The organism is Plesiomonas sp. (assembly GCF_051652165.1).
GTDB lineage: Bacteria > Pseudomonadota > Gammaproteobacteria > Enterobacterales > CAMTGL01 > Plesiomonas.
Genome location: NZ_JBOFTR010000004.1, coordinates 230,686 through 288,356, shown reverse-complemented (window position 1 = coordinate 288,356; position 57,671 = coordinate 230,686). Strand labels below are relative to the sequence as shown.

Annotated in this window: 48 protein-coding genes, 4 tRNA genes and 1 CRISPR repeat array (2 of these 53 only partly in view); of the genes, 12 read left to right on the top strand and 40 right to left on the bottom strand. The window is 43.9% G+C overall.

What is annotated here, in order from left to right; all coding sequences use genetic code 11:
- Nucleotides 1-2,686: a CRISPR direct-repeat array (repeat unit 28 nt; unit sequence TTTCTAAGCTGCCTATGCGGCAGTGAAC) (it extends 2,262 nt beyond the left edge of the window).
- 195 nt (nucleotides 2,687-2,881) lie between these two features.
- The 12 genes from cas6f to uvrY form a co-directional block, all read right to left on the bottom strand.
- Nucleotides 2,882-3,433 carry a type I-F CRISPR-associated endoribonuclease Cas6/Csy4 gene (gene cas6f, locus ACRC53_RS03765; protein ID WP_438642223.1) on the bottom strand — a complete coding sequence of 184 codons (552 nt, stop codon included), beginning with the start codon at nucleotides 3,431-3,433 and terminating at the stop codon, nucleotides 2,882-2,884.
- 8 nt (nucleotides 3,434-3,441) lie between these two features.
- Nucleotides 3,442-4,461 (bottom strand): type I-Fv CRISPR-associated protein Cas5fv, encoded by a 1,020-nt coding sequence (gene cas5fv / locus ACRC53_RS03760; RefSeq protein WP_438642222.1) that lies wholly within the window; start codon nucleotides 4,459-4,461, stop codon nucleotides 3,442-3,444.
- Between the two features lie 8 nt (nucleotides 4,462-4,469).
- A complete protein-coding gene (gene cas7fv / locus ACRC53_RS03755; protein WP_438642221.1) occupies nucleotides 4,470-5,426 on the bottom strand; it encodes a type I-Fv CRISPR-associated protein Cas7fv in 957 nt (318 codons plus the stop codon).
- Between the two features lie 19 nt (nucleotides 5,427-5,445).
- The gene (gene cas3, locus ACRC53_RS03750) at nucleotides 5,446-7,533 is read right to left on the bottom strand and encodes a CRISPR-associated helicase Cas3' (RefSeq protein ID WP_438642220.1); all 2,088 of its coding nucleotides are present in this window, start codon (nucleotides 7,531-7,533) and stop codon (nucleotides 5,446-5,448) included.
- A complete protein-coding gene (locus ACRC53_RS03745; RefSeq protein WP_438642219.1) occupies nucleotides 7,499-8,401 on the bottom strand; it encodes a CRISPR-associated endonuclease Cas3'' in 903 nt (300 codons plus the stop codon). The genes cas3 and ACRC53_RS03745 overlap by 35 nt, the downstream gene beginning before the upstream one ends.
- The gene (gene cas1f, locus ACRC53_RS03740; protein WP_438642218.1) at nucleotides 8,398-9,387 is read right to left on the bottom strand and encodes a type I-F CRISPR-associated endonuclease Cas1f; all 990 of its coding nucleotides are present in this window, start codon (nucleotides 9,385-9,387) and stop codon (nucleotides 8,398-8,400) included. Before cas1f ends, ACRC53_RS03745 begins: the two co-directional genes overlap by 4 nt.
- Nucleotides 9,388-9,975: 588 nt before the next feature.
- A tRNA-Leu gene (locus ACRC53_RS03735) sits at nucleotides 9,976-10,061 on the bottom strand.
- A 26-nt stretch (nucleotides 10,062-10,087) separates the two neighbouring features.
- A tRNA-Cys gene (locus ACRC53_RS03730) sits at nucleotides 10,088-10,161 on the bottom strand.
- Between the two features lie 58 nt (nucleotides 10,162-10,219).
- Nucleotides 10,220-10,295: transfer RNA gene (locus tag ACRC53_RS03725), tRNA-Gly, on the bottom strand.
- A gap of 169 nt (nucleotides 10,296-10,464) precedes the next feature.
- Nucleotides 10,465-11,010, bottom strand: coding sequence for a CDP-diacylglycerol--glycerol-3-phosphate 3-phosphatidyltransferase (pgsA, locus tag ACRC53_RS03720; RefSeq protein ID WP_438642217.1), 546 nt, complete (start codon nucleotides 11,008-11,010; stop codon nucleotides 10,465-10,467).
- A gap of 57 nt (nucleotides 11,011-11,067) precedes the next feature.
- A complete protein-coding gene (uvrC, locus tag ACRC53_RS03715; protein WP_438642216.1) occupies nucleotides 11,068-12,891 on the bottom strand; it encodes an excinuclease ABC subunit UvrC in 1,824 nt (607 codons plus the stop codon).
- A gap of 3 nt (nucleotides 12,892-12,894) precedes the next feature.
- Nucleotides 12,895-13,539, bottom strand: a complete 645-nt coding sequence (uvrY, locus tag ACRC53_RS03710; protein ID WP_438621765.1) for a UvrY/SirA/GacA family response regulator transcription factor — start codon at nucleotides 13,537-13,539, stop codon at nucleotides 12,895-12,897.
- Nucleotides 13,540-13,886: 347 nt separating this feature from the next.
- Between uvrY and ACRC53_RS03705 the strand changes: the two genes are divergently transcribed.
- Nucleotides 13,887-14,918 (top strand): LacI family DNA-binding transcriptional regulator, encoded by a 1,032-nt coding sequence (locus ACRC53_RS03705; protein WP_438642215.1) that lies wholly within the window; start codon nucleotides 13,887-13,889, stop codon nucleotides 14,916-14,918.
- A 126-nt stretch (nucleotides 14,919-15,044) separates the two neighbouring features.
- Here the strand turns inward: ACRC53_RS03705 and ACRC53_RS03700 are convergent, their stop codons facing one another.
- Together ACRC53_RS03700 and ACRC53_RS03695 are read right to left on the bottom strand one after the other, a co-directional pair.
- Nucleotides 15,045-15,476: a GNAT family N-acetyltransferase gene (locus ACRC53_RS03700; protein WP_438642214.1), complete on the bottom strand. Its 432-nt coding sequence runs from the start codon at nucleotides 15,474-15,476 to the stop codon at nucleotides 15,045-15,047.
- 130 nt (nucleotides 15,477-15,606) lie between these two features.
- On the bottom strand, nucleotides 15,607-17,634 hold the full coding sequence (locus ACRC53_RS03695) for an alpha-glucosidase (RefSeq protein WP_438642213.1): 2,028 nt from the start codon (nucleotides 17,632-17,634) through the stop codon (nucleotides 15,607-15,609).
- A 325-nt stretch (nucleotides 17,635-17,959) separates the two neighbouring features.
- Here ACRC53_RS03695 and ACRC53_RS03690 point away from each other — a divergent pair, with 325 nt between their 5' ends.
- The 8 genes from ACRC53_RS03690 (at nucleotide 17,960) to ACRC53_RS03655 (ending at nucleotide 26,984) form a co-directional block, all read left to right on the top strand.
- Complete coding sequence (locus ACRC53_RS03690; protein ID WP_438642212.1) at nucleotides 17,960-19,345, top strand: glycoside-pentoside-hexuronide (GPH):cation symporter; 1,386 nt, start codon at nucleotides 17,960-17,962, stop codon at nucleotides 19,343-19,345.
- A gap of 60 nt (nucleotides 19,346-19,405) precedes the next feature.
- Nucleotides 19,406-20,806 (top strand): glycoside-pentoside-hexuronide (GPH):cation symporter, encoded by a 1,401-nt coding sequence (locus tag ACRC53_RS03685; RefSeq protein ID WP_438642211.1) that lies wholly within the window; start codon nucleotides 19,406-19,408, stop codon nucleotides 20,804-20,806.
- A gap of 135 nt (nucleotides 20,807-20,941) precedes the next feature.
- Nucleotides 20,942-22,696 (top strand): L-arabinonate dehydratase, encoded by a 1,755-nt coding sequence (araD, locus tag ACRC53_RS03680; RefSeq protein WP_438642210.1) that lies wholly within the window; start codon nucleotides 20,942-20,944, stop codon nucleotides 22,694-22,696.
- Nucleotides 22,697-22,706: 10 nt separating this feature from the next.
- Nucleotides 22,707-23,495, top strand: a complete 789-nt coding sequence (locus ACRC53_RS03675; protein WP_438642209.1) for an HpcH/HpaI aldolase family protein — start codon at nucleotides 22,707-22,709, stop codon at nucleotides 23,493-23,495.
- A complete protein-coding gene (locus ACRC53_RS03670; protein WP_438642208.1) occupies nucleotides 23,495-24,412 on the top strand; it encodes an aldose 1-epimerase in 918 nt (305 codons plus the stop codon). The genes ACRC53_RS03675 and ACRC53_RS03670 overlap by 1 nt, the downstream gene beginning before the upstream one ends.
- Entirely contained in the window at nucleotides 24,405-25,292 is an 888-nt protein-coding gene (locus tag ACRC53_RS03665) for an SMP-30/gluconolactonase/LRE family protein (protein WP_438642207.1), read from the top strand. The genes ACRC53_RS03670 and ACRC53_RS03665 overlap by 8 nt, the downstream gene beginning before the upstream one ends.
- Nucleotides 25,289-26,155, top strand: a complete 867-nt coding sequence (locus ACRC53_RS03660; RefSeq protein WP_438642206.1) for an NAD(P)-dependent oxidoreductase — start codon at nucleotides 25,289-25,291, stop codon at nucleotides 26,153-26,155. Before ACRC53_RS03665 ends, ACRC53_RS03660 begins: the two co-directional genes overlap by 4 nt.
- Before the next feature lie 61 nt (nucleotides 26,156-26,216).
- On the top strand, nucleotides 26,217-26,984 hold the full coding sequence (locus ACRC53_RS03655; RefSeq protein ID WP_438642205.1) for an SDR family NAD(P)-dependent oxidoreductase: 768 nt from the start codon (nucleotides 26,217-26,219) through the stop codon (nucleotides 26,982-26,984).
- A gap of 215 nt (nucleotides 26,985-27,199) precedes the next feature.
- On the opposite strand, the gene ACRC53_RS03650 is transcribed toward ACRC53_RS03655, so the two are convergent.
- The 5 genes from ACRC53_RS03650 to ACRC53_RS03630 form a co-directional block, all read right to left on the bottom strand.
- Nucleotides 27,200-27,287: transfer RNA gene (locus tag ACRC53_RS03650), tRNA-Ser, on the bottom strand.
- Between the two features lie 251 nt (nucleotides 27,288-27,538).
- Nucleotides 27,539-28,600, bottom strand: coding sequence for a porin (locus ACRC53_RS03645; protein WP_438642204.1), 1,062 nt, complete (start codon nucleotides 28,598-28,600; stop codon nucleotides 27,539-27,541).
- Nucleotides 28,601-28,765: 165 nt separating this feature from the next.
- Nucleotides 28,766-29,719 (bottom strand): LysR family transcriptional regulator, encoded by a 954-nt coding sequence (locus ACRC53_RS03640; protein WP_438642203.1) that lies wholly within the window; start codon nucleotides 29,717-29,719, stop codon nucleotides 28,766-28,768.
- 222 nt (nucleotides 29,720-29,941) lie between these two features.
- Nucleotides 29,942-31,936, bottom strand: a complete 1,995-nt coding sequence (locus ACRC53_RS03635) for an FUSC family protein (RefSeq protein WP_438642202.1) — start codon at nucleotides 31,934-31,936, stop codon at nucleotides 29,942-29,944.
- 84 nt (nucleotides 31,937-32,020) lie between these two features.
- Nucleotides 32,021-32,431 carry a hypothetical protein gene (locus ACRC53_RS03630; protein WP_438642201.1) on the bottom strand — a complete coding sequence of 137 codons (411 nt, stop codon included), beginning with the start codon at nucleotides 32,429-32,431 and terminating at the stop codon, nucleotides 32,021-32,023.
- A gap of 307 nt (nucleotides 32,432-32,738) precedes the next feature.
- Between ACRC53_RS03630 and ACRC53_RS03625 the strand changes: the two genes are divergently transcribed.
- Nucleotides 32,739-33,059, top strand: a complete 321-nt coding sequence (locus ACRC53_RS03625) for an HI1450 family dsDNA-mimic protein (protein ID WP_438642200.1) — start codon at nucleotides 32,739-32,741, stop codon at nucleotides 33,057-33,059.
- A gap of 77 nt (nucleotides 33,060-33,136) precedes the next feature.
- On the opposite strand, the gene ACRC53_RS03620 is transcribed toward ACRC53_RS03625, so the two are convergent.
- The 14 genes from ACRC53_RS03620 to yceD all read right to left on the bottom strand — a co-directional run bounded on the left by ACRC53_RS03620 (nucleotide 33,137) and on the right by yceD (nucleotide 45,363).
- The gene (locus ACRC53_RS03620; protein ID WP_438642199.1) at nucleotides 33,137-34,312 is read right to left on the bottom strand and encodes an MFS transporter; all 1,176 of its coding nucleotides are present in this window, start codon (nucleotides 34,310-34,312) and stop codon (nucleotides 33,137-33,139) included.
- Nucleotides 34,313-34,647: 335 nt separating this feature from the next.
- Nucleotides 34,648-35,433: a YchF/TatD family DNA exonuclease gene (locus tag ACRC53_RS03615; protein WP_438642198.1), complete on the bottom strand. Its 786-nt coding sequence runs from the start codon at nucleotides 35,431-35,433 to the stop codon at nucleotides 34,648-34,650.
- Nucleotides 35,434-35,460: 27 nt separating this feature from the next.
- A complete protein-coding gene (gene holB / locus ACRC53_RS03610) occupies nucleotides 35,461-36,471 on the bottom strand; it encodes a DNA polymerase III subunit delta' (RefSeq protein ID WP_438642197.1) in 1,011 nt (336 codons plus the stop codon).
- A gap of 1 nt (nucleotide 36,472) precedes the next feature.
- Nucleotides 36,473-37,108 carry a dTMP kinase gene (gene tmk, locus ACRC53_RS03605; RefSeq protein WP_438642196.1) on the bottom strand — a complete coding sequence of 212 codons (636 nt, stop codon included), beginning with the start codon at nucleotides 37,106-37,108 and terminating at the stop codon, nucleotides 36,473-36,475.
- Between the two features lie 5 nt (nucleotides 37,109-37,113).
- Nucleotides 37,114-38,124, bottom strand: a complete 1,011-nt coding sequence (gene mltG / locus ACRC53_RS03600; protein ID WP_438642195.1) for an endolytic transglycosylase MltG — start codon at nucleotides 38,122-38,124, stop codon at nucleotides 37,114-37,116.
- On the bottom strand, nucleotides 38,124-38,954 hold the full coding sequence (pabC, locus tag ACRC53_RS03595; RefSeq protein ID WP_438642194.1) for an aminodeoxychorismate lyase: 831 nt from the start codon (nucleotides 38,952-38,954) through the stop codon (nucleotides 38,124-38,126). Before pabC ends, mltG begins: the two co-directional genes overlap by 1 nt.
- 218 nt (nucleotides 38,955-39,172) lie before the next feature.
- Entirely contained in the window at nucleotides 39,173-40,411 is a 1,239-nt protein-coding gene (gene fabF / locus ACRC53_RS03590) for a beta-ketoacyl-ACP synthase II (protein ID WP_438642193.1), read from the bottom strand.
- 81 nt (nucleotides 40,412-40,492) lie between these two features.
- Nucleotides 40,493-40,726 (bottom strand): acyl carrier protein, encoded by a 234-nt coding sequence (gene acpP / locus ACRC53_RS03585; protein ID WP_438621752.1) that lies wholly within the window; start codon nucleotides 40,724-40,726, stop codon nucleotides 40,493-40,495.
- Nucleotides 40,727-40,884: 158 nt separating this feature from the next.
- The gene (gene fabG, locus ACRC53_RS03580; protein WP_438642192.1) at nucleotides 40,885-41,619 is read right to left on the bottom strand and encodes a 3-oxoacyl-ACP reductase FabG; all 735 of its coding nucleotides are present in this window, start codon (nucleotides 41,617-41,619) and stop codon (nucleotides 40,885-40,887) included.
- Nucleotides 41,620-41,629: 10 nt separating this feature from the next.
- Nucleotides 41,630-42,571 carry an ACP S-malonyltransferase gene (gene fabD, locus ACRC53_RS03575; RefSeq protein WP_438631108.1) on the bottom strand — a complete coding sequence of 314 codons (942 nt, stop codon included), beginning with the start codon at nucleotides 42,569-42,571 and terminating at the stop codon, nucleotides 41,630-41,632.
- A gap of 76 nt (nucleotides 42,572-42,647) precedes the next feature.
- Nucleotides 42,648-43,607, bottom strand: coding sequence for a beta-ketoacyl-ACP synthase III (locus ACRC53_RS03570; RefSeq protein WP_438642191.1), 960 nt, complete (start codon nucleotides 43,605-43,607; stop codon nucleotides 42,648-42,650).
- Nucleotides 43,608-43,613: 6 nt separating this feature from the next.
- Entirely contained in the window at nucleotides 43,614-44,639 is a 1,026-nt protein-coding gene (gene plsX, locus ACRC53_RS03565) for a phosphate acyltransferase PlsX (RefSeq protein ID WP_438642190.1), read from the bottom strand.
- 12 nt (nucleotides 44,640-44,651) lie between these two features.
- Nucleotides 44,652-44,822 (bottom strand): 50S ribosomal protein L32, encoded by a 171-nt coding sequence (gene rpmF / locus ACRC53_RS03560; RefSeq protein WP_438621747.1) that lies wholly within the window; start codon nucleotides 44,820-44,822, stop codon nucleotides 44,652-44,654.
- Nucleotides 44,823-44,841: 19 nt separating this feature from the next.
- A complete protein-coding gene (gene yceD, locus ACRC53_RS03555) occupies nucleotides 44,842-45,363 on the bottom strand; it encodes a 23S rRNA accumulation protein YceD (RefSeq protein WP_438642189.1) in 522 nt (173 codons plus the stop codon).
- Between the two features lie 144 nt (nucleotides 45,364-45,507).
- Between yceD and ACRC53_RS03550 the strand changes: the two genes are divergently transcribed.
- Nucleotides 45,508-46,101, top strand: a complete 594-nt coding sequence (locus tag ACRC53_RS03550) for a Maf family protein (protein ID WP_438642188.1) — start codon at nucleotides 45,508-45,510, stop codon at nucleotides 46,099-46,101.
- A gap of 149 nt (nucleotides 46,102-46,250) precedes the next feature.
- Here ACRC53_RS03550 and rluC read toward each other — a convergent pair whose 3' ends face one another.
- Nucleotides 46,251-47,213 carry a 23S rRNA pseudouridine(955/2504/2580) synthase RluC gene (gene rluC / locus ACRC53_RS03545; RefSeq protein ID WP_438642187.1) on the bottom strand — a complete coding sequence of 321 codons (963 nt, stop codon included), beginning with the start codon at nucleotides 47,211-47,213 and terminating at the stop codon, nucleotides 46,251-46,253.
- Nucleotides 47,214-47,703: 490 nt separating this feature from the next.
- On the opposite strand from rluC, the gene rne reads away from it, so the two are divergent.
- Nucleotides 47,704-51,537: a ribonuclease E gene (gene rne / locus ACRC53_RS03540; protein WP_438642186.1), complete on the top strand. Its 3,834-nt coding sequence runs from the start codon at nucleotides 47,704-47,706 to the stop codon at nucleotides 51,535-51,537.
- 249 nt (nucleotides 51,538-51,786) lie between these two features.
- Here rne and ACRC53_RS03535 read toward each other — a convergent pair whose 3' ends face one another.
- The 6 genes from ACRC53_RS03535 to apbC all read right to left on the bottom strand — a co-directional run.
- The gene (locus tag ACRC53_RS03535; protein WP_438642185.1) at nucleotides 51,787-52,590 is read right to left on the bottom strand and encodes a hypothetical protein; all 804 of its coding nucleotides are present in this window, start codon (nucleotides 52,588-52,590) and stop codon (nucleotides 51,787-51,789) included.
- Between the two features lie 220 nt (nucleotides 52,591-52,810).
- Complete coding sequence (locus ACRC53_RS03530; protein WP_438642184.1) at nucleotides 52,811-53,914, bottom strand: anhydro-N-acetylmuramic acid kinase; 1,104 nt, start codon at nucleotides 53,912-53,914, stop codon at nucleotides 52,811-52,813.
- Between the two features lie 111 nt (nucleotides 53,915-54,025).
- On the bottom strand, nucleotides 54,026-55,921 hold the full coding sequence (locus ACRC53_RS03525; protein ID WP_438642183.1) for an AsmA family protein: 1,896 nt from the start codon (nucleotides 55,919-55,921) through the stop codon (nucleotides 54,026-54,028).
- Between the two features lie 34 nt (nucleotides 55,922-55,955).
- Complete coding sequence (gene dcd / locus ACRC53_RS03520; protein WP_438642182.1) at nucleotides 55,956-56,537, bottom strand: dCTP deaminase; 582 nt, start codon at nucleotides 56,535-56,537, stop codon at nucleotides 55,956-55,958.
- A 185-nt stretch (nucleotides 56,538-56,722) separates the two neighbouring features.
- Nucleotides 56,723-57,367: a uridine kinase gene (gene udk, locus ACRC53_RS03515; RefSeq protein WP_438642181.1), complete on the bottom strand. Its 645-nt coding sequence runs from the start codon at nucleotides 57,365-57,367 to the stop codon at nucleotides 56,723-56,725.
- A 101-nt stretch (nucleotides 57,368-57,468) separates the two neighbouring features.
- On the bottom strand, nucleotides 57,469-57,671 hold the end of the coding sequence (gene apbC / locus ACRC53_RS03510; RefSeq protein ID WP_438642180.1) for an iron-sulfur cluster carrier protein ApbC. 910 nt of this gene lie beyond the right edge of the window; 203 of the gene's 1,113 nt are visible here — the last part of the coding sequence; its start codon lies beyond the right edge, outside the window — the gene reads right to left on this strand; it ends in the stop codon at nucleotides 57,469-57,471.

Sequence of the window (57,671 nt, the reverse complement as noted above, 5' to 3'; positions counted from 1 at the left end):
ATTTAGCCTTTTTTGATATTTCTAAGCTGCCTATGCGGCAGTGAACTTCTTGGTGAGCTACCTTATGCACAGTCTCGCTTTCTAAGCTGCCTATGCGGCAGTGAACTGAGCGTGCAAATCCACGGCGAGTTAATTTGATTTCTAAGCTGCCTATGCGGCAGTGAACAACAACTGTAACGTAGTGCTCGACCGTGTTTCTTTCTAAGCTGCCTATGCGGCAGTGAACATCCGAAAATGGTGTCCGGCTACGTCACGAATTTTCTAAGCTGCCTATGCGGCAGTGAACCTTGACCCGGCGGGGTTTGACGTAGTTTGGTTTTTCTAAGCTGCCTATGCGGCAGTGAACGTAATGCACGGCTGAATGCGTTTAACGCGATTTTTCTAAGCTGCCTATGCGGCAGTGAACATCACGGAAGCTTGAGCCTGTTGCTGCATTGATTTCTAAGCTGCCTATGCGGCAGTGAACGAGTGCACTTACACTCAGGGCGGGCTGCAACATTTCTAAGCTGCCTATGCGGCAGTGAACAAAAATACCTATTGACCATATCGTCATTGATGTTTCTAAGCTGCCTATGCGGCAGTGAACTAATTACGTTAGCGCAACTGGTAGATCAAAATTTTCTAAGCTGCCTATGCGGCAGTGAACAAGTACTCTTGGAGAGAAAAGAATAATCAGAATTTCTAAGCTGCCTATGCGGCAGTGAACAGCCGAGTTAATCGCCACATCAAACGCAGCGTTTTCTAAGCTGCCTATGCGGCAGTGAACTAACCCTTCCGTGTAAAACGCTTGCTGCCTATTTTCTAAGCTGCCTATGCGGCAGTGAACTGCATGACATCCGGTCAAACCAGTCAACCCACTTTCTAAGCTGCCTATGCGGCAGTGAACATTACCGCAAAGAATTTCCGCCGCGCTGGTGTTTTCTAAGCTGCCTATGCGGCAGTGAACTGCAAGCGTTCCCGTTGTTCGACTGGGATATTTTTCTAAGCTGCCTATGCGGCAGTGAACTAGCGTTAAACCGTGAATTAGATCGGATTGGTTTTCTAAGCTGCCTATGCGGCAGTGAACAAGAGGCCGTTAAAATTTCGCTTAGAATGATGTTTCTAAGCTGCCTATGCGGCAGTGAACCGATCAATGATGTCAGTTACGCCAGCGAAAGATTTCTAAGCTGCCTATGCGGCAGTGAACGGGTGATGATGTCTAATGAAGTGAAAAAATTATTTCTAAGCTGCCTATGCGGCAGTGAACCTTAATGTGGAGTAATATTACCATTACCGCTTTTTCTAAGCTGCCTATGCGGCAGTGAACGCTAAGTATGTGAAAAAACCAGTTGTTATTGATTTCTAAGCTGCCTATGCGGCAGTGAACTACTTAACGCCACGGGAGGGTTCTTAATGTACTTTCTAAGCTGCCTATGCGGCAGTGAACAACCGCGTAAAGCACAAATTGTTGGCCGCTATTTTCTAAGCTGCCTATGCGGCAGTGAACGGATATTTTCGCGGCTGAAATGTGGGCGGAGTTTTCTAAGCTGCCTATGCGGCAGTGAACTATCATATCCGTGGATGACTAAAGATCTTGGTTTTCTAAGCTGCCTATGCGGCAGTGAACTCAATGCAGCGGTACGACTCGAACAGATTTAATTTCTAAGCTGCCTATGCGGCAGTGAACTACGCGACAATACGACCGCGCCAAAGTGTTACTTTCTAAGCTGCCTATGCGGCAGTGAACTGGAAACGTACTTTGATATCCAACTTATTACCTTTCTAAGCTGCCTATGCGGCAGTGAACCGAAATGATTTTACTGCACAAGTCACTCAAATTTTCTAAGCTGCCTATGCGGCAGTGAACTGTCACCGTCCACAATTTTCCAACTGAACGTTTTTCTAAGCTGCCTATGCGGCAGTGAACAGTTCCTGAATATTTTGCGCTAACTAACCGATTTTCTAAGCTGCCTATGCGGCAGTGAACGAATTGGCGCTGGTAGCGGCGCTTTATATAGCTTTCTAAGCTGCCTATGCGGCAGTGAACGCGCTGGAACTGATATAACTGAGCATGTTCATTTTCTAAGCTGCCTATGCGGCAGTGAACGCTCATCCCTAGCGTTCAATAAGCTTGCTGTTTTTCTAAGCTGCCTATGCGGCAGTGAACGTTTGCTGATTTTCGCGGGTGAGTTATGGCAATTTCTAAGCTGCCTATGCGGCAGTGAACAATTTGAAAGTTTACTCATGCTGTTCGCTAAATTTCTAAGCTGCCTATGCGGCAGTGAACAACATCAGCGTCAGCCCGCACTACCGTCGGTTTTTCTAAGCTGCCTATGCGGCAGTGAACCGCTTGCTGTGGGTATAAAAAAACCGCCATATTTTCTAAGCTGCCTATGCGGCAGTGAACAACCCACGACTGGCAGCGACACTGGTAAAAACTTTCTAAGCTGCCTATGCGGCAGTGAACTCATTCGTAAGCTAATTGCGACGACCGAACCATTTCTAAGCTGCCTATGCGGCAGTGAACACGAGGCCACGACTCACGTAAAGGTGCTGAAATTTCTAAGCTGCCTATGCGGCAGTGAACAACTGATGGCGCAGCTTGGTGTCACACAACTGTTTCTAAGCTGCCTATGCGGCAGTGAACCAATACCGCAGCAATCAAGGGTATAGGCAAAGTTTCTAAGCTGCCTATGCGGCAGTGAACAATAGAATAAATCAATTAAAATAAGTTACAACAGACAGTTAGGATAAAAAACGCATTTTTACCTTATTAAAAACCACTAGTTGCAACCTATTGTATTTAAATGATATTTTTAAAGATAAAAAATAAAGGGTAAAAAAATACCCTTTGTTGGCTAAAAAAGTAAATTTAACGAAGGCCACCCTTCGCTTCACTGCATTAAAACCAAGGCACCGTAGCTGTTTTGCTTAAACCAAATTGGTCAAAAGTACCGTTTACAGCCTCTTTTTTTATTTCACCAAAGCTTAGGTATCTCCGATGCTTATGTCCATTTGAGCCACTTTCTAACTCCAAATAGGGGTTGTCTAACCCCTTGGTAAACATTTTAGCTTTGTAAATTTTCACATCTGCATCGCTAATAGAACCACGCTTAATTAGACGCTTTAATTTAGATTGTGTCATAGTACTTTGAACACGTGAGATTGTTCGATATTCACATGCTACAGGAACCATATGAATCTCGCTGACTTGGCAATAACCAACTAATCCGTCCAACCAATTCAGAGCAGACAAGTTATAAAGCATTGAACTATTGCTGTGTATGCGAATAACTCGACCTAATAAAACTTGGAATTTTGGAAAGCTTATTCCGATGCTATCAGACTTAAGAGTAACTAACGCTTTATGTAACTTGGCATAAACCTTATTCAATAAAACATTTTCACGCATTTCTGCATCTGGTTTTATCATGATTTCTATATAACTATCCACGCCTCCTCCTATATCCGTATGTTATTCACGTATGCAAGCCCTTTTTTTCCTAAATAGAATGAGGAAACCCCAGCATTTTCAATTAATTGAGCCAACTCTTTTGCTTTCTCCTTGGATATATCTATTTCAATAAATAGTTGACCAGAAGCTTTAGTCATTAACTGCTTTGTTTTACCTACACCTTTAATAAATTCCTCTCTAATATATGGATTTCCCCATATTTTTTTCTTTTCACCTGTCGTATAGCGTGCCATAAAATCTTTTTTTGTGAAGCCATTATTAGAGATCCCACCTATACCACCGGCTTTCGTCCTCGCACTACTCATATCATATTTGCCACTAAGCCTTTCAAGCTGTAAATAGAGTGCTGAACAATACATACTAATTGGTAGCACTAGCCCTTTATTATTTATGCCTTTAAACTTCTCAAACTTATCCGCTAGATATTGATAGGCAACATCTAAGTCACCTTCTTTTTCAAGTGGCTTTTGTTTATTTATCTCTTCTAACCTTGCGAGCAAGGTCAACGGATCAATCGAAATTTGGTTCAAAGTAACATCTTGTTCCAAGATAAAGCTCACCAACTCTGTAATATCTAGCGACAAAACACCCCAAAAACACTGTGCGTACTCAGCGGTAAAAATAGGGGCATTTACTTTGATCATACCCGTAAAGGAGTTTTGATCTTCACTGCCTGTAATATTCCTTATGTAGGTCAACTCAGAATTAATTACCGAAGGCTTATCTATGAATTTTACCAATGGCTCAATATCTCCAAAGAAGTAGTTTTCACTACTTCTTGATTGATAAAGTTTTCGTTGATCGCCAATCAAACGATTTAGTATCCCCATCACAGTATCTAGTGTAACTTCACGTTGAATAAAGTTTTCAGGCTTTTTTAGGTTCGTCATAGAAGCAATAAACTTTCGATAATTTCCGCCATCATTTTGCTTTGGTAACGGTTCATTATTACAACCCTCAAGAAAAGAGTTCCGCCAACTAGATTCATATTCTATAGTTATTTTCATAACCACCTCTACTTGGCTTCAAAGTAAATTGCAAACTCTTTTTGCGGTTGTGAGTTAATTTCACTTTCATCACGTTTTATACGCATCATTTTATTACTTTCGTTATAGTCAACAACTAACTCATCAACATACATGTAAGATTTTGCTTGGCGAATTGATAACTCAGCAATTAAGTTTAAGGTAAATTGTATTAGTACTTTCATAGCATCTTGGTTAAGTAAAATGCCATTTTCACCTTCATCAAAAATAGTTCCTTTTCGAACATAGTTTGTGTGAAAATTAGCTTTTGGTGACAATGAGCAGTCTAATTTCTGAAGGAAATCTTCTACTGCCTTTGCAACTTCCTCACCTTGACCTTCTTTAATTTGCATTGCTTCGCGATCAAATTTCTTATCAAGCGAAATAAATTGCAATTGCTCAATACTAATTGAACCGTAAGAGATGTACTTAGTGTCACCAAATGTGGTTTTTGAGAAAAATGATGAATTATCTCGCTCACCTGCTTGACCAAACTGCTCAAAGTTACCATTACCTAATTGGTCTACAAAATCCTCTATCAACAACGGGCTTGTGCGTTTATTTTGGCTATTAGGTACAACATACCCCCGCACCAAACCAGTAACTGATGCCAATACTTTTGTTAGGTTATCTAATTTCGATTTATTCGCATAGTGAATATCGAATGCCTGCGATCTAAATAAATGATGACGGATACAATTTTGGCTTATATATAAAGGTGTTTCTTTGAAGTCAATATCTGTTGCTTGCTTTTTGTACTTATAACCTGTTTCTTCTTTCACTTTACCTATTAAGTTAGAGTAGCCACGCAATTTAGGTAACGTATGATTATTCACTTCTTTTCCGTCATCACCTGATAGAGTTGTCGGCCCATTCCAGTTCACTACACCATGACCTAAAGCGATAATTTTAAAATCGATACTTTTAATTCCTGTTACTTTTTCCATGTGTTCTTCCTTTTGAAATTTATGATTGAATAACTTTATTCAATGACATGGCACCAATCACTTGCTTAGTGCCTTTTAAATAATAAATAAATGATTCATCTCCCTCATTTTCGCCTAGCTTGTTTGATAAATCTGATGGTGTATAACTTAAATAAATAGGGTATTGTGGCTCTATAGCTGCACCTTCGAGCACTTGCTTTCGTAAAGCCATACTTTTTGCAGGTATTTTTTCAATAGGGGTTTCTTCATCAATCCTGCTATGCTTTTTAGCAACATAATCAATAATACCTGAGGCACGTAATAAATTAAGTGATTCGGTATAGCAATTTGAGAAATCGCTATCAGTTTCTTGCCAATCAATCGCGTAATCATTGGTAATAGTGTAGTTATCAAAGCTTGTGATGTTCATAACAACCATCTGGACAAAACGACTATCCCCTCGTAATGAGGATTTTTTGAGTCTTTTTTTGTCACTGGATTTTTGCTTTTTAATAAATCGGATAGGATCATGCACTTTTGCTGAGATAACTTTAACGCTTTCTTTTAATGCCGAAATTAGGTCTTGTTCAACGGCTTCTCGACCTTGGTTTGTCGCATAAAACTGTTTATAAAGCTCGTAAATAGCATTAATTGATAATGATTGGTCTGTTAAAGTACTTTGAAGAAACTCATACCATGCATAAGCACCTCGATAGCTATTGTTGCTATTTAAAAAACGCGCACAATTACATGTAACCTTACCATTCGATTTTGGAATAACACTTGGCACAGCTACCGTATATAGGTTTACTGCCTGACTTTTCCCAAATCGATCTAGCCGGCCAAGACGCTGTAAAAAATTTTCTGCCAGTGTAAATTCACTGATCATTTGTTTACATGTGATATTTAGAGCAGCTTGCACAATGGGCCCACTTCGTAACACATCAAACTCTTTCGTTCCATCTTCCTTAAAGCTTTCATATACTTTGTTAAAAATAGTTTGTTTGTCTTTTGTTTTAAATTTTCCATGAAATAAAATCGCATTTTCTTTTTCTTGATTAAGAATAAATGCTTGCTGAGAAAGCGTCGCCGTATTACTGATAACAATGGTATTTTTAGGCTGCTCCTTGAATAAGGGATTTGTTTCATTTTGTTGTGTTTCATCAAATAATTCAAAATTAATGCTATATCTACTCTGGTTAAAACTTTTTATCGATTTAATATCCTGTTTATCTACTCCTAAAATATTCTCAATAAAGCTGTAGTTAGGTGTAGCTGAAACAAGCAGAGTATTTGCATAACTACCCATTAGCTTTTTAGCTTGTACTAACTCTGCAAATAACAAATTGAAAGCAGGCATGGGTATGTATTCGTGAAATTCATCAAATACTATGTGACTATTTAAAAAATCTGTAAATGCGGTCACATTGGAATGTGTGGTAATACTATTAACCACCTGATCAATCGTTGTTAATACAATATCACCTGAAAACTCTTGCCCTTGTAGTGTCGCGACTTTTTCCCCTTGATAATTAGTGTATTTAAACTCCCCCGTGCATATTTCTATTTTTCCATCAGTAAAGTATTCATCACTGATTAAGTCTTGATAGAGCCCTTCACACACTTGTACCCTTGGGCAAATCCATATGATTTTGTTGGCTTCGCTTAATTTTGCCCACTCCAAGGCGATTTTGGTTTTACCACAACCGGCAGGGCCATTAAGTACACCCACACACTCAATATCTAACAACGATTTTGCTGTGACAGATTGAGCTTGATTGCGATCACTATTTGGGTATTTTTGCTCAAATTCTAATAAACACTCATGTATTTGTTGACTTAAGTTACTTTGCTGTTGAAGTGTTTGTTCAACAAGTAAATCCAAAGTACCTGTTTCGATGTAGTTACCCAATTCCTCAGCACTCAGCGCAGAAATTTGACGATCTGCACTGATTACACAAGCTCTAAGAATATTCGCTTTGGCATTAAAATTTATGTCACTACGATATAAATCAAACGAATCGTCTAACGCGTAATGCTTGTAGTGTGGTAAATCTGTTTTTCGAAAGTCCGAAATTAAACTCTCATCATACTTAATTGAACATTTTTTTAAAATCTGCAATGACAACTGGACTTGGATAATTATTTTGAATATCCATCACTGAATTAAGCACTCGCTGGCTATGCTCAACTATTTCTTGCATTCCATTTTCTTTGTATATCGCACTTAATTTACGATGAACATCGTAGAGCTTTATATACTCTTCTTTACGGATAGGTTTAGCATGATGCCAATACACCACATGTTCGATGTACTCAACTAGTTTTTTATTAGAAAGTATTGATTTTAAATCAATAAATTGGCATAACCATAATGAAATTTCATTGTGACGAGGATGCTTCTCAAACGAAAATTTAGCAGCATCAATATGTACCCCATCTTCTTGTTGTTCTACTACTTGCATTTTATTTTTATTAATTGCTTGTTTGAGCCAACTACGATACTCAGGGTCTAACTTTCCAATATCATGTAGACAGCCACTCACAAAGGCCGCTTGTTTTAGTGCTGGCTGCTCCCCTCTAAACAACTGCTCAACTAACAGTGCTGCGACAGTTCCAACACCAAAAAGATGTTCCGAAAGTAACTGTTTTTGTGTATTTGCATAAACGACTTCTAACATTATTTTTGTTTCATCCATTTTGATATCATTAATTGTGCTGTAGTTCACCGGCACTACACCCTCTGCATTAAATTTCTTTTTATTCCCCACTACCCATAAAAACTGGCTGCGCGAACGAGAGCGGATCCAGTGGCAACTGACGGCAGTGCTGCGGCTTGCAGTTTGGCGCAGCATTTTTTTCACCGTTAACAACCCTTCTTCTGTGATAAGCGTTTGCCATGTGTTATCACCAATACGGTTAGCAAAAGCATCGAGCACCCGTCGGGTTTTCTTGAGTGCATTTTTTTCACACTGAGAAACAAAAGTGACCATCATAATGGGCTCTCCTCGCACTCTTCCAAAGGTTCGTTTTGTAATGCGATACGTTTCACGGTATCAAACATAAAATCGAGCGCCTTATGTTCGATAAAAGCGTGTAGAATTTGTTGGCGAAACTCTTGCTCAGTCGCGTTTTCTTTTGCACAAACAAATGCCCACGGCAACACAATGGCATCTTTAATGAGATCAGCAACATCAAACACCAACGCACCACGACGAGTTTTCCCATGCATCACTGCAAAACCGTGTGGAATGCCAAGTACCCATAAACAACTCGCGGCAAGTCCATAAGCTAAGTAGTTACCATGATTGAGAAAATCGTTCGCTTTATCTGTATTTTTTTTATCGGGCTGATGCTGGCGAGAAAAGTTATCTTTCGCTGTATTGTTGGCTGCGTATTTATATAACGCTTTTGTGAGCTGTGCTTCGGTCAGCAAAAGATCCGACTGTTTACGGGCCGCGTCAGTGCGCTGGTGAAAGGTATCAAGAGATTGCTGAATTACCGTGTCTTGAACATTAAACTTCTCTAGGGCTAACTCTTTGTCTACACGCCAAACCCGTTGTAAATACTCAATTCGGGCATTTTGAAACATTTTAGCCGCAGCCAAACGTTTTTCATCATCAAACCAAAAAGAGAGCCAACCTTGTAAATATTCAGTTGGGCGATACTCACTTTGTGGAGTAAACCACTCGACTTCAGTGGCCATATGTAGCGGTGTTCCCCCACCACCACAAAACCCCACCAGCACACCCGCTTGTGAAAGCATCCGCATTGCCGCTTGGGTAATCGATGTGCCATTTCCTAATAACAATACGGTGGTATTAGCAATCGGAATATTAAAATAGAGATTTTCTTTATCTGCTTCGGTTAAATACAGTACTCGTCCATCTTTTTGCATCACACGGCAATATTCAAGGTAATACATATTGGCGCGCTTAGAATGTAAGATCACTTTCAGATCTGAAGAGGATAGATCATCCATTATTTATACTCCTATTGACACCTCATTAAACCCGCTTGATAACAACTCACCTTCACGTTGCTGAATAAAGCCACAAAGCATACCGATAGCCTGTCGCATTTTAGTGATAGGTACTATTAATAATCATTACGTTGATTTGTTATCAAAAAAGGACAATATCAGTTAGACAGTTAATCATTTTCATCATGATAAAACCGTAACAGAAGCAGCAAAGTGACTAATTGCTCTCTTTTGAGGTTGAAAACAAGGCGTCTATGCCTCTTCTTTTTATCGCGGGTGATGATATAAAATTTCAAAAGTGTAATGCGTTTGAACCGCACATATCAGAGCATCTTGTGGGGAGAAATGAAAACCCCAAGAATTTATCACAGATATTCTTTTGGATTATCACTTGAGAATTGGCTTTTTAAAGGTGAGAGCACAGAAGTTGAGCAGTAAGACTGCTGTGATACATAGCAATAATCATTTACTGCTTATTTTGATAACTTATTATATATGATGATTATCACGAATTTTAGATACAAAAAAACCACCATATAGGTGGTTGATTTGTTGAGTAACTTATTGAAGTTACTCTGCTTCACAAGATGGTACCCGGAGCGGGACTTGAACCCGCACAGCCATAAGCCGAGGGATTTTAAATCCCTTGTGTCTACCGATTCCACCATCCGGGCCTTGTGATAGCTACCCTTACAGGTTCTGGAGGCGCGTTCCGGAGTCGAACCGGACTAGGCGGATTTGCAATCCGCTACATAACCGCTTTGTTAACGCGCCGAAACTTGCCTTATTATATATTAGTGTATTCACGCTAATATATAATAACTTAAATCTTTGGAGCGGGAAACGAGACTCGAACTCGCGACCCCGACCTTGGCAAGGTCGTGCTCTACCAACTGAGCTATTCCCGCCCTCTTCAGTTTACTTTACTGACATCAACTTTTTGTTGTTACTTACAACATTTCTTGTTGATGTCAGCGCCGCTACCTGATGCGATGCATTCTACTGATTCGTGCTGATGAGTCAATACTATTTTCTTAAATTTCAACTCGTTCGGTTATTTTTTGATCCAATTGATGATTAAGACATCAAATCAGACCATGCAGCTCGCAAATATTGGAACATCGACCAAAATGTCAGTACGGCTGCAATATATAATGCAATCATTCCAACAATCATCATCCACTCAGTAGGCCGCCATAATAGAGCTAATAACGCAAACATCTGTGCCATTGTTTTAAACTTACCCCACCATGACACTGCAACACTACTACGCTTGCCTAACTCAGCCATCCACTCACGCAGAGCACTGATAATAATTTCACGTGCAATCATCGTGGCCGCTGGCAGTGTGACCCAAATCGAATGGTAGTGCTGAACAACCAATGCCAATGCAACAGCAACCATCACTTTATCAGCTACAGGGTCAAGAAAAGCCCCGAAGCGTGTTGTCTGCTTTAACTGCCGAGCCAAAAAACCATCAAACCAATCTGTAATTGCTGCAATCACAAAAATCAGTGCACACACTGCAGGTGCCCAGTGAAATGGCAGATAGAAAGCAACAACAAAGAAAGGAATAAGAATGACACGGAACAGTGTTAGCCAAGTTGGTATATTAAACTGCATAATTAGTTAGCTTTTTTAGTGAGATAAGTGGCTAACGCCTATGGTGCTACAAGCTGCTCAGTGTTTCAACGCCAGAAAGATCTTTTCTGCTAAATTTGCTGAAATACCAGGAACACGAGCAATATCATCAATGCTGGCATTCTTGAGTGCCTGAAGCCCCCCCATAAATTTTAATAACTGCTGACGACGCTTCGGCCCAACGCCTTCGATCTCCTCTAGTGCGCTGCTATTTTTTACTTTAGCGCGTTTTTTCCGATGCCCAGTAATGGCGTGATTATGTGATTCATCTCGAATATGTTGGATCACATGCAATGCTGGAGAGTCTGGTGGTAACGATACACTCTGACCACTTTTAGCTAAGATCAGCGTCTCTAAACCTGCTTTACGATCAGCACCTTTAGCAACACCAATCAAGAGCGGGTGCGTTTTATCCCAATCAACGGTCAGATGTGCAAAAATCTGAATTGCTTTACCAAGCTGCCCCTTTCCCCCGTCAATAAAAATAATATCAGGTACTTTTTCGGACGGCAGCGATTTATCGTATCGGCGACGTAGCACCTGCTCCATTGCTGCATAATCATCACCCGGTGTGATGCCAGTGATGTTATAGCGCCGATAATCTGACTTTAGTGGGCCGTTATGGTCAAAAACAACACAAGAAGCCACTGTTTGCTCCCCCATCGTATGGCTGATATCAAAACACTCCATACGATAAATCGCGGGGATCTGTAAAAACGTGGCTAACGCCTTCAAGCGGTGATGTATTGTACTCTGTTGTGCCAATTTAGAGACTAAAGCTGTATGTGCATTGGTCCTTGCCAGTTTGAGGTAACGAGCACGCTCTGCACGAGGGCTATCTTGTATCGTTATTTTTCTACCGGCTTGCGCTGAAATGGAATCAGCTAATAGATCACGGGTTGTTAAGTGAAAATCGAGTAAAATTTCCGAAGGCAATGTTCGCGATTCATTGGCTTGTAAATAAAATTGGCCAATAAACGTTTCTACCACTTCATCTAACAGGGTATTTGCGGGGACTTTAGGAAAATAACTGCGGCTTCCTAGCACTTTTCCTTGCCGTAAAAAGAGTACATATACACAGGCCATGCCATTATCATAAGCGACACTGATCACATCAAGATCATTACTATCGCCCGATACAAATTGCTTTTCAGTAACTTTACGTACGGCCAGAATCTGATCACGCAATCGGGCGGCATCTTCAAAACGTAAATCATGGCTGGCTGTTTCCATACGGTCAACCAAACCGCTGATTACTTGCTGATCTTTACCCTGTAAAAATAATCGAGCATCGGCTACACAAGCTTGGTAATCCGCATCACTCACTAAGCCTTTTATACAAGGGCCAAGACAACGGCCTATTTGATACTGTAGGCAGGGGCGTGAGCGGTTACGATAAACATTATCTTCACACTGCCGCAACGGGAAAATCCGCTGCATTAAAATCAGTGTTTCACGAACAGAAGAAGAGCTGGGGAATGGGCCAAAATATTCACCTTTGGCATGCTTTGCACCACGATAAGCACTGATCCTAGGGTGTTGATGCGCACTGAGTAAAATATAAGGATAAGATTTGTCATCACGCAATAGCACGTTATAGCGCGGCTGGTAAAGCTGAATATAGTTGTGCTCAAGCAGTAACGCTTCGGTTTCTGTGTGAGTCACAGTCACATCAATACTGTGGATAACCCCCACTAGAGCTTCAGTTTTTTTATTGGGTAAATTGACACGAAAATAGCTGGAAAGGCGTTTTTTAAGATCTTTTGCCTTCCCAACATACACAACCGTACCCGCATCATCGTACATACGGTACACACCGGGTTGATTGACCACGGTTTTTAGAAACGTTTTGGCATCAAACACAAATTACAACTTTTCAGATTTTAACATGCCATGCCGAAGTGCAAGGTGAGTTAGCTCTACATCGCCGTTAATATTCAGTTTACTGAACATTCGATAGCGGTAACTGTTCACCGTTTTTGGACTTAGGTTAAGTTGCTCTGAGATTTCAGTCACTTTTTGCCCTTTGGTGATCATCATCATGATCTGTAATTCTCGTTCAGATAAGGTACTAAACGGGTTATCAGAATCTGGCATCACCTGACTTAACGCCATTTGCTGAGCAATATCAAGTGCAATATATCGTTGGCCTGAGCACACCGTACGGATGGCGTTGAGCATCTCTTGTGGTGCGGTACCTTTACTTAAGTACCCTGCAGCCCCAGCCTGCATCACTTTTGTCGGCAGTGGGTTTTCGGTATGAACTGTCAGAACAATAATTTTGACATCAGGATTGTAGCGCAGCATTTTACGAGTAGCCTCTAAGCCACCAATACCGGGCATGTTCATATCCATCAACACAACATCGGCATTATTTGTACGACACCACTTAACTGCATCTTCTCCGCAATGTGCCTCTCCGACGACTTTGATGCCTTTCACATCTTCAAGAATACGGCGGATCCCCGCGCGCACCAATTCGTGATCATCCACCAGAAAAACGCTAATCAATCGACCATCTCCAATAACGGTGAGGTGACTCTGCGATATTATGCAGAATAAACGACTATGTTACTTGGTTTGGCTACAATTGAGAACAGTTGGCAAAATAAATAGGTGATAGTTAATAGATAGCAACTATAAGTATTTCAAATTTTGTGAGAATTCATATGGTGAGCTGTGCATCTATTAACCAATACATTGTGTTTTGTTAATGGCAATTATGCCATTGAAATGCACCAAACTACCCATTAAAAATGGTTTTACGCTACACCGTTCACAGGCCGAGTTATAGACAAAATTAGTGTATAATCGCTATCAAGCAGAATTATAACTCTTTTATTAGGTAACTGAACATCGTGCATTCAAGAAGCAAGCAAGCAGTAAAACTAGATGATGTTGCCGCACTGGCAAAAGTATCGCCATCTACCGTATCGCTGTATGTACGCATTCCTGAAAAAGTGAGTGAGAAAACTGGCCGTAAAATTCAGCAGGCGATCAATGAGCTAGGTTATGTGCATAACAAAATTGCCAGCCAGTTTACCTTAGGACGCAGTTCATCTATGGCAGTGATTGTTCCTTCTATTTCTAATATCACCTTTAGTCGTTTTGTGCAGCAAATCGAGCATGTGGTCAGCGAGGCTGGCTTTCAACTGTATATTGCTTCTCATGATCATTCGATGGAAAAAGAAGAGCAACAAGTTCGCTCAATTTTACAGTGGTCACCAGCAGCAATTACATTAACGGGTGCCAAACACAGTGAGACAACAATCCGGATGCTGCAACACAGTGGTGTGCCGGTAGTTCAGGCATGGCAAGTTGGTGAACAGAGCCCTTTTCCTGCACAAGTTGGAATTGATCATGCCAAAGTCGGCTATGATGCTGTGCAATATCTGCTGCGCTCTGGCTGCCAGCGCATTGCCTACTTCACTACCCGCTTTGCCGATGATGTGCGTGCACAAAGCCGTTATGCTGGTTTTTGTCAGGCGTTGAATGAAGTGGGTACTCCTCCACTGTTAGTTGAAATTCCGCACAGTGAAAATATTTACCCGACTACCCGCGAAGCATTGATCAAGGCATTGATTAAAGAGCGCAATCTGGATGGCATTTTTGCCTCTAACGATATGATTGCAACTGCGTTACTGATGGAGACGGTGGAGCGAAATATTCGGGTGCCAGAGCAACTCTCTATTCTTGGCTTTGGTGATTTCCCAAGCAGTGGGTATTTAGCACCGGTAACACTATCAAGTATCAACATCAATACCGATAAAGTGGCTTCACGTACAGCGGAGATGATGTTGACAATGGCGCATAAAGCTGATTATGCCGGTGAGATTGTGAATGTAGGCTTTGATTTGATCCCGCGGCAAAGTACACGTTTCGTGTTCTAATCTTTTATGCTTAAATCAAGTTCTCTTATGCCAATTTTTATACCCTATTTTCAATGAATAAACGCACATCCTAGATGGGCGTTTTCGTTGTTTGTGATGGTTTCGCTCTTGGTGATTGCACATCTGTTACAACATTTTTGTCAGATAATAACGTTCGTGATGAATAGGAAAATCCATTAGTGTCATCACGCTCTGATAACCCTGTTTTTCATAAAATGGGCGAGCTTGGAAACTGAAGGTATCTAACAATGCAAAACGACAACCTCGGTCACGTGCAGCCTGCTCTATCGCCAACAGCAATTGTTTACCCATACCTTGCGAACGCACGCTGCTATCGACCCACAGGTATTCGATATATAACCAGTTGCCGTAGGTGTAGCCGCTACAACCTCCTATACGCGACTGTTGTGCATCATGGATGAACACGGCCAATGGCTGCCGGGTATGTTCACCAACAAAGGTGCGATTATTTTCAATCAGACGATCACGTAAAAAGTGAATATCATCTAGCTCAGGATTTTGCACAATCTGTACAATTTCTTCGTCGGTAGCGAACATTCCGTATTTTCCTCACACATCAGCAAAGATAGAATATGGCTCATCACTGAGCCATAAAGTCGAACCTATAATAAACATGCTGATAACGAGATATCGCGATCAACATGTTCAGAGGCTTGTAGCTTGACGATTAAACGAGGTCAGCCAATTGAGCAAACAGTGACTTCCACTGACTTTCAGCGCGGTAGAATACCGGTGGTTGACCAATTGGTGCAGGTAGGGTCACACGCTGACCGCCAGTAAAGGTCTGGCCGCTCCAGACATGGGTCCACTGCTCGCCCGCTGGCAGATAGGTGGTCCACTCGGTTACGCCGCTTTGATGTACTGGCGCGACCAGCATGTCTGGGCCATACAGGTATTGGTCTTGCATGCTGTAGGTTTCTAGGTCGTGCTCAAAATGCAGCATCAGAGCACGCTGAACCGGATAGCCTTTTTCGGCAGCTTCTGCGGACAACGTGCGCAGGTATGGTGTGAGGTGGCAATAAACACGGGTCATACGAGCAAAGTGCGCTAAAGTACCTCCATCTTGGTCGAACTGGAAGTTTTCGTCTGGCCGGTTACCTTCATGTGTACGCATTACCGGAGTAAAGGCAGCCATTTCAACCCAGCGGTCAAACAGCTCTTTAGTGCGGCGATTACCAAACAGTGAGGTATAGCCACCAATATCGGAGTGATGGTAAGCATTCCCTAGCATACCGGATGACAACGCACCGGAGATCACCGTGACTAACCCGTCGTGCCGGCTGAAATCAACACACTGATCCCCTGCCCACAGCAGTGGACAGTGTTTTTGCACACCGGTATAACCGGCACGCATGAAGAACAGCGCATCACCCGTCTGGCCATTGAGTGCTAAGGCTTCCGCGTTACATTGTGCCCACAAGGTTGGCCACGCATTATGCATCAATTTGGCATCAATGCCGTTATGCAGATAGATGTTATCGGTTGGCAAGTACTCACCAAAATCAGCCATCCAGCCTTTGATCCCCATGTCTAGCATGTTTTTACGTAATACGGTATCACGGAACCACGCCATCGCATCTGGGTTGGTAAAATCGATACAACCACAGTAAAACTCACCGAAATCCACCAGCGCCACATTGCCGTCTTTATCCAATGCCATGTAGCCCAGCTCTTTGGCAACAGGATAGAGTTGACCATCTTCACACAGATACGGGTTAACGTAGGCCATGAAAGCAATGCCTTTATCGCTCAATGCTTTAATGCGCTCAGGCAGATCTGGGTAGCGTTCTTGATGATGCTGCCAATCCCAATCCCAAAACAGGCGCTTACCAAATGAGGTTACACGTAATCCGCACCAATCTTCGCTCCACAAGCCAGAGACTTTAATATCATGTTTGAGTGCATTGTCTAACCGGGTAAATGTGTTCACTTCCCCCCCTTTTAGACCCAAGATAGCACCGTTATAAACCCACTCTGGTAGCGTTGGCTGACGGCCAAATTGCGCCGACAACTTTTCAATAATGCCTAAATAGCTCTCCGCAGTACGCAACTGTACTTCGGCAGGAATAGCCCACACCTGCAGTTCGTGGAAGGTTGGTTGACGGAAATCGAAATCGGCGTAGGCTGTGGTGTCAATGTGGCAGCTGTATTTGCGTGAGGAGACAAAGGTCGGCTGCGGATAGTTAGTGTGATAGTAATCACCACCAGCTTTGCCCATCACATCTGCTTTCCATTTAATTTCACTGTGTGGATGACGGCCAACCCCAGGCTCTGAAGTCCACAGAGGGAAATGGCGTCCACGCAGATCAAAGTAGGACATCTGCTCACCACAGCCCCAGATGTGCTCTTGCTTTTCAGCAGGCAGACGCATCCAGAAGCGGTTGTAGCCCTTTTCCAACAGACTAAACTGCAGCGAAACATCCTCTTCATTGGCATTAATGACTACGGTCATCTGCAACAACGCCGCGGTATTGGCGCATGGAGCGAACGTGAATACATGATCGCCAGCAGAACGGACATGCGTTAAGGCTACGCGGGATTCGACATAATCTTCGATATCAAAGTTGCCGCGGTAAATTTCCATTTTCTCCATCCCTTTGCCTAGAAAAAACGCAGGCAAATCAGGCTGATGCGAAAACAGGATATCGCCGTTATGACTGATGTTCAGTATATGCGACGAGAAATCAATTTTCATCTTCAGTGCTCCAAGAAAGTCGTAATACGACCTGCGACCAGACTCGGCTTCGCGGTCAAACAACAAAAATAATAGCGATACGATTTTTCTTGTAATACCTAGAATTATAAAAAGAGAGAGCCAGATCACTACATAAATAATAAAAGACTGATCTACACCTCATAAAAGAGGTTTTATGTGTTCTCCGATATGAATCACAACCCGTTTTTTGAAATTGACTAACTTCTCATTTTCAATAGATTTTGGTTGGATAAAATCAAATGCATCGCTACGATCCATTCAAATTATTCATCCCACCGACCTTAGCTGAATAACGGAGAACACCATGGCAATGCAAGCCTCTAGCGAGCAACGACTGCCTTTCAGGGAGAAACTCGCCTATGGCGTAGGCGATTTTGGTTATAACTTCGTCCTGAATATCACTACTCTTTATCTACTGAAGTTTCTGACCGATGTGGCGGGCATTAATGCCGCATGGGCCGGTGTCATTTTCCTCGTTTCCAAAGTATTTACCGGTTTTACCGATCTCGGCACGGGGATTTTGCTCGATACCCGTAAGAAGTTTGGTCCACGTGGTAAGTTTCGTCCGTTTATGTTGTGGACGCTGGTTCCGTTATTCATCTTCAACATGCTGCTGTTTTGCAATTTCGACCTGAGCAGCAATACCAAAACTTTGTTGTTTATTCTTTGCTTCATGGGCTTTGGTCTGTTCTTCAGCTTGGGTAATGCCAGCTATGGCGCTATGGTGCCAGCGATGACAAAAAATAGCCAAGATCGTGCTGAATTGGCCGCCTGGCGTCAGGGAGGAGCCAACACAGGTTTATTACTGGCAACTGTGGGCTTTATGCCGATCGTCCTAATGTTCAGTGTGCCAGAAACTGGCTATTTGGTCGCCGCGTTTGTCTATACCGCAGTGGGTCTGATGGCGGCTTACTTTTGCTACCGTAATGTCAAAGAGCACCATACGGTCACCGATGACAGCGTAGAACAAAACCAAGCGAAACCGAGCGTCAAAGAGGGGGTCCGCGCGGTGTTGAAGAACAACCAGCTGCTAGTACTGGCGATCGCAAACCTGCTGACCCTGTCTGCCTTTAACGTGAAACTCTCGGTTCAAGTGTTCTACGCCCAATACATTTTGGATGACGTTTCCATGGTCTCTTACATGAGTTTCGTCAGCATGGGTTGTATCTATTTGGGTGTGCTCTCTGTTCCAGCAATGGTGCGTCGCTTTGGCAAAAAGCCTGTGTATATTGCCGGACTGATGCTATGGATTTGTGGTGATATCGCCAATTATCTGTTTGGTGGCTCTGTGATGAGCTATGTGATATTCACATCTTTAGCCTTCTTTGGTACCTCTTTTGTCAACAGTCTGAACTGGGCCTTTGTTTCCGATACCGTGGAATACGGTGAGTGGAAAACCGGTACCCGTACAGAAGGTCTGGTGTATTGCGGAATGACATTTTTCCGTAAATGCTCACAAGCCATTGCTGGTTTTGTACCGGGTTTTGCGCTGGCATTAGTTGGCTACATGCCAAATATAGAACAAACAGCTTCTGCTAAAGCCGGTATTACAGGCCTGATCTTCATCTATCCAGCAGTACTTGCCACTATCACAGCTGTTGTCATGGCCCTGTTCTACACCCTGAACGAGAGCCGTTATAAAGAGATTATTGCCACATTGACGGCTCGCCGTACAAACCAGTCAAGCTAACCTGAAACCCGTACGGGAGCAGTCCTGCTGCTCCCTTTACTTGTTACAAGGATTGTTTCCATGGTACAGACAAACAATAATAATGGCCATCTGCAATTACGGGAAAAAGTTTCCTATGGAATTGGCGATTTGGGGTACAATTTTCTCCTTAATTGTTCCACTCTCTATCTGCTAATATTTCTGACCGATATCGCAGGCATCCCCGCTGCATGGGCCGGCATTGTCTTTCTGGTATCCAAATTTTTCACTGCCTGTACCGATCTGGTCACCGGCACCGTTCTTGATAACCGCAGCGGGATTGGCCCGCGTGGAAAATTTCGCCCATTTCTGCTGTGGACCGCGTTGCCGCTACTGTTGCTGAACACTCTGATGTTCATCAACTTCGCGCTGCCCGTAGCCCTAAAAACTGCGCTATTTACCTGCTGTTTTATGCTATTTGGCGCATTTTACAGCTTTGGTAATGCCTCATACGGAGCGATGGTGCCTGCGCTGACCAAACAAATTCAAGACCGTGCCGAGTTAGCGGCGTGGCGTCAAGGCGGTGCTAACACTGGGCTACTGCTGTGCTCGGTCGGCTTTATGCCTTTGGTATTACTATTCGATAACCCACAAACCGGTTACGCCAGTGCAGTGCTGATCTACTCCACTATTGGCGTACTGGCAGTACTTTATTGCTACGCCCGTTTACGTGAACGACACATTATTCGCCCTGCAGAGCGTCCGGCACAACACTCTGGTTTTGCCACTTTCCGCGCTAATGCGCGCGCTATTTTCCGTAATCGCCCCCTCGGCGTTTTGGCCTTGGCTAACTTGCTGACACTGGCCGCCTTCAACACCAAGCTGATTGTGCAGGTGTTCTATGCCCAGTATGTGATTGGCGATGTATCGATGATTGCCTACATGAGTTTTATCAGCATCGGCTGTATTTATCTTGGCGTATTACTGGTACCGTCGGCCGTGCGCCGCTTTGGCAAGATCCCTGTCTATTTGGGCGGCATTGCTGTCTGGTTTTGTGGTGACCTGCTCAACTACGTGTACGGTGACAGTGCGGTGCGCTATATCCTGTTTACCTCACTCGCCTTGTGGGGTTCTGCGTTTGTAAACAGTCTAAACTGGGCATTTGTTTCCGATACTGTGGAATATGGTGAATGGAAAACCGGCGTTCGTACTGAAGGGCTGGTGTATTGCAGCCTGACATTCTGCCGTAAATGCTCTGCTGCCTTAGCGGGCCTCATCCCTGGCTTAGTTCTGGCTTGGTCTGGTTATATGCCTAATATAGAACAAACAGCTACCACCAAAGCTGGCATCGCGAATCTGATGTTTATCTATCCTGCTTCTGCGCTGTTGTGCGCAGCCCTGTTAATGCTGTGTTTCTATCCGCTGAATGAACAACGCTATCAACATATTATTGCTGAATTAGCCGATCGCAATCTAAAAAATCGTATCGCAACAACGAAATAAAATAGTTTTTAATTACAGGGATAATTTTGGTGATCCCGATCACCACCAGACTTATTTAATTTGAAAATCGTATCGCTATGATTTTTACTATAGCCAACTGAAGTTAAATCCGACTTTTCTGAGAGCAGACCTTTTATGTTATTTGATTCCAAGCAAGCCAGAAAACGTGATATTTCCGAATTGCGCAGCCAGCGCTGGTACGCGCCGGATACCATTCGAGCCTTTGCTCACCGCCAACGCAGCCAACAGACGGGCCTGAACCGTGAAGAGTTTATGGGTAAGCCGGTAATCGGCATTATCAATACGTGGAGCGAGATGAGCCCGTGCCACAGCCACTTGCGCGATCGCGCAAAAGCAGTCAAACGTGCTGTTTGGGCTGCTGGTGGCTACCCAGTTGAACTGCCGGCGTTGTCAGTGGGTGAAGTGTTGGTAAAACCCACCACCATGCTGTATCGCAACTTTTTGGCGATGGAAGCCGAAGAGTTGCTACGCCAGCACCCAATTGATGGTGCGGTACTGCTCGGAGGTTGTGATAAATCCACCCCAGCTCTCCTGATGGGAGCGATCTCGATGGATCTGCCGGTGATCTTCTGCCCGGCTGGCCCAATGTCGAGCGGTAAATGGCGTGGCCACGTCACAGGTGCCGGCACGCACACCAAAAAATTCTGGGATCAGTTGCGTTTAGGCGCTATCACCCAACACGACTGGGTTGAGTTAGAAGGCGCAATGACCCGCTCTATCGGCACTTGCAACACCATGGGCACCGCCTCCACCATGACATCGATTGCTGATGCCATCGGTTTTATGTTGCCGGGTGCCAGTTCAATTCCAGCGGCAGACTCCCGCCATGTGCAGATGGCTGCGCAATGCGGGAAGGCCATAGTGGATATGGTGTGGTACGACCATAAACCTTCTAGCTGGCTGACCAAAGCTAACTTCATGAATGGTGTGGTGGCCTATATGGCGCTCGGTGGCTCTACCAACGCCGCTATCCATCTGATCGCTATGGCGAACCGTGCCAGCATCAACTTGACACTGGAAGACATGGAGTCCATCGCCCGTAAAGTTCCAGTACTGGCAAACCTGTTCCCATCTGGTGACCAGCTGATGGAGGAGTTCTTCTTTGCTGGCGGCCTGATGGCACAGCTGAAAAAAGTCGAGCAATTCTTGGCGCTGGATGCCGTTGGCGTGACCAACCGTCCGGTCTCCGACTGGATTGCCCACGCCGAATGCTACGACGACAACGTGATCCGCTCACTGGATAACCCTGTGGTGCCATTGTCGCAAGGCTGCGCCTTGACGGTCCTGCGCGGGAACCTGTGTCCAAATGGCGCGGTGATGAAATCCTCCGCCGCGAAACCTGAGCTGCGTAAGCACTGCGGCCCAGCGATTGTCTTTGATACCCACCAAGAACTTTCCGATCGCATTGATGACCCTGCGCTGGATGTCAGCAAAGACTCGGTGATCGTCCTGCGTAACGCAGGCCCAGTCGGCGCACCAGGGATGCCAGAGTGGGGCAATCTGCCGATTCCGAAAAAACTGCTGCAACAGGGTGTGACCGACATGGTGCGCATCAGCGATGCACGGATGTCTGGCACACACTACGGCACCTGCGTTTTACACGTAGCGCCCGAATCGGCTGTTGGCGGCCCACTAGCACTGGTACAGACCGGTGACCTGATTGAGCTCGATATCGAAAACGGCAGTCTGAACATGCTGGTATCCGATGAAGAGCTGGCGGAACGGCGCCATCATCTCAAGCCACAACACAAAGTCTACGAACGCTCGTACGCCGCACTGTATCAGCAGCATGTGACCCAAGCCGATCAGGGCTGTGATTTTGATTTCCTGCAGGCTGGCAGTGACGTGCCAGAGCCACCGATTTTTTAAGGATAAAACCATGAATGCATTCAAACACGCGATTACCCACGGACCATTGCCACTTGGCACATGGATGATGACCGGTAGCGACACCGTGGCCGAAGCTATGGCAACGGTCGGTTTTGATTTTCTGGTGCTGGATCAAGAGCACGTCCCAGTCGATACCCTCGATGCGATCCGCATTGACCGTGCGATCCGCGCCGCCAGCCAAACGACTACCCCACTCTACCGTCTGGCATGGAATGACACCGTTCTGATCAAGCGCGCCCTCGATGGCGGTGCTACCTCGCTGATGGTGCCCTTTATCAACAGCGCAGAAGAAGCCCAGCGCGCAGTGGAAGCGGCCTACTATCCGCCACTCGGTCGTCGAGGTTTTGCGGCGGTACATCGCGCCTCCGCTTACGGCTCTGATGCCGAGTTTGTCCGTAAAGCCCGCGAAGAACTGTGCCTGATTTTGCAGCTGGAAACCCCAGAAGCCATTGATCGCATGGAAGAGATGGCCATTGAAGGCGTGACCGGCTTTTTCATCGGCCCAGGTGACCTGTCCGCTGCGATGGGGCACATCGGTAATCCATCGCACCCTGAGGTGCAAGCTAAAATTCAAGAAGGGTTGCACAAGTGTCAGAAACTTGGCCTACCTTGCGGTATCGTGGGCGGCAATCCTGAGCTGGTCAACAAATACAAAACGATGGGCTTTAGCTTCGTCGCGCTTGGCTCTGACATGAGCTACTTGCTGGCACGCGCACGTGAACAACTAGCCGCCATTAAAGGCGAAACCCTCACCGTATCCGGTGGCGAGGTGTACTGATGGAAACCATCAGCCGGCAAAAAGGTCCGCTGTATCTGGAGCTAGTTCCGGCGCTGGGGGGAACGGTACGCCGTTTCACTTGGCACGGCCACGATATTCTGCGCCCACTGCCAGACAGCGCCAGTGCTACGGTAAATCAGGGTGGCAGCTTTGCACTGGTGCCCTACTCTAACCGGATCGCCCACGGGCAATTTCAGTTCTCCGGCCACGCATACCAACTGGCGCGTAACTTCGGTGACCATCCCCACACCATCCACGGCAATGCTTGGCAAAATCCGTGGCAACTCAGTGGATTGGGGGAAGATTTTATCGAGCTGACAATGCAGCACAGAATGCAGCACAGCGTTGACGGCACTGATACTGCCAAGCAATGCGCCGCTTGGCCGTGGCCGTATAGCGTGGTACAGCGTTTTACGCTGCGTGACGATGAGCTGCACATCAGCTTGCACTACCACAATCTGGCAGCGGTGACGGTACCGGTCGGTCTCGGTTTCCACCCCTATTTCCCGCGCGCCAGTGAAGCGGAAATTCAGTTCACCGCCGAGCACGTGGTACTCAATGGCGAGGATGCACTGCCGCACGCTGTCAGCACTATCCCTGAGCGGTGGGATTTCCGCCACTGGCGCCGCCCACAAGCAGGCAGTGTCGATAACTGCTTTGCCCATTGGGATGGAAAAGCGGCGGTGCGCTGGCCGAACGAGCGCATCATGGCCACTATCAGCTCATCCGATGCAGCACATGCCATTTTATTTATACCACCTGCCGATCGCGATTTTGTCGCCATCGAGCCGGTATCCCATATCAACGATGCCATTAATAACCACGGCTTTGGCGATCCGTCATGTGCCATGCACAGCCTACCGGCTGGTGCGGCATTTGAGATCACCATGTCGATAAAGGTGTGTTTTTATGACTAACCCTCAGTTGCTGCTACCCGATTATCGCGGCCACTTACCCGAATGCCCAACATGGGATCGCGACAGTGCTTGCCTGTACTGGACCGATATTCTGGAAAACCAAATTCACCGCGTTGATCCGGCCAGCGGCGAGCACCAGATTATCCCATTTCCTGAGGAGGTCGGTTGCTTTGCGCTGCGCGAACAAGGTGGCTTTATTGTCGCCCTGCGTAGCGGTATCTATCTGGCAGACGCGCACGGCACGCTAGAGCGTAAAGTGGCGGATAACCCGAATAATCCGCAATTAGCTCGCTTTAATGATGGTGGCACCGATCAAGAAGGCCGCTTTTATGCTGGCACTTACTGGTCGCCACGCGACTACAACGGCGCGCTGCTGTGCCGCGTGGATGCCGGCCTCAACACTCGCGTCATCCAGTGCGACATTCTGGGTGCGAACGGTCTGGCCTTCAGCCCTGATCAGCAATGGATGTACACCACCGATACGCCAAATCGCCGCCTGTACCGCACCCCGTTATACGCAGATGGGACACTCGGCCAGCGCCAGTTGCTACGCGAATTTGTCGCCGGTGCCGGTAACGGTCGCCCAGATGGGGCTGCGGTTGACGTAGAGGGCTGCTACTGGACTGCCTTGTTCGATGGCCACCGTATCGCTCGCCTGTCGCCAACTGGTGAGACACTAGCGGAATACGCCCTACCAGTGCGCTGCCCGACTATGGTCTGCTTTGGCGGCGAAGACATGCAAACCCTGTATATCACCACCACCCGCGAAAACATGGATGCCGCCGAACTGGCGCAGTACCCACTTTCCGGCGCTATTTTCAGCCTGCGCACTGATGTCGCGGGCCTGCACAAGCCTAAATTTAAGGAAAATCAGTCATGAAAACGATCGGCTTTATTGGTCTGGGCCTGATGGGCAAAGCGATGTCCAAAAACATCGTGAAAAAATTCGATGGCACCGTATTGGTATTTGATATTAACGCCGATGCCGTGGCACGCGTGGTTGAGGCTGGCGCCGTGGCCGCCGCCTCCGTGGCCGATGTGGCGCGCGACGCCGATGTGATTATCTCTATGGTGCCACGCTCGGAGCACGTCAAAGCGGTGTACAGCGAAATGCTGCCACACCTGTGCAGCGGCAAAATCACCATCGATATGTCGACGATTGATCCGGCAGTTTCCATTGAGGTTGCTAAGCAAGTGGCTGCCACCGGCGCCATTATGCTGGATGCACCGGTGGTGAAATCTGTGCCAGCGGCCATTGCCGGTGAGCTTGGCATTTATATCGGTGGCGATAAAGCCGCTTACGAGAGCGTGAAATCGGTACTGGCCATGATGGGCGCGAACCAAATCCATCTGGGTGATAATGGCCGCGGGTTGGTGATGAAAATCCTGCACAACGTGCTGGTTGCCCAAATTCAAAACAGCGTGAACGAAATGCTCTCTACCGGCGAGTTCTTTGGCATCGACAAAGAGAGCTTCAATACCGCGGTTTCTTACGGCGGCGGTAGCAATTTCTATCTGACCAGCAAAATTGGTGCGTTGGTTGCCGAAAACTATGCGACGGCGTTTTCACTGGAAAACATGGCCAAAGATGTCAGCATCATGAAAACCCTGATGCAAGAAGATGCCCTGATATTGCCGGGCGTAGACGTAGTCAGCCAAATTTATCAGCAAGGGCTGGCCGACGGACTGGGGCGCGAAGATTTCTGCGCCACCTACAAAGTCGTCAAACACAATCTAAAGTAATGACCTCAGGGCGCTGTAAAACCCGCGCCCTGTAAGCTAACCAAATTCGGAGACATACCCCATGCAATACCAAAATCATGTTCAGTACTACTCGATTAAAGACAAAGTGACCGTGATCACCGGCGGCGCCAGCGGTATCGGTGAAGAGCTGGTACGCGCGTATGTCAGCCAAGGCGCCAAAGTAGCCTTCCTCGATTTTGACCGCGTTGCCGGCGAAAAACTGGCCAGCGAACTCGGTTGTCTGTTCTTGTTCTGCGATGTGACCGATCTGAAACTACTCAAATCCTGCTTCGAGCAAATCGAACAGAAGCTCGGCAGTGTCGATATTCTGGTCAACAATGCCGGTAGCGATGATCACCACAAAATTGAAGATCTGACCGAAGAGTATTTTGATAATCGCATTAACATAAACCTACGCCATCAACTGTTTGCCATCCAAGCGGTGATCCCAGGGATGGAAAAGAAAGGTAGCGGCAGCATCATCAACATGGGTTCAATTAACTGGATGCGCGGTCGTCCGGGTCGAGTATGCTACTCCCTGTCTAAAGCCGCCATCCACGGTTTTACTCGCACACTGGCGCAAGAGCTGGGCGCACGCGGGATCCGCGTGAACTGTTTAGTACCGGGTGCTATTCGTACGCCTAAGCAAGATGCGATGTGGGCCAAATTAGATCCGTCTGCGGTTAACCAGTTTGTCGAGCTGCAAGCACTGAAACTCCGTCTCGATGGCTCGCACTGCGCGCGTCTGGCACTGTTCTTGGGTTCTGATGAATCCTGTGGTTGCACCGGGCAAGACTTTATTGTCGATGCAGGTCTAACGCTAAACTAAGAATATGGTGTGAAATAAAGCACCACCTTTATATCCCCTATTCTGAAAATAACTCGATAAAATACGCATCGCTCCACTCGGGGCGTATGCTATATATACTGCATCACATAGACATATTCCAACCTATTGCACTGTTCCGTAAAACTACAAACTACAGCATCAGAGAATACATATAGCAAAAAACCCAACCGACAAAATCGATTGGGTTATTAATTTGGCGGAAGAGTAGAGATTCGAACTCTAGAACGCTTTCGCGTCGCCGGTTTTCAAGACCGGTGCCTTCAACCACTCGGCCACTCTTCCATTGATTGTATCACTGATTAATACTATTACTCGGTGATGTAATGAATTTAAAAGATTATATTGATTACGTCAATAATTTCTTACTACATAACACGCCAATTGCTCTACTTTTAATCACTTAAAGCCTTTTTTACGTTCACATGCCACATATTTAATTCAAATAGCATATTCTTTATATTTTATAGCACACAAAAAAACCAACCAGAAATCTGGTTGGTTTCACGCAAAGAAAAGCGTAACAGTGGATTAAATTAGAAATCGTAACGTACGCCCAATCCATACACATTACTGGTGTTTAAATTGTTTGCTTTAGTAAACTCATTTTCATTCAACAAGTTTACTTTATAATCAGTATAAATACGGAAGTTCTTGTTAAGGTGGATAGTTGCACCAATTGCAATATATTCATTATAAACATCATTAACATTCAATGCGTTATCTTTTACATCAGTACGAATATAAGCAATGGAAGGCTCAATTGGTGCTTGATACTGGATCACAGCTTCATAACCACGCATTCTTTGGAAGTAGCCTTCTTGCTCATTGAGGCTGTTACCCTTAAGACTATTGCGCCCTTCTGCGTAAGTAATCGCCGCATGAATATGCTTGTAATGGTACTTCAAGCCTGCCGCCATAATCTCTGCGTTCTCATTACCACCAAAATTGAGTGTTGTTTGTTCAGTTGTCTTTTTTGCATTGGTATAAGAGAGCATTATACCCGCATGGCCAGAACCGGTGTCTTTGGTTTCATAACCAAGAGCGAGTGCATAACCATCACCTGTTCCATTGTTGTTTCCAATGGTGCCTGTGCTGGGTGTGGTGTACTGTACCCCCCCCATAAAACCATCTCTTTTAAAGGTGTACATCAACAAACCATCAGTACGGCCAGTACCAAAGCTGTCATTTTTCTTACCTAAGCCATCGCCACCAAACTCAGGCAGAACATCGGTATAGTTATTGACATAGGTCATTAAACCATCTTGACGACCATACGCAAGACCACCATAAGTATCATGTTGTAAACCAACATAAGCATAACGAAGCTCGTTGTCAGTTTCACCGCTCGTAGGCATGTTATATTCAAATAAACCAATACCAATCAGTGAGGGGTTAATCTGAGTTTCAGCTTTTACACCAAGACGCGCATAACTTTGATCGCCACTTTGCTCTTTGTTCGGTGACATGTAGTTCAAACCGGCTGCTCGACCGTAAAAATCAACTTTACTGTTATTTTGGTCATAGATCACAGCGGCTTGCGTCGCACCTGAAACTAAGAGTGCTGGCATGACGATGGCAAGTAAATTGCGTTTCATGGTAGTTATCCTCACTGCTTTTCCATTTTTATTAGAGTAATGTTCGATGAAACTCATTATTTTGACACTCTAAAAAAACAGATTGTAATAGACTCAATTCATTACAATCTTTAATTTTTAGCGCCAAAAATGATACAGAGTGCAATAAATGTAAACTAGCTTTTGCTATTCATCTATATCACTTTGCGTATAGGGGTATGCAAATTTTGAATAACTACCCCGGTTAACCTGCTCAAATGATATTTTTAACATATCAATAAAACACCGTATTTTAGCCGGTTGATTACGACGAGATCGATAAACGGCATAAAACGGCAAATCAAGGCCAAATGCCCCGTCAAATAAGGAAATCATATTACCTTTCTCAACATCTTCACACGCTAAAATAAGGGGTGACCAGATGATTCCATGCCCTTGCAATGCCATACCATAAGCATTCTCTACGTTAGAAAATGTTAGTGAACCGCATACTTTTTGTTCACAAATTGAACCATCAGAAAGCGAGTATTTAATTGTGTCAGGCGGTAAAAAACCGTCATCAAACATCACAAATTTATGATTAATGAACTCTTTAGGGCTTTTTGGTAGACCAAATTTCTCGATATAAGCAGGAGATGCATAAAACGAACGTCGACCTGTACTCATCCGCTGTGCAATCAGATTACCGTTATTTGGCTTATGCTGACTGATCAAAATATCGCCGTCAAAATCACCATAACACTCTTGCATCTGAATATGTTTATGCACAATGCTAACTTTAGGATAAGCATTTAAAAAATCAGAGAGGAAAAACTTAGCTAAATGTGAACCAATACGTGCTGATGATGTAATCACTAGCTCACCAGAAACATCTTGGTGGCTTTCATCAATAAAATTTTCTAGCTCTTTAATCTCATCTAATACCGAATAGCAGTGCTTGAGAACTCCTTTTCCTATTTCGGTGAGCTGAATTTGCCGGGTTGTACGCTCAAATAATCGCTGACGTAATTGATCTTCAAAGTAACGAATCCTTCGGCTTACCGTTGGCTGCGGAATATCCAGATCTTCAGCAACTCGACTAAAGCTAAGTTTTTCAGCAACTCTGATAAACAACACCATGTCATCTAATTTAAAATGCATCTGAATCGTTCCTTTACTGAGACCTTCAGATCAAAAATTTGCTGCATAAAACTGGATTACCTACGTTAAATAGGTGCCTGTTTTGCTCTGTTCAAAACAACACGCTTATTTTTGATATAATCATGTATGGTAAAGATAGCTTAAGAAAATGAGTTAAACCAATAAACTCATTTATTTCATAAAGATAGTCAGTTAACTTGGTTAATTTTGTAACGAAAAATTTCAATCAAGCGTAAATGGACGTTGATGCTCTAACCAATGAGTAAGCTGCGTCAAATCACAATCGATTAATGATAATCGCCAAAATGCATATAATGGTTCTACCAACAGTTGATTTTTGGGCATTACAATAGATTGATGACGAAGTGGAAATGCAATAGCCCACTGTTCAAGATGATCAATTCGCACTTTAAGTGATTCAATATGTTCGCTATGCATTACATATTCTGTATAAACTCTCTGTGTTTGTTGCTGTTCATATAGACTTTGAATGGCATCATGCAGCCGTACAAATAACAACAAAAGAGAGCGCCAATCTTGCAGATTTCGGGGGCTCGCATTAGGTTCAAGGTGCAAAAAATTCACCTCTTCATGTAATTTTCGGTAGGCTCGATTCGCTTGCCAAAGATAAACATGTACATTATCAGCACATTGGTTAATAGCAGAGAGCAGTAAAATCTCTTGTTTGATAAAACGAATGACATGTGAGTCAATCCACAAACGGGTCCAACTTGGCATAATCAGATGAATAGAGAGAAAAGCCAATGCCGTACCTAACAATGTGTCAAATACGCGATACAGTGCAATCACAGGTTCAGTCGGGTTCATTTGCGCAATGGCAAAGACAATAAGCATGGTTAGCCAAAATACATGCACTTCATAACGTGATTTATAATAGGTGGCAAATGCCATAAAAGTGACAATGCACGTTAATAGCAAAATAATTGGGCTATCATGCACCCACTCTAATATACCTAATGCCAATACCCCCCCCATCAACGAACCGTAAAAACGGCATCGAATGCGCTTTTGTGCTGCGCCTAACGGAGCAGTAAGAAGCACAATAAATGCGGTCAGTGTAATCCAGTAGCCTTGCTGAACATGAAAATAGAGCGCCAAACTCTGCGCACAGGTCATCACAACCATCATTCTCAGGCCATGTTGTATTTCGCGTGATCCCCATTGACAGGCAGTGCTAAGATTTTCAAGAAAGCTGACTTTGTCACTTGGCCATACACGTTCAATTTCATCCTTATTCCAACAATTGTGTGTATTTTGTAGCCGCTGATTTTTTTGTTGCCATGCTTGTTGAATACACCTTACCGATAGCGCAACAGATAGAGCAGCGTCACTCCCCTGCTCTGCATGAAACTCAGGCAGTTCACTCTGCAAAGAGCGGATCGCTGTACTTACAGCCATGAGCCATTTTCGTGTATCCCACGCAAGCTTTTCGTGTTGATCAAGTTCATATAAAGTGCGTGCTAAACTATTAAGGCTACCAGAGAATGCCAGCATTGCTTTAAATTCACGGTAATAACGGCGGCTACGTAACGTTATAGGAATAGAGTGTAACCAGTTAGCCAGTACACCTAATGCACTATCAAAACGTTCACGTTGCACTAGAGTTTGGCGTGGATCAGTGAAAGCATAAGAAGCTAAACTTTGCACATATTCAGCTAAATGATCATTAACTGTCTGTAATAAGTGCTCACCTTGACGCGCTGAACCCCCACACCAACCAAGTAGTGAGAAAAAAAAAGCTAAAAATACAGCACCAGAGTTTGCTGCCAGTATAATTTTCCAGTCAACACCCTCTTGCGCAAAATGCAGCGCCATGATCAAGGTAAAACCAAAGTTATACGCAATAAGCTGAATGTGTTTGCGCTGATTCCCCATCAGCCCATAAATGATGCCGAATAAAGAGAGCAACAACATACCAAACCACGGTGAGATTTGATAAAACTGAGCCATTATTGTAGCAACAATACAGATAACACCCGAAAGTGATAATACTTGTGCACGTTTAGGGTACGATAAATCTCGCCCTAGCACACCAACAAGCCATGCGGTAATTAAACCACCCACTCCCGCAGCGGGCTGCCCAGCCCAAACACAAATAAGTAGAATCAGTATCATCGGAATCGAAATACGGACACCATCAGGTAAATCAGAACGACTCGGCAGCCATTCAAGCAGGCAGGAAAATAACTTTTTCATACAATATAATATATCATTTACTAATATGACAAATTGTCAAATAAACAACGAAAAACATTACATAACGTTCGATAAAAAATTAAATTAATTGTTATAACGTTTCATTGTCTGTTTTCCGTAGTATTTTACACCGATAATGATAAAAAATAGTGAAAATAATTGATATTCAATGATCATTGAAGGTGTGAAGTATGATGTCATTTTAGAGAAATAAAACCCACCTGAAATAAACATTAACAAAACAACCCCCACAGCCGAAATATTAATAAGAGATGTGATGAGAAATGCAGCAATAACAGAGTGTTGAAAAAACGGCTCATCTTTAGGAATACAGCGAATAGCGTATTTCATTGCAAAAAAATAGCTTGATAATCCAATACCAATTATTACTTCACTAATATCAATAAACAGTGAAAATAAACCATCAAGACCGATAAATAACAGATATGCTGCGCTGTAAGTCTGCACAAAAGGGGAAATCCATTTATTATTCATAATATATGGTAGCCACTTACTAAATCGTAGTAGAAAACGATAAAAATCAGAAGTGCAACAATGCACATAATTATTAAATCGTACGCTCAATAAGATCAGATCTAAAGTATTCACTCTCTATATTGTGTTACAAATTAAATCATGACAGTGATATATCTGGTGTTTACCTGCGATATCATCTTTTATATCCCCACTAATCTCTAGGTAGATATTGATGAAACTCTCTGTGCATAAATGTGGGATAAATATACATTTAGTGGTTTAATACTTAGATATGTTTCCTATCATTAACCATGCAGAGAAAAAAATGAGCGAACAACCGTGCTGGACTGAAGATGAGCTAATTGATAATGCGTATGATATTTTTCTAGAGCTTGCTTCAGATAACCTTGATCCTGCAGATATTATTCTCTTCAACTTGCAATTTGAAGAGCGTGGTGCTGCTGAACTTACTGATCTGAGTGAGGACTGGAGTAGTGAAATGGGTATTCCTACTGATGCGGATACTTATGCTGAAATTGTGATAGGTTTAGTCAATAAAAACGATGTTATTGATGACATTTTTGCACGAGTACTACTTAATCGCCACAAAGAGTATAAAGAGTGCCATATTCAGTGGAAACAATAAGCTTATTGGCTAAATAACCTTTTACTGATAGGGCAATTGCTGCCCTATCAGTCAGTCATATTATTTTATTAATTACTTTACTCATTTGTTACTTTACAATGGCGAGGCTGTCGTAATAATACAAATAAAAACAAAATGTTAACCAATGCTATTAATGCAAACAGGCCATTATACCCCATAGCCTCAATCATCAATGCACAGATCATTGGCCCACTTAAACTACCAAGTGTATAACTTAACAACAATGTTTGGTTCATTGCCACTAACTCATGTTTTTCAACCTGCTCACTGGCTTGCGCCATCGCAATAGGGTATAGCGTGAATGCGGCAAAACCAAGGCCCACCAATGCAATCGCCAATACCCAACGAGCATGATCAAGCATTAGCCAACAAGTACACACTAACGTAATCACTATTTGCGCCAATAATACGGTATTTCGCCCGTATTTATCCGCTAACCTTCCCATAGGAAGCTGCCCAATAATAGCGGCGGAAATTAACAAAGCCATCCAACGGCCGACTTCGGCATCCCCCATTTTAGTCTGTTCTAAAAATAGCGGTAATAAACCAAACAAACTACCCAGCACTACGCCAGATAATAAACATCCAATAATACCGATACGTGCAGACTTCAGTTTTAATATGGGTAATAATCGAACCGATTCACCCTTCGCACTCATTCGCTCATTTTTAACGGTCAGTAATGGCAACGCTGCAAGGAACATTAGCCCACAAATCCAATACATTGCGGGTAAAAAATGGGTATTCGTGGCAGTTAGCATTAATTGCCCCCCCACTGAGCCGAGATAAAAAATGACCATGTACATAGCCAAGAGTTGCCCACGCTCATTAGGCTCACCCAGCGTTAATAACCAGCTCTCTATCGAAACCCAAATTCCTGCGCAAGCAAATCCAACTAAAAAACGAACTAAAGCCCAAGTAATGGTTTGTTCAGGTAACCAGAGCCCAACACAGAAAAGTATAAATAACAAACAAAACAACTGATAGCTACGAGAATATCCAAATAAAATAACAAATCGGCCAGCAAACAAAGCACCAACCAATGTACCTACATAGTAAGCTGAGGTAACTACACCAATTTGCCATGTAGATACGTGTGCTTTACTCAACCACAAAGGGACAAGTGTATTCAACTCTGATAAAGCAACCGTATTAAGAAAAACACCGATTAATAGAGGGATCAAAATACGGGTCAAACGGCCAGATAATAATTGATGAAAAAATAGAGGCATAACAATCACTCAATAACGAAGATACACTCAATAACCGCAGAACAGGCAATATAGAAGGAAGTAAGAAGAGAAAACTAAATATAATCAGAGTATTACGCTATCAATTAATGAAATAAGCAAATAAAGGTAATCCTTATCAACAACCATATTCTATATATACGCTAAAAAATACGAGCATGCTGAAAAAGGGTGTAAACAGAGATGACAAAAATAGGTGAGATATCAGAGGATTACAAGAGAAAAAACCATATAAAACATAGGGATAAAAATTAGCAATGCTGACTAAATATGACATTAAGTCAGCATATTATCTAAAAACAGCGCATAATCTTAGATTAAGATCCTACTTTTGCCGTTGTAAATAAACGAGCAAAGTTATCCGTTGTCACTTTTGCCAACGTTTCCAGAGAAACGCCTTTCAACGTTGCGACATACTCAGCAACATCTTTAACATATGCTGGTTGATTCTCTTTGCCACGGTATGGCACAGGTGCAAGATAAGGTGAGTCAGTTTCCACCAGCAAACGCTCTAACGGTACTTCACGTACCGCTTCGCGCAGTTCATGGGCATTACGGAAAGTAATAATGCCAGAAACTGAGATGTAAAATCCGAGAGCCAAAGCCTGTTGCGCAAACTCAGCGGTTTCAGTAAAGCAGTGGATCACCCCGCCGCACTCTTGTGCGTTCTCTTCACGCAAAATACGCAAGGTATCATCACCCGCATCACGGGTATGCACAATCAATGGCTTACCCACCTCACGAGCAATTCGAATATGTTCGCGAAAAACACGCTGTTGTAGTTCAACCGTGTCTTTACTGTAGTAATAATCAAGGCCCGTTTCGCCCAGCGCCACAACCTGAGGTTCAGCCGTAATTTGACGTAACTGCTCGACATCAAAAGGAGTATCAAGATCAAGCGGGTGTACACCGCAAGAGAGAGAGACATCGTTACGGTGCGCAACCATCGCCTTTAATTGTGGGTAGCGTTCTAATGTCACGCCCACACTTAAGACATGTCCAACACCGCACGCTTTTGCGTGATCGAGTACAGCATCAACATCTTTATGCAAGGTCTCGTAGTTCAGCCCATCAAGATGACAATGGGAATCAATTAAAAACACAGTGAGCTCCTTAGAGAAATATCTGGCTCAAATATCATGATGTAGCATAAACCACAGGTCTGCTAATAGTAGAGGAGTGTTCAATGCAGGTGATGTTATCAGCTCATGGCGGACACGTATAATCTGCTGTAACCACTGCTGTAAAGTTACCACGCTGATATGCTGTAATACAGTATCTATCACTGCCAACATATCGCTGTTAACCCGCACGAGTGATGCACCTAATGCAACAGCATTGGCCTCATTCAGTAAACTAATAATCCATGCCAGATTATCGGCACAAGACTCTTTAGCAGTGCAATCAGCCAATACCATGGCGTTTTTATTCTGCATAAATTGTTGAAATGCAGTAAGTACCTGTTGTCGGCGTAATAATGTACCATTACTGAGCAGAGCTAAAGCGGCCAATGGCGCACCTTGTGATAAACGCAAAGCAACCTGTGCTTGCGAAATTTGGGCAGAGTTCGGAGATTGACACAGGTTATTGTCAGCCCCACCTAACCACTGTTTTAATACCCAATGTATCGCAGGTCGCTCACTCGGTGCAGTAAAATACCACCGCTGACAACGGCTCGTTATCGTTGGCAATAATCTGTCTGACTCACCGGCTGCCAGCAAAAAAAATGTCGCAGCCGGAGGCTCTTCCAATGTTTTTAATAACGCATTTGCTGAGGCCTCATTCAGCTTTTCAGCCTGTGAAATCCACACCACTTTCGCCCCGCCCTGTTGGGCATGTGCGTACAGCTTTTCACACACCTGCCGGATACGATCAACCCCAATTTGGGTTTTTCCCGCCTCAGACATAACTGTATAAAGATCAGGGTGCGTACCTGCTGCAATAAGCTGACAACTGTGGCACTGGCCGCAAGGCTGTTCATCTTGCGGATCGGAACAGAGCAACCGTGTTGACAATGCATTTGCCAGAGACTCAACCCCCATCCCCGGCAAGCTGCTCAATAACAGAGCATGGTGCCCCTGCCCATGCAGGTAAGGCTGCACAATCTGCTGGTAACGCGCCGTTAACCAAGGATAAAGCACTTCAACTCTCCTGTGCATCCAACCATGCATTTAGTGTATCGCGAATTGAGGCGGTAACTTGCTCTAATGTCTGGCCTGCATCAATGGTTTTGATGCGTGAATCAGCCTTCGCAAAAGATAAATAACGTTCACGGCTACGTTCAAAAAAAGCCAACGCCTGCTGTTCGATACGATCTAAAGCCCCACGAGCACGAGCCCGTTGTAACCCTAAGGCTGGGTCAATATCCAAATACAACGTTAAATCGGGGCGAAAATCACCCAGTACCGTATCACGCAGTGTGGTTAATAATACCGGATCAATACCGCGGCCACCGCCCTGATAAGCCTGTGAAGAGAGATCATGTCTATCTCCGATCACCCATGCGTCACGCTGCATTGCAGGTAAAATAACATTCTCAACTAATTGAATACGCGCAGCATATAGCATCAACACTTCTGCTTTATCCGTTAAATTCTCTTCAGGATGCCCCTCTTTAATCAAACTGCGCAAACGCTCTGCAAGCGGTGTTCCCCCCGGTTCACGGGTAAAAACCAAATCAGTAATGCCTCTGGCTTGTAATACTTGTACGACAGTCTGCTGAGCAGTGGTTTTACCTGCCCCCTCCAGCCCTTCAATCACAATAAACTTACCGGCCACGGTGATTACTCTCTCTTAAGTTGTTTAATGTAGCTGCGCACCGCTTGGTTATGCGCATTTAAATTGGTTGAAAATTGGTGTCCGCCACTGCCATCAGCCACAAAATAGAGATATTGTGTCGTATCTGGTTGTGCAGCAGCAGCTAATGAAGCAAGCCCTGGCATTGCAATCGGGGTTGGTGGTAAGCCTGAAATCGTATAGGTATTAAACGGTGTTGGGGTTTGTAAATCTTTACGGGTAATATTGCCTTTGTAGCTATCCCCCATCCCGTAAATTACTGTTGGATCAGTTTGCAAACGCATGTTTAAGCGTAAACGGTTTACAAATACTGAACTTACACGGGCTCTTTCGCTCTCAATAGCTGTCTCTTTTTCGATGATGGAAGCTAAAATCAATAACTGGTATGGTGATGTTAACGGTAAATCTGATGCCCGATTTTTCCACGTAGCGGCCAGCTCTTTTTCCATTCGCTTATGAGCACGTTGTAAAATATCCAGTGCTGATGTTCCTACCACATAGTGATAAGTATCAGGGAACAACCAACCTTCAATATTGCCATCTTTTATACCTATTTTTTCAGCAATTTGCTTCTCAGTTAGCCCTTGCAGATCATGCTCAATGTAAGGTGCATTATTTAAAATTGGCAGCCACTCACTAAAACGTGTACCTTCAATAAAACGAATACTCAGTTGCACTTCTTTTCCGCTAACCAACAACAAGAGTAAATCACGTACTGTCATATTTTTTTGTAGACGATAACTCCCTGCTTTATAACGGGCGTATTGAGGATCAATACGTAATAGCCAAGGCAATAAATCTGCACTTTTGAGCAATCCACGCTGCTCAAGCAACTCAGCTAATGCAATTTGTCCTGTACCTGGCTTGACCGTTAAGATCATATCTTGCACAGGATTAAGTTTCTGATCTGCAAACTGTTCAACTTTGTTGTAAAAAAAGAACACTAAAAGTGCGGCCATTAAACCTACAACAGATAAAATAAAAGCAACTTTTTTCATTACAAACTATCGTCCAAAAAACGTTGAATCTGCCGAGTTGCAGAAAAATCTGAAAACTGCCGATGCTGGAAATATCTTACCGGAACGACAGGTAAAAGCGCATTGCATATGAATATCTCATCGGCATCAGCCAGTGTTTTTACTGTTTCTCGTACCGCCTCACAATGCCAACCCTGTTGGTCACAATAGGCCATAATATACTTACGCATGACTCCACTAACACCTGCCCAATCTAGCTGTGGTGTAAACAAATGTTGCCCTTTACGCCAAAACACATTAGCGGCACAGCACTCCACCACATAACCAGCACTATCACAAACGATAAGATCATCAAGAGCAATCTGAAGAGGATTCACTGCATTATGTTGATCAAGCTGCTGACGAATCAATACCTGTTCAAGACGGTTTAAGTGCTTCATTCCAGCCAACAATGGGTTGATCCCCAATGAAATTTGGCTTTCACCCAGCCGAATACCCTCGTGTTGCCACTGTGTATACTGCATCGGCCATTGTGCGACACTGATAATTCGTGTCGTATTATCACAATTGATACTGCTATACCCACGCCCACCAAGCCCACGTGTAATGATCACCTTCAATATACCCTGATCAATCTCGCGTGCTACCATCTCTATTTCGCTTTGCAATATGGCTATATCAGGAAAAGTAATCGATAAACGCTGACATGCAGACCATAAACGTTCAATATGTGCTTGCTGTAATTGCACTTTCCCCCGCACAACACGCGCTGTCGTAAAGCTACCATCACCGTAAGCTAACCCCCGATCTGCTACATTTAATTGCGCATCTCGAAGACCATTAATGAGCATAGCTATACCTATTATGGGTTTTTCCGTTGAATATTGTCTTTTGCATTTATCCCTCTGCTAAACAAAGCTAAACAAATATGGATACAAACCTATCGTATTACCTATTTTATCGTATCTATACAGCCAGGTGTAACAGACAAAAAAACCCAATACTGTCGTATCGGGTCTTAAGATTATCTACCTGAATATAACAAACTCAGGGAAGAATAAATTAATTGCTACATTTTGCGAAAAAGCAACGAACCATTCGTACCGCCAAAACCAAATGAGTTACACAGTGCATATTCAATATGCGCCTGACGTGCTTCATGTGGTACATAATCCAAATCACACTCATCATCTGGATTATCTAAATTGATTGTCGGCGCAATCGCCTGATCGTTTAACGACATCACGGTAAAAATAGCTTCAACAGAACCTGCAGCCCCCAACAAGTGGCCCGTCATTGATTTTGTTGAGCTCACCATAACCTGCTTGGAGAAGTCACCAAACACGCTCTTTACCGCACGCGTTTCGGCAATATCGCCGGCCGGCGTTGATGTACCGTGCGCGTTTACATACTGAATCTGGCTAACATCAACACCAGCATCACGAATGGCATTGACCATCGCCAGTGCTGCGCCTGCGCCATCAGCCGGAGGCGATGTCATGTGATAAGCATCACCGCTCATCCCAAAACCCACTAACTCGGCATAAATTTTTGCGCCACGGGCTTTGGCGTGCTCGTACTCTTCGAGCACCATCATCCCTGCGCCATCGCCCAGCACGAAGCCGTCACGATCACGATCCCATGGGCGGCTTGCTGCTTGCGGATCATCATTGCGGGTAGACAGTGCTCGGGCAGCGGCAAACCCACCCATGCCCATTGGCGTACTCGCTTTTTCTGACCCACCAGCCAGCATAGCATCAGCATCACCGTAAGCAATCATACGCGCTGCATGGCCAATATTGTGTACGCCTGTAGAACAGGCCGTAGAAACAGCAATATTCGGGCCACGTAACCCACGTATGATAGACAAATGCCCTGCAATCATATTTACAATAGTAGAAGGCACAAAAAACGGGCTAATCTTACGCGGGCCGCCACTGAGCAGTGCATTGTGGTTCTCTTCTATCAAGCCAAGCCCGCCGATACCTGAACCTACCGCAACACCAATACGATGCGCATTTTGCTCATTGACGATTAAGCCTGAATCATCGAATGCTTGAACTCCGGCAGCAATACCGTATTGAATAAAAAGATCCATTTTTCGCGCGTCTTTACGCGACAGATACTCTTCGCAATTAAAATTTTTCACCAAGCCAGCAAAACGGGTTGCAAAAGCGGTGGTATCAAAGTGTTCGATCAGGCTAATGCCACTCTGACCGGCAAGCAGGGCTTTCCAAGAAGCCTCGACTGTATTACCGACAGGAGACAGCATGCCCATTCCAGTCACAACGACTCGACGTTTAGACACGTTTGCCACTCCAAGGGGGAAAAGCGATTACTGAGGGTATAAAAAACATAGGCGGTCGATTGACCGCCTAGGTGTGTTCAATTACTGGTTGTTCTGGATGTAGTCGATAGCAGCCTGAACAGTCGTGATCTTTTCAGCTTCTTCGTCTGGAATTTCAGTATCAAATTCTTCTTCCAGAGCCATTACCAGCTCAACAGTGTCAAGAGAATCCGCGCCCAGGTCTTCAACGAATGAAGCTTCTGACTTCACTTCGTCTTCTTTAACGCCCAGTTGCTCGATGATGATTTTCTTAACACGTTCTTCGATAGTGCTCATACTCTTTATTTTCCTATCAAACTCGCTCAATAGCGCGATGGTTTCCCTAGTGTATTCAATGGCGCAAAAGTTGCAACCGATACCACTCTGGTCAAACCACGATTTTACGGGATTTAGCCAGAATTTCACGGTATTTAGTCAAAAAACTCGCAACTATTTTACACCATATACATGCCACCGTTGACATGAATTGTTTCACCGGTGATATAAGCTGCACCTTCTGAGGCTAAAAATGCCACAATAGATGCAATTTCTTTTGCTTCACCCAAACGCCCTGCAGGCACTTGAGATAAAATACCGGCACGCTGCTCATCATTTAATGCACGTGTCATATCGGTTTCAATAAATCCAGGCGCAACTGCATTGACAGTAATACCGCGTGAGCCAACTTCGCGAGCCAATGATTTAGTAAAGCCAACCAAGCCCGCTTTTGCAGCAGCATAGTTTGTCTGCCCTGCATTGCCCATTGTGCCCACAACAGAACCAATACTGATAATACGGCCACAACGCTTTTTCATCATCGCACGCAACACAGCTTTCGACAGACGGAATACTGAGGTAAGATTCGTATCTATAATATCTTGCCACTCATCATCTTTCATCCGCATTAATAAATTATCACGGGTAATACCGGCATTATTCACTAAAATGTCGACTTCACCAAATTCTGCGCGAATAACCTCAAGAACATGCTCAATAGATGTTATGTCTGTCACATTCAGCATTACACCTTTACCGTTCACACCCAGGTATGCACTGATAGCTTCTGCACCTGACTCAGTGGTTGCAGTACCAATAACTTTTGCACCTTGTGCCACGAATGATTCTGCAATTGCACGGCCAATACCGCGGCTAGCGCCAGTCACAAGTGCAACTTTTCCATTCAAACTCATGTTATCCCTCTTATTTTGCTGCTGCCGCATCAATAGCGGAGGTCACTGATGCAGTGTCATTAATCGCAGTGGCTGTCATGCTATCGACAATACGCTTAGTTAATCCGGTTAATACTTTGCCTGGGCCAACTTCTAGCAGATGGGTAATACCCTGCTCTGCCATCGCCTCTACCGTTTCACTCCAGCGTACTGGGCTATACAACTGGCGAACCAATGCATGGCGAATAGCCTCTGCATTTTGCTCTGCTGCAACATCCACATTATTCAAAACAGGCAATGCCGGCGAGTGAAACGGAATATTTTCAAGTGCAACAGCTAATTTGTCTGCCGCAGGCTTCATCAGCGCACAGTGTGATGGCACGCTAACAGGCAGAGGCAGTGCACGTTTTGCACCTGCCGCTTTACAGGCTGCACCGGCACGCTCAACGGCCTCTTTATTACCGGCGATGACCACTTGTCCAGGTGAGTTAAAGTTCACTGGCGCAACAATTTGATCGTGAGCTGATTCAGCACAGGCTTGCGCAATCGCAGCATTATCCAACCCGATAATAGCAGCCATTGCACCGGTTCCTTCAGGAACAGCCTCTTGCATTAGCTGACCGCGCAGTTCCACTAAACGTACGGCATCTTTAAAGTCGATGACACCTGCACACACTAATGCAGAGTACTCACCCAAGCTATGGCCGGCCAGTAAACGTGGTGATGCACCTTCAAGTGCATGCCAAACACGCCAGATAGCCACTGATGCTGTCAGCAGTGCCGGCTGTGTTTTCCATGTTTTATTCAGCTCTTCAGCGGGGCCTTGCTGTACCAATGCCCACAGGTCATAACCTAAAACATCTGATGCTTCAGAAAATGTTTGTTCAACAATGGGATACTGCTGTGCTAAGTCAGCCAGCATACCAACAGATTGAGAACCCTGACCGGGAAACACCATCGCAAATGTTGTCATTTATCTTTCCTGATATAATTTGACTGTTTTTCTGCTACGTTTACTTTCTGGGTACTGTACCGCGCACATATGGCCGTTAGAAACGAACCAGTGCCGATCCCCAGGTAAAACCGCCACCAAAGGCTTCAAGCAAGATAAGTTGCCCACGCTGAATTCGACCATCACGCACCGCTTCATCAAGTGCCGTTGGTACGGAAGCTGACGAGGTATTCCCCTGACGATCAAGGGTGATCACCACTTTATCTAGCCCCATACCCAACTTGCGGGCAGTCGCGTTAATAATGCGTAGATTCGCCTGATGTGGAACAAGCCAGTCAAGTTGATCTTTACTGATATTGTTGGCAGATAGTGTCTCTTCTACCAAATTGGCCAGTTCAGTCACTGCTATTTTAAAGACCTCATTACCCTGCATCGTTAAATAGCAACTGTCACTCAATTCAGGCTGACCACGCTCACCATAAGGCAGTGCTAAAAGCTCACCATAACGGCCATCAGCATGCAGATGGGTAGATAAAATACCTGCCTCTTCCGAAGCGCCCAATACCACAGCGCCTGCTGCATCACCAAACAAAATCACTGTACCGCGATCTTGCGGATCAAGCGTACGCGAGAGCAAATCAGAGCCAATAACTAATGCGTGCTTTACTCCGCCATGACGTACATATTGGTCAGCAACACTTAATGCATAGGTAAAACCAGCACATGCCGCTGCTAAATCAAAAGCAGCAGCATCTTTAATGCCGAGTAACGCCTGAACTTGGCAAGCAGCACTTGGAAAAGCATGTGTTGCTGAGGCGGTAGCAACAATGATTAATCCAATCTCATCTTTATCAATACCCGCCATGTCGAGGGCTTTACGTGCAGCATCTACAGCCATTGTGGATACGGTTTCATCGGCCGCAGCAATACGACGCTCACGAATACCTGTACGGCTAATGATCCACTCATCGGTCGTCTCTACCATCAGCTCTAAATCAGCATTACTGCGAATCTGAGCTGGCAGATAGCTGCCCGTTCCTAAAATTCTTGTATACATGAACGATTAGTCACTCTTGAGTAATACAGCATCGAGACGCGCAGCAATACGTACCGGAACTTGCCGATGCGCTTCCTGCATCGCCTGCTCAATGGCACAAACTAGCGCCTGTTGATTAGCCCCACCGTGGCTTTTTACGACAATACCCCGCAATCCTAACAGACTTGCGCCATTATACTGGTCGGGGTTCAACTCCCCCATGCGTGAAAAAGCCTTTTTTAGTAACCAGCGCCCTAAGAATCGAAACACACTGTTAGCTTGTGTTTTACTGCGCAGTTTTGATAAAAAGAGGTGAGCTACACCTTCCATGGTTTTTAGTGTTACATTACCAACAAAACCATCGCAGACAACAACATCTGCTTTTCCGGTTAGAATATGGTTGCCTTCAATATAGCCTTGATAACAAATATCTGGGCACTGTTTTAAATACTCTGCGGCTTGTCGAATCGTATTATTTCCTTTTATATCCTCTTCGCCAATATTTAATAGTGCCACTTGCGGGGTTGTAACCTTGTATAACTCTTCGGCAAGCACAGCGCCCATGACAGCAAATTGAAACAACATGCTTGCCGAAGAGTCTACATTAGCCCCTAAATCGAGCAGTAAGGTTTTTCCCCGTAGTGTATTAGGCAATGCGGCAACGAGTGCCGGGCGCTCAATACCCGCCAAAGGTTTTAAAATCATCATCGCTAACCCCATCAGAGCACCAGTATTCCCTGCACTGACACAGGCTAAAGCCTGATTATCTCGAACTAACTCTAATACTTTGCGCATTGACGTATCACGGCTATGCCGAATTGCAACTGAAGGGCGAACTTCATTTGAAATCGTGTATTGAGTATGGATAATTTCAAGACGAGAAAGTAGATTTGCCGAGGCAAATTTTAAGTATGGGAAGATAGTTTGCTGATCGCCTACTAGCAGCAAATGCAATTGAGGATTGGATGTCAAGCTCTGCAAGGCGGCAGGAATGGTGACACGGGGACCGAAGTCCCCGCCCATGACATCTAACGCAATGGTTAGACGAGTCAAAGTAACGCCTAATTACTTAGCAATTACCTTGCGGCCACGGTAAAAACCGTCAGCTGTAACATGGTGACGCAGGTGGGTTTCACCAGAAACCTTGTCTACGGACACAGCTGCAGTAGTCAGTGCATCATGAGCACGACGAGTACCACGCTTTGCACGAGATTTTTTGTTCTGTTGTACGGCCATTGACCTTACTCCTCGAGGATTACTTTTGCTTTAAACTAGCTAGTACGGCGAATGGATTTGGTTTATCAGCCTCAGGAGGCAATTCACCAAAAACCATGTCCGCTGTGGACACTTCACAGTGTTCGGGTTCATGCACCGGAACTTGTGGCAAGGCAAGAATGATCTCGTCTTCGATAATCCCTAATAGGTCTATCTCACCGAACTCATTAAACTCAACTGGCTCATAGGTTTCCGGCAATGCTTCAGCCTGTTCGTCATTGGCGATAGGGCTGTAGCAAAACGTTACGTGAACAGTTTTGTCATACGTTTTATTGCAGCGTTGGCATGTTAAGCAGACAGCCACTTCAGCCTGCCCTTTTACCACGGTCAACTTTTGCTCATCTATCCCGAAAGATAGCGTAACGCTGGCATCACTGAGCACGCCATCCGTTGCTTCGGTAACGCGAGCTAAAACACTTGCAGGATAAATACCCTCGTAATCAAGACGTTTTAGCGCCGTTTTTACCGGATCAACCGATAAGGGCAATTTAACCTTTTGCATAGGATTTACCTTTTGCATTGGGCGCGCATATTAACTTTGTAATGACTCGGAGTCAAAGAAAAAGCGTGCTTTCTCATTCACTCGCCATAAATTGCGCACAAGTCTAAAATAGCCAGCACATTTTATCTACTGACAGAGCGAAGAATGCAACTAAATTTGATCCTTGCATCAACATCTCCTTTTCGTAAACAGCTACTCGAAAAACTCGGCTTGCCGTTTCAGTGTGCTAACCCTGATATTGATGAAACGGCACAAGCCGGTGAGTCAGCAGAGCAACTTGTTACCCGTTTAGCCCATGAAAAAGCGATGGCATTAGCACAACAGTATCCACATCATCTGATTATTGGTGCTGATCAAGTCTGTGTCTTAAACAACCAGATTACCGGAAAACCGTTGACAGCCGATCGTGCTCATGAGCAGCTCCGCGCAGCCAGTGGCCAAATAATAACATTTTATACCGGATTATCGCTCTATAACAGTTCAACAAACTACATTGAAACCTGTTGTGAGCCTTTTCATGTCCACTTTCGCACTCTTTCTGATGCTGAAATCGTAGCGTATATCGCTAAAGAACAGCCGCTAGGGTGTGCAGGCAGTTTTAAAGCTGAAGGCTTAGGTATCACCTTGTTTGAGCGTTTAGAGGGAAAAGATCCCAATGCATTAATTGGTTTACCGCTGATAAGCTTAACACAAATGCTGTGCCAGCAAGGTATAAACCCATTACTGATTAATTCTTAACTTTCAATGTGTTACCAATCAATATCAGCGTAATATTCTATTGAATATTCAGAGGTGAAGGCTAATACCCTCACCTTTGGTATAGTGTATTTAATATACAAAAACAGATATATTATTCTAGATATAGCACAACGTACTCAAACTCACGCTTAATATTCAGTGCGTTTATCACGTAACCGCATAACGGCATTTTTTAGTATTGGATCAAGCGGCGCTTCAATGATCATCTCATTGCCAGTTTGTGGATGACGAAACCGGATAGCCGCTGCATGCAAGAATAGGCGGTTTAAGCCACTTCCTGCAAGCGTTGCATCAAAATCACGATCTCCATACTTATCATCAAATGCAATTGGATGACCAGCATGCAAGGTATGTACCCGAATTTGGTGTGTACGCCCTGTTATTGGGCTGGCTTTCACCAATGTTGCATGCTCAAAACGCTCAACAATCTCAAAACGTGTTTCTGACGGTTTGCCCTCTGCACTCACACGCACAATACGCTCACCGCTTTGCAGCACATTTTTGATTAGTGGTGCTTGTACCGCTCTACAATGTTTTTGCCACTGACCACGTACCAATGCAAGATAATCTTTCTGTACCGTTTTTACACGCAACTGTTCATGTAAATCACGCAATACAGAGCGTTTTTTCGCAACCAGTAAGATACCCGATGTATCGCGGTCTAAACGGTGTACTAACTCTAAAAAACGGGCCTCAGGGCGCAGCGCACGCAACCCTTCAATCACACCAAAACTTAAACCACTTCCCCCATGCACTGCTGTACCTGATGGTTTGTTCAGCACCATCAAACCGTCATCTTCATACAAAACGCAATCCGACAACTCAGCCACACGGGTGAGTTTAGCCGAGACAGGTGCCTCCTCTTTTTCTGACATTCGAATCGGCGGTATACGAACATCATCACCTGCAAGTAATTTATAATCAGGTTTTATCCGTTTTTTATTTACCCGAACCTCACCTTTACGCAAAATTCGGTACAACATACTTTTCGGTACACCCTTTAAGCGAGTGCGCAAATAGTTATCAATTCGCTGACCTGCTTCATCATCAGAAACGGTCAGTATTTGTACTTTTGTATTAATTTCGTTCATAGGAATGATTTTAGCATGAGGCGGATCTCAGTTTCTGTAAAAAAGTAATCTTGCCTAACACACTTTATGAATGGGATAATGTCGTGATTTTCCACGATTGTATTTGTCGTTGCACGCAACCGATGGAATTTTAAAGTTTGCTTGCTTGCCATAACGCTGCAATGGCGTAAGACGTTAAGCATAACAAGCACTTAGTGAGTCACGGGTAGCAGCACTGTCGACTGTGGTAACTATTATACAGTCTTATACTTAAGAATGTGCAGTCATCCCTCTATTGTCGGTGATATATCTTCATAATGTGCAGTCATGCCGTAGAAGATATTTTGATCTAGGAATAAGAGAATAAGTGCACAACGCATTATCAATGCGCCCCATGCATGCGACAGCCGAGAGGCTGACGGTCATGCTATAGACTCGGGGTCGATAATGTTTGGCAGGCTGAATGTATCTGCTGACTCTGATGCCAACGAAAAAATAATGAGTAAACTAAATGAAAAGAATGTTGATCAACGCAACTCAAAAGGAAGAGTTGCGCGTCGCACTTGTAGATGGCCAAAAACTGTATGACCTTGATATTGAAAGCCCAGGTCATGAACAGAAAAAAGCTAATATTTACAAGGGAAAAATCACGCGTGTTGAGCCAAGCCTAGAAGCGGCTTTTGTTGATTATGGTGCTGATCGTCACGGTTTTTTGCCTTTAAAAGAGGTTGCCCGCGAATATTTCCCTGCCAATTATTCATATCATGGCCGCCCAAATATCAAAGATGTTTTGCGTGAAGGCCAGGAAGTGATTGTTCAGGTAGATAAAGAAGAGCGTGGTAACAAAGGTGCTGCGCTGACTACCTTTATCAGTCTTGCTGGAAGCTACTTGGTTCTTATGCCAAACAATCCACGTGCTGGCGGTATCTCTCGCCGCATTGAAGGTGAAGAGCGAACTGAGTTAAAAGAGGCGCTCTCGGCACTTGAATTGCCAGATGGTATGGGGCTAATCGTGCGTACTGCTGGTGTTGGCAAGTCAGCCGAAGAATTACAATGGGATCTCAAAGTGCTCTTGCACCATTGGGAATCTATCCGCCAAACAGCCGAAACGCGTCAAGCACCTTTCCTCGTGCACCAAGAAAGCGATGTTATTGTTCGCGCTATCCGCGATTATTTACGTCGAGATATTGGTGAGATCCTGATTGATAGCCCAACCATTTTTGAAAAAGCCAAAGAGCATATCAAACTGGTTCGCCCCGATTTTCTCAGCCGCGTAAAGCTGTATCAAGGTGAAGTACCTCTCTTCAGCCATTACCAAATTGAGTCACAAATCGAGTCTGCGTTTCAGCGTGAAGTACGCTTGCCTTCCGGTGGCTCTATCGTTATTGATAGCACTGAAGCGTTGACCGCTATCGATATCAACTCTGCCCGTGCAACGCGTGGAGGCGATATCGAAGAGACTGCATTAAATACTAACTTAGAAGCCGCAGATGAAATTGCACGCCAACTACGTTTGCGCGATCTAGGTGGCTTAATTGTTATCGACTTCATTGATATGACCCCAGTGCGCCATCAGCGTGAAGTTGAAAACCGTATGCGTGATGCTGTGCGTCAAGATCGGGCTCGTGTGCAGATTGGCCGTATTTCGCGCTTTGGTCTGCTCGAAATGTCTCGTCAACGGTTAAGCCCATCTTTAGGTGAATCAAGCCACCATGTCTGTCCACGTTGTAGTGGAACAGGTACAGTACGTGATAATGAGTCTCTTTCTCTTTCTATCCTGCGTTTAATGGAAGAAGAGGCACTAAAAGACAATACTTCTCAGGTTCATGCCGTTGTTCCTGTACATATTGCCTCTTATTTGCTCAACGAAAAGCGTAAGTCGATTGGAGTGATTGAATCACGCCACAATGTACGTGTTATTGTTGTACCTAATGATCGTATGGAAACGCCACACTTTAATGTTGTGCGTATGCGTGAAGGTGAAGAGAGCCATGCTCTAAGTTATTTATTGCCGCAAATCCATGAAGCAGCTGCATTGGCGGAAGCTGAAGAGCAGAATACTGATCGTCGAAAACCTGTGATAACAGAAACGCCTGCGTTAACTGGATTATCAACGCCACCAGAAACACCTGCAGCAGTCAACATTCTACCGGTGCAAGCTCCTACACCCGCAGCACCGCGTGTCCATGAGACACACTCTCCGTCTATTTTTAGTCGATTATTCGGTTTTATTAAGTCTATTTTTGCAGGCAGTGAAAAAACTGCATCTGAAAAAATCGAACCGGTTAAAACTGAACAACGTGAACCACGCCGACCACAACGTAATAACCGTCAGCGTGATGATCGCCAGCCTCGCCGTGACCGCAATGACCGTAATGAGCGAGGTGATCGCTCTGAGCGACCTGAACGCGGTGATAATGATAACCGCCGCCGTCGTAATCAGGAAAATCGTAATCCACGTACTGCACAAACCGATGACAATACTGCGACTATTAACGATCAAGATCGTAGTAATGAGCGTCGTAAATCACGTGATGAGCAGCCTCGTGGCAATCGCCCTGAACGTCAACAACGTCGTCGTCCAGACGATAAGCGTCAAACATCTGCGCTTTCTGATAATGCAACACAAGCAGAGAACAATGTTGTAAACACTGTCACTGAGATTGAAGAAGATAAGCAGCAACAAGTTACGCAGCGTCGTCAGCGTCGTCAGCTACGTCGTAAAGTGCGCATTACGGATGTTAACGCTGAAACCGTTGCAGATCTTAGCACAGAGCAGGCTATTAACACGGAAACGACAGAAGTTAGTGCAGTAGCACCAGAGTCACATTCTGTACTGCAAGCTGTTTCTGAAACGGTTAGTCCTGTAGACAGTGATGTAGAATCTGTGACTAGTGATAATCAAGATCGTAATTTTGATGGCCACCGTCGTTCTCGTCGCTCACCACGTCACTTACGTGTCAGTGGTCAACGCCGTCGTCGTTATCGTGACGATCGTCGCCATGCCACCTCTCCTGTTCCACTTGCTATGGCGATGTTCTCACCTGAGCTATCAAGTGGGAAAGTGTGGATTCAATATCCTGTACAGCAGAGCGAGCACCATGTTGATACTGCCACTCAGCAAGCTGAAACCGCGGCCTTTGTTCCTAATGAAGTGTTATTAGAGAATCAAGCTGCACAAGCTCATGCAGTTGCAGTAATGCAATCTCCAGCCCCAGAGATAGAAATAGCGACCATCCCTACAGTTGAAGCCAAAACGCTCAACACAGAAATAAACACGGCAAATCAAGGGGTAGTAACAGCAACAGAAAAAACAGACGTTGCCATTGTTACTACATTCGATGTATCAACAACAGTAAGTACAACGCCTGCACAAGCAGGTGCAGTATCGACTGTAGCAACTAAACCGGCTGCATGTACTGATGATTATCACTTAGCATCAGCAAATGTCACTGAAACTGTGAATGTCACAACACCGATTTCAACGGCTAAGGCTGCAAATACTGCGTCAACAGAAACCGTATTACCGCGCTCTGTTTTAGTCGCACCGGTATTTAACACTGTGTCAGCAACATCAGCAGCGTCATCCTCATCATCACAAGCTATTTCACCTTCTGCTGCTGCTGCAGCAAAAGAGAAAGCACTTCGTGATGCACAAATGAAACTGATAACACCAAGTATTGCTGAAACCATAACCACAGCACCAGCATCTACCGCTGATGAAACGGTAGTTGAGCAAGCCACCTCTAGTGCGACAATATCCAGTGAGATTGCTGAAAAAGTAACAACAACTGATTCTGTTATATCTGTAGCTCTGCTACCAGAAACAGAATATACACCAACGGTTGATACTGTAAATGTCAAGCCATGTGAAGCAAAAGCCAATATTGTGACGACGGATACAGTAGCAATAACACCTACTGCTGATGTTATCGCATCGACTGCAGAGTTTGATCATAAGCACGAAGCATTCGCTGCTATTGATGCATCACCTGCAGAGTTGCCGATTGTGACTGATGTTATTGCAACTGATGTTATTGCAGAAAATATTGTCATTGCAACCACAGATGTAAATCTCGGCACAAAAATAGTGGTTAACGAAATAGCGTGCACTGAAATGCCAATGGAAGAGCTGTTTATTGAGGTTAATCCTATTCAGACAACACCTCCACGTGGTTATTCTAGTGCAGTGATGGCAAAAGCTCCGGCCATCAGTAGTGGCCCTGTAGCGCCAATACACAGTACATGGGTTCGCCCAACATATGTGTTTACTGGGCGTGGCGCAGCAGGAAGCCAAGCTGCAACACATCATGCACATGCTGCTGCCGCTAAAACAGGGTTGTAATACGTTATTGTATTCATACTCTTCGCTATAAATAAAAGCCGCTAATGCGGCTTTTATTTTATCTGAATGCAAAATAGCGTTATATTTTAGCTCTATTTTGTATGCTTCTAAATTTAGCTATACCCTTTTCACTACATTTATATTGGCTCTAATTCTTATCTTGTCATTAAGCTGCTTGTATATTGTGCGTTACTCAATGATCTATCTCTAGTTGCTCTATCTATCACAAAAATAATATGCACTTTTACGTTATCGAAACTCCAGCAAAAATGTTTTTAGATTTTGTAATAACTGTGGGAGAGAGACAGATTGAGGATGACGACACGCGATTTGCAAGGTTAATTCAGGACTCTCTTTTCCATTTAGAGTAAGCAAAGAGATTTCAATCATTTTATCAAGTACAACATTCAATATAGGTGCTAAATGCTGAACATTAACACCTACTGGTTTAACTAAATCACACTCTAACCACTCGGCATGCAATTGCTCTCGATGGAAACCATGAAGTTCAGCCCAACGCCATACAGCCGGTAATATTATACATTGTCGCGCACGTATCTGCTCATATTCCTTTGCGGTTATATCAATAACACTTGAGCACGTTGGTGATTCAGCAAGAGAATCTGTTTCTTGAAGAAACTCGACAAGTGGTAAAACATGAATAGCATTATAATTTAAATTTAATAACGTAGAGTTATAACTCTCTGATACTTGACACAATAGATCAATAATTTCTTGTCGTGTAATATATTGCCGTTGCCAAGTGATAATTAATTGTAAATGCCCTTCTTCTACATGAACAAATAAAGCGCGCAAGCCTAATGCAGAGGGCCGATGCAGCCACGCAGGTAGCCCTTTTTCCAGCTCAATTAAAGGGATATCGTATACACTAAGATCCAACCACTCCATTTGTAATGGTAAGAAGTTTTTAAATGCCAAATGGTATGCGGCAATAAAATGTTCTCTAGCCAAATCACCAAATAATACCCAGCGCAAACTGTGCATAGGTATTAAACTGGGATTAGAAATAATCAGTTGCTGTTCCTTCAGCATTGTTTCTACCACCCACTTGTTTAATAGAAACATATTTCATATTAGTGACCACAATATAACCACCCTCAAGTTACACTTACGCGATAAGCTTGGCAAAAATGGTAAGAAATAAAGGAAACTGTTTGACAAAATATTTATTATGGAGTGAGTGGAATATCTTATTCGGTAAATGTTTTCTCAATGTTAAAAGTAGATATTTATACTGGATTTCTTTCCACTTTTAACGTGAATAAATTGCGCCTAATACAGCAGAGTGTTCTGCGCCTGTTACTGCAGGAAGATTTCCATGCTGTTTATGAATAGCACACCAACCAAGCCAAGCAAATGCCATTGCTTCCATATAATCAGGGTTAACACCGTAGTGTTCTGTAGATAGAACATGTGTATGAGGCAAATGATCGGCTAAACGCTGCATCAATAATGGGTTATGAACACCACCACCACATACTAAGAGTTCACTGAATATCTCGTTTTGACTATTTAGCGAGCGCGTGATACTGATAGCGGTTAACTCAACCAGTGTTGCCTGAATATCAACTGCAGAAAGCGTAGGGAACTGATTTAGTTTTTGTTGTAGCCATGTCAGATTAAACAGTTCGCGCCCTGTACTTTTCGGTGGTTGAAGTGTGAAAAAAGGTTCTGTAAACAACACATGTAATAGTTCAGTACAAATCTGCCCTTGTTTGGCAAATTCGGCATTATTATCAAATGGATTACCTGTTTGTAACCTCACCCAAGCGTCAAGTAGTACATTCCCTGGGCCAGTATCAAACCCTGTAATATGATGATGAGGTGATAGCAACGTAATATTTGCGATTCCACCAATATTAAGTATTGCACGTGATGCTGATGTTCCAAACAGAGCCGCATGAAATGCTGGAACCAGTGGCGCACCTTGACCACCCAGTGCTAAATCACGACGACGAAAATCTGTAATGGTTGTAATACCTGTTCGTGCTGCAATAATATTGGCATCACCTAATTGCAAACTAAATGGATAAATACCATCAGGATCATGGTAGACTGTTTGCCCATGGCAGCCAATAGCATCAACATCCGCAGCCAAAATATGATGTTTTATCAACAATTGTTGTACTGCTTCAGCAAAAAATAGCCCTAAACGGTGATCGAGTTGGCCAATATTAACCAATGTTGTTGCCTGCCCATGGCATACATCAAGTATTGACTGTTTCAATATTTCTGGCATCGGTAAAAAATCAGCCGCAATTAATGTAACTTGTTGGCCATCAGTTTCTACTAAAACAGTATCAGCACCATCTAAGCTCGTACCTGACATGAGCCCAATATATTTTGCCATTTTCACCTACCGCTAAATAAATGATAATTTATATTTGTTATCTATATTAGGCCAGAGAGCGACAAAGTGATAGTTTTTGTTCAGTTATAATGCATTAATCTCTTTTACTTTATTACACTACAATGCATCTTGATTTTTAAGTTTATTGCGTAATTTTTGTTTACTCTCTTGAAGTTGTTGCTTTAATATTTCCACCATATCAATCCGATAATTAAGATTCTTTAACGAACCATACACATATAAAGGAACATTAACAAAAAGTGTATCGTTATTTGGCAATTGAATGCGGTTATTTAATGCTAAATCACACTGATTTGTTAATAAATTAACATTTCCAGTTGCGTTTAATGCAAACTTACTTGCTGATGCATTCATCCGTGCAATTTTTAATTTACCCTGATTAAAATTCACATCTACCGCCATTTTATCTAAATACGTTTGGTAGATGACTGACTCACTGTCTACATTTTTACCTTTTGCTCGTGCTATACTACTGGAGATCAAATAAGGTAAATTAACGCCTTTAAACTCAACGTTATGTAATAATAAAGTCATAAAACCATGGCTGGAATCTATACTTGGCCACCCAGAAAATAACCACTTTCCTGTCATATTGAGTACCCCATTGGCACTCACGCCTGCTTGTACCCAGTTAAGCAATGATGAAAGTTCAACTTGTGTTAGTACAGGTGATATTTCAAATGTTTTAGGTTCGTTCAATAAATTTATTGTTCCCGTAGCTTTCAGTACACCACCTAATCCATTCATGCTAAACCGATCAATAGAAACAATACCTTGTTGAAGTGTTGCATCAAAAAAGAGAGCATCAAAATGCTGTTTTCGCCATTGTATTTTATTTACTCTTAAAGTAACAAAACCACCTGTATGGTATAGACTACTCTTTTTAGAGCTGCTATCACTTTGTGAGTCTATAGCCATATGATCAGTATCAGCAAATACACTATTTTTCTTATTTTCATTTTGTAGCGATATATTTTGATAGTGCGATATTTTCGGCGATGTCACTCTTTCCATTACATCTTTCCAAAGCGGAAGTAGTGCATCAAGATCAAGATAAGGGCTACTAATATTAATATCAACAAAGCCTGGTACAGGCTTTGTTTTCGCAACAATCTCACCCGTGATTTTTGCAATAGGAGAATCAATGTGAATATTGTTGAGAGTGACTTTTCCCTCTTTTCGATTTAATTCAGCAGAAAATGTACTGATAATTTTATTTTCCGCCATTGTTGTCGAAATGTTATTACGTAATGTAATTTCCAGATTATTTTTTTTCAGGGAAATATTATTAAGGTTTTCATTTAATGATAATTGCCCCTGATAATTAATGACTAAGGTATCATGAGGAAGTATTATCGAAGATGAGAGTTGTAATGGGAAAATACCATCTACTGCATGCCCTAACGCAATATTTAACTGATTAAATACAACAGAATCAGCCGCCTTTCGCCAAATAAGACGGCTTTCATTAACGGTGATTTTACGCAATATAATATCCCACTCTGACGCTACATGTGGTGATACTTGTGTTGTAGAAGATAGTGCCGGTAACGTTTGCTCTTGTATATTCGGATGCTTCTGCTCGCTGTCAGTAGAAATATCATCGCGCGCAAGCGCATCCCAGTTACTGGTGCCATTTGCGGCAATTTCCAGCACGGCGGTAACACCACCAAGCTGCAAATCATTAATGACCAGTTGTTTACTTAATAAGGGAAATAAACCAATATTGAGTGAAATATCTTTTGCTTGAAGAATATAAGGGTCTTGGTAACCGGCAGGGCTAGTCAGTAAGGTTTTACCTGCATGCAAGTAAAGCCCATAGGAAAAACGCCACTGTAATGAACCTTGTATGGTCAATGCTTGACCTGTTTTATTTTTAATACGCTCAGTGATAAGTGCTTTAAACTGATCAGTATTAATAGATAACAACAGAGCATATGCTGCTATTACAAATACACTCAGAATACATCCGAGTATGGCCCACTTTCTCATCCCTGCCTCATTTTTATTATCAATCTAACCTGTATTAATCTTTATCAATACGGCTGGCCACAGCACCTTGTTGATTTTTATATTTTGCATCAATACGGCGATTATATGGCCGTGCAGCAGGCCCGGTTAATGGCTCAAAGCTTAATGCACCGATTAACATTTCAGGCCGAAGTGCTAAGGGTAGTTTTCCTGAATTATAAAACTCCAGCACGATGCAGCCTTGCCAACCGGGATCAATGCGGTGTGCCGTAACATGTACCATCAAGCCTAATCGCGCTAACGATGATCGGCCATCAAGCCAACCTACTATATCATCAGGCAATGTCACCGATTCATAAGTCACAGCCAGCGCCAGCTCTCCAGGATGTAGGAAAAATGCTTCCCCATCAGCAAGTACGATCTCATCACTCATCACACGCTCGAGTGCTGCACTCACCTCATCTTTTGGGCCACTCAGATCGATAAATGCGGCAGTATGATCACGAAAAACCCGAAACTGATTACCTAAACGCACATCAACAGTTGCGCCATTAATACGCTCAACAGGCGGGCGAGGGTCAATGATAATTCGACCGTTGTCCAACGCAGCTTCTATATCTGTATCACATAAACGCATTGAAAATAGCTCCAGATTATTTCGTAACCACCTAAATTTTAAGATGATTTCGATAACATAACGGTTAGTCTCGGTGATTTATGTCGAAAAGTCTACATGGGCATGCAGGAATAAGCCGTTACGTTTATTTGCAGATTAAAAAAGAGGCTGGAAAAGCCAGCCTCTTTCAATATGATGTATAGCATTTACTCGCTGAGTAACTGCGTAATTTTTGCTTTCAGAATATCGATAGCGATGCGGTTTTTTCCACCACGCGGCACGATAATATCAGCATACTGTTTTGAAGGTTCAATAAACTGTAAGAACATTGGCCGTACCGTTTTTTGGTACTGTTCAAGCACTGATTCCATAGTACGACCACGCTCTGTCACATCTCTTCTGACACGACGCAGTAAACAGATATCCAGAGGCGTATCAATAAAAATTGAGGCATGCATTTCACCACGTAGACGAACATCGGTCAGCAATAAAATGCCTTCCAAAATAATCACCTTTTTTGGCTCAAAGTGAATAGCATCTTGTTTACGCGTGTGCTCTACATAGCTGTATTGCGGAATATCAACTGCTTCGCCACGTTGCAGCATCTGTAAGTGCTGCAACAATAAGTCATGATCCATTGCTTTTGGATGATCGTAGTTCGTTTTAACACGAACATCCATCGGTAAATGGCTTTGATCTTTGTAATAGCAATCTTCAGATATCACGCCGATTTGAGCATCGCCAAGCTGTTCACACAGCTCACGGTAAATGGTGCTGGCAATAAGACTTTTTCCTGACGCTGAAGCGCCAGCGATACCGATGATGAGACACTGCTGAGATTGTTCTGTCATAGTGAAGCTCTGGTTACTCTAGTGGCGTGAAAATAAATGATGACGTGGGTACAAACTTTATGATTATAAGAAATTTGACCCTCATCACGCTACCATTGATTTTAACTAATATTACGAATGGCAATCTCTGTGGCGATAGATTCACCACTCCAGTACATTTTTGCAGCAATACGTGCTGCTAATTGTCGGTAAATGTAAGTAAACTCACTTTCTGGTGCAGCAACTACAGTCGGCTCGCCGCGATCAAGGTCTTCACGTAATCGGATATGTAATGGCAGTTGTGCCAGCAATTCAACACCATACT

Coding starts and splice junctions, on each gene's coding strand:
- ACRC53_RS03620 (WP_438642199.1), bottom strand. CDS start 34,312: ATGCCTCTATTTTTTCATCAATTATTATCTGGCCGTTTGACCCGTATT.
- udk (WP_438642181.1), bottom strand. CDS start 57,367: ATGACAGAACAATCTCAGCAGTGTCTCATCATCGGTATCGCTGGCGCT.
- ACRC53_RS03690 (WP_438642212.1), top strand. CDS start 17,960: ATGGCAATGCAAGCCTCTAGCGAGCAACGACTGCCTTTCAGGGAGAAA.
- ACRC53_RS03670 (WP_438642208.1), top strand. CDS start 23,495: ATGGAAACCATCAGCCGGCAAAAAGGTCCGCTGTATCTGGAGCTAGTT.
- ACRC53_RS03655 (WP_438642205.1), top strand. CDS start 26,217: ATGCAATACCAAAATCATGTTCAGTACTACTCGATTAAAGACAAAGTG.
- ACRC53_RS03635 (WP_438642202.1), bottom strand. CDS start 31,936: ATGAAAAAGTTATTTTCCTGCCTGCTTGAATGGCTGCCGAGTCGTTCT.
- ACRC53_RS03630 (WP_438642201.1), bottom strand. CDS start 32,431: ATGAATAATAAATGGATTTCCCCTTTTGTGCAGACTTACAGCGCAGCA.
- ACRC53_RS03700 (WP_438642214.1), bottom strand. CDS start 15,476: ATGTTCGCTACCGACGAAGAAATTGTACAGATTGTGCAAAATCCTGAG.
- rluC (WP_438642187.1), bottom strand. CDS start 47,213: ATGAACGAAATTAATACAAAAGTACAAATACTGACCGTTTCTGATGAT.
- ACRC53_RS03525 (WP_438642183.1), bottom strand. CDS start 55,921: ATGAGAAAGTGGGCCATACTCGGATGTATTCTGAGTGTATTTGTAATA.
- ACRC53_RS03665 (WP_438642207.1), top strand. CDS start 24,405: ATGACTAACCCTCAGTTGCTGCTACCCGATTATCGCGGCCACTTACCC.
- ACRC53_RS03535 (WP_438642185.1), bottom strand. CDS start 52,590: ATGCTGAAGGAACAGCAACTGATTATTTCTAATCCCAGTTTAATACCT.
- dcd (WP_438642182.1), bottom strand. CDS start 56,537: ATGCGTTTATGTGATACAGATATAGAAGCTGCGTTGGACAACGGTCGA.
- ACRC53_RS03640 (WP_438642203.1), bottom strand. CDS start 29,719: ATGCATTTTAAATTAGATGACATGGTGTTGTTTATCAGAGTTGCTGAA.
- fabD (WP_438631108.1), bottom strand. CDS start 42,571: ATGACAACATTTGCGATGGTGTTTCCCGGTCAGGGTTCTCAATCTGTT.
- fabG (WP_438642192.1), bottom strand. CDS start 41,619: ATGAGTTTGAATGGAAAAGTTGCACTTGTGACTGGCGCTAGCCGCGGT.
- cas1f (WP_438642218.1), bottom strand. CDS start 9,387: ATGGATGATCTATCCTCTTCAGATCTGAAAGTGATCTTACATTCTAAG.
- ACRC53_RS03745 (WP_438642219.1), bottom strand. CDS start 8,401: ATGATGGTCACTTTTGTTTCTCAGTGTGAAAAAAATGCACTCAAGAAA.
- ACRC53_RS03695 (WP_438642213.1), bottom strand. CDS start 17,634: ATGAAAATTGATTTCTCGTCGCATATACTGAACATCAGTCATAACGGC.
- ACRC53_RS03550 (WP_438642188.1), top strand. CDS start 45,508: ATGCAACTAAATTTGATCCTTGCATCAACATCTCCTTTTCGTAAACAG.
- ACRC53_RS03625 (WP_438642200.1), top strand. CDS start 32,739: ATGAGCGAACAACCGTGCTGGACTGAAGATGAGCTAATTGATAATGCG.
- ACRC53_RS03685 (WP_438642211.1), top strand. CDS start 19,406: ATGGTACAGACAAACAATAATAATGGCCATCTGCAATTACGGGAAAAA.
- mltG (WP_438642195.1), bottom strand. CDS start 38,124: ATGAAAAAAGTTGCTTTTATTTTATCTGTTGTAGGTTTAATGGCCGCA.
- rne (WP_438642186.1), top strand. CDS start 47,704: ATGAAAAGAATGTTGATCAACGCAACTCAAAAGGAAGAGTTGCGCGTC.
- pgsA (WP_438642217.1), bottom strand. CDS start 11,010: ATGCAGTTTAATATACCAACTTGGCTAACACTGTTCCGTGTCATTCTT.
- cas5fv (WP_438642222.1), bottom strand. CDS start 4,461: ATGAAAATAACTATAGAATATGAATCTAGTTGGCGGAACTCTTTTCTT.
- acpP (WP_438621752.1), bottom strand. CDS start 40,726: ATGAGCACTATCGAAGAACGTGTTAAGAAAATCATCATCGAGCAACTG.
- ACRC53_RS03570 (WP_438642191.1), bottom strand. CDS start 43,607: ATGTATACAAGAATTTTAGGAACGGGCAGCTATCTGCCAGCTCAGATT.
- ACRC53_RS03645 (WP_438642204.1), bottom strand. CDS start 28,600: ATGAAACGCAATTTACTTGCCATCGTCATGCCAGCACTCTTAGTTTCA.
- ACRC53_RS03675 (WP_438642209.1), top strand. CDS start 22,707: ATGAATGCATTCAAACACGCGATTACCCACGGACCATTGCCACTTGGC.
- cas7fv (WP_438642221.1), bottom strand. CDS start 5,426: ATGGAAAAAGTAACAGGAATTAAAAGTATCGATTTTAAAATTATCGCT.
- pabC (WP_438642194.1), bottom strand. CDS start 38,954: ATGCTCATTAATGGTCTTCGAGATGCGCAATTAAATGTAGCAGATCGG.
- rpmF (WP_438621747.1), bottom strand. CDS start 44,822: ATGGCCGTACAACAGAACAAAAAATCTCGTGCAAAGCGTGGTACTCGT.
- yceD (WP_438642189.1), bottom strand. CDS start 45,363: ATGCAAAAGGTTAAATTGCCCTTATCGGTTGATCCGGTAAAAACGGCG.
- ACRC53_RS03660 (WP_438642206.1), top strand. CDS start 25,289: ATGAAAACGATCGGCTTTATTGGTCTGGGCCTGATGGGCAAAGCGATG.
- araD (WP_438642210.1), top strand. CDS start 20,942: ATGTTATTTGATTCCAAGCAAGCCAGAAAACGTGATATTTCCGAATTG.